The sequence below is a fragment of the Ruegeria sp. ABD4_443 genome, from assembly GCF_056160865.1.
Map to the genome: position 1 here is coordinate 165,964 of NZ_JBSWYA010000006.1, position 54,732 is coordinate 220,695.

The window sequence follows — 54,732 nt, forward strand, 5'->3', positions numbered from 1 at the left end:
CCGTGGCGCTGGCATGGTCCCGCGCGCCGGGCGCTGCGCCGGTTTGCGTCGCCAAGGGTGTTGACGAGATTGCCGCGGCCATTCGCACGGCCGCAGCCCAGGCCGGGGTTCCGCTGCATTCTGACCCGCCAACGGCGCGGGCGCTGCATGCAACCGTGGATATCGGCCAGCAGATTTCAGAAGAGCATTACCGACCGGTCGCAGCCGCCATTCGCTTTGCCGAGGCGATGCGCAAAAGGGCGAAGGGACAAGTTGAATGACCCGCAATACGCTTTCGGACCTGTCAGCAGTCACCGGTGCCATTTTCGACCGGGAATACCAAAGCCTGCGCCCGATCCTGGACGCCGAGCGCCGCATTCAGAGCCAACTTGCCAAGCTGGACAGACAGTTGCAGCAGGTCCGGGCCGAAAGCACCCAGGGCACCGGCTATGCAATCACCGGGACCGACATGCTGTGGCACGGATGGGAATCCGCGACACGACGAAAGCTGAACATGGAACTGGCACGTGTGAGGGCCAGCAAGATCGCCGCGATGAACCAACTGCGCGCCGCGTTCGGGCGCAAACAGGCCGTGGCCGAGCTGAACAGACTCAATTCGGAACACCGCCGTCTTGCAAAACTGAAATCACAGGCAGAACAGTCCTTTTGACGCAGGCGCTGAGCCCGGCCTCAGTGCTTCAGGTGTTTTGCCGACTGACGCTCATGATCAATACGCGCGAAACGTCATCGCCCATCGATTTTTTCGCCACTTCCAAAAGGGATCTCTTCAACACGTCCAGATTGTCTGACTCGGTGAAAACACCGGCAAATCCACCCGTATTGGCGTGGTCGAACAGCACCTGCAGGAACCCATCGCGCAACTTGGGCTCGATCGCATAAAATGCCTCGGAGATACCGGGCTTGGCTTCGAGGCTGACCGACAAGGTGACCAGCGCCGCAATCTCGTCCCGCTCCAGAACCGGAACGACAAATTGCTTGGTAAGCTTCAGATATTCGAACTCCGCAGCTTTGCCGGACTTGTCCTTTTTGTCTTTGGCATCTTTTGCCTTTGTCTTGGCCTTGTCCTCGGTCTTGTTCGGTTTTTGATCCTTGGCATCGCCTTCGGCTTCGGTCTGCGCGGTTTTACCCGGCGCCAGAAAGGCGCCGGCCCCGACGCCCGCACCCAGCCCCACGATCAGGAAAATGACAGGAAGTAGTTTTGCAATCACACTGGCACCTCAGAATGGAAGCAGCATATCAAGGACTTGCTGCCCGTATCGTGGCTGCTGCATGTCGGTGATCTGACCGCGGCCGCCATAGGAAACGCGCGCCGAGGCGATCTTGTCATAGGTAATTTCATTCTGCCGCGAGATGTCCTGGGGGCGGACATATCCGGACACCAGCAGCTCGCGCAGTTCGAAATTGACCCGCAACTCCTGGGTGCCTGATATCGACAGGACACCGTTCGGCAGGACGTCGATAACGGTCGCCGCAACACGCAGTGTCAGCTTTTCCTTGCGCTTGACCGAGCCCTTTCCCTGGCTGCTGGACCCGGAATCAATGGATACCGCCTCGTCCAGGGATGCACCTTCCGGAAGCTTGTCCGCAGCGCGCTGCGGCAGCCCCAACAGGCTTGGCACCTCCAGGCTTTCGGACCCTGACCGCGAACGGTTTGTGTCGTTGGAGATTTCGGCCTTTTCGTCCAGTTCAATCACCACTGTCATGATGTCGCCCTTCTTGATCGCCCGCTGGTCACCCAGCAGCGACTGCTGACCACCGCTCCAGAGCGAGGACCGGTCGACCACACGTTGCGACTGAGAATGCAGAGGGAGGCCGGGCCAGAGCATGGCGACATGTTCCGGCGACTCGGTATTTGGTGTCAGGCTGGGTGGTTTTCCCAGATGATCCAACCGCCCGCAGGCCGGTATGGTCAACACGGCGAGAGTTAGCACAAGCAAGTTCTGTTTTGGCATTATCTGACCTCAATCTGTCCGTCGTTTCGAACAACACCTGTCACGCTGGATCGCGAAGACAGGTTCATCACGCGAACCCTTTCCCCGACGGCCGCGCGGCCAAGCGCTCGGCCCTCGGTTGTGATGGACAATCCGCTGGTGACGAAAACCAGTGTCACAACATCGTTGCGGTCCACCAGCGCTGGCGCGCCCACATCGGCCGCGTGAACCGGTCGGCCCGGGTAAAGCGCCACGCGCGCTTCCTGGCCGATCAACAGGTTTGGGTCCGCAACCGCGCCGGCCACATCCATCGGCTTGATCTCGAGGTCCGCGGCTGAAATGACCTGTTTGGGCCGAATCGTGCGGGTCGGGACTACGATCTCAGCCAGGGCGGCGTTTGATATGGCAAGCAGGGCTGACAGGAACAGAAACCGCATCACCGCACCTGTGTCGTGGCGCCCATCATCTGATCGACGGCAGAGATGACTTTGGCATTCATTTCATACCCGCGTTGGGCCTCGATCAGCTCGGTCACTTCACGCACGGCGTCTACTGAACTGTCTTCAAGGTATCCCTGCCGCAGTGTTCCCATGCCGTCTTCGCCCGGGACACCTACCGTCGGCGCACCCGACGCCTCGGTTTCCTTGAACAGGTTGCTGCCGATCGCCTCCAGCCCCTTGGCATTCGAAAAACTGGCCAGGGTGAATTCGCCCAAAAGCTGACCCTCGGCCGTATCATCGAAATACGCATAGACCTCGCCCTCGGCGTTGATAGAGATCGACCGGGCATCGTCGGGGATGGTGATTTCCGGCGCGACTGCAAAGCCGTCCGATGTCACGATCAGCCCTTCGGCCGACCGTTTCAGGCTGCCGTCCCGGGTGTAGGCAGCGGTTCCGTTGGGCAAGGTAACCTCAAGGTAACCGCGCCCGTCGATGGCCACGTCCAGATCGTTGCCGGTGGCCGACAGCCCCCCCTGCGCCAGTTCGATCGTAACCGCGGCGGGCCGCACACCCAGCCCCAGCTGGATGCCGGTCGGCAGGACCGTTCCGTCCGATGCGTTGACCGTCCCGGCCCGGGCCATCTGCTGATAATGCAGGTCAGCGAACTCGGCGCGGCGGGCGTTGTAACCCGTCGTGTTCATGTTTGCCAGGTTGTTCGAAATGGTCTCGACCCGCATTTGCTGGGCGGTCATTCCGGTGGCTGCAATCTTCAAGGCGCGCATGGCGAATTCTCCTGTTTCAATTCAGCGCATCAGCGCCTTGAGGGCCCCGCGAACCCGTTCATCTTCGGTTTCGAGAAAGCTCTGCCCCAGTTCATAGGCCCGCTGGATCTCGACCAAACGGGTGACCTGCTCGATGGCGTTGACGTTCGACCCCTCAAGATAGCGGTGGAGGACCACCGGGTCCTGAACCGGTTCGACATCGCCCTTGGGCCGGAACTGCGTGTTTCCCTCGCGGACAAGATCCAGCGGTGTTTCGGTGCGGTACACGCCGATCTGACCCAGCGCCTGCCCGTTCACACTCAGCGTTCCATCGCCGCCGACATCAATTGATGGGGCGTCCGGGGGAATGAAGACCGGGGCGCCGTTGGTGTCGAGAACACGGTGCCCGTCCAGGGTCACAAGATCGCCCTCGGCATTGGGAGCGAAACTGCCAGCCCGCGTCAGCCGGTTCCCCGCAGGCGTTTCGATCAGAAAGAACCCGTCGCCCTCGATGGCAAAATCGAACTGGCCGCCGGTTTCCGTCAGGACACCCTGCTGCAAAGACGTGTTGCGCACTTCGGCGCGGCTCATCGACATCGACGGGACATTGGGGACATCGCGGACAAATTCCGAAAAGACCAACCCCTGCTGCCTGTAGCCGGTGGTATTGGCATTGGCGATATTGTTCGCGACAAGCCGCATTTCGTTAACAAGGCCGGACTGGCGTGAAAGTGTGACATATGCAGTGTCCATCAGCGGCCACCTCCGATCAGCGGAATTATTGTTGCGGTGAAAAAGGTTACGAGCGTCTGGGTCATGAAGCCCATCGAGACCCAGAAGACGACCACGATTGCGATCAACTTGGGCACGAAGGTCAGCGTCATTTCCTGGATGGATGTCAGCGCCTGGAACAGGCCCACCGTAAGGCCGGCGACCAAAGCGACCGCCAGGATCGGCACCGAGGTGATGACAGCCACCCAAAGCGACTGGCGCACGATGTCATAGAAAAGACCCTCGCTAAGCATGGTTCAGACCGGCATCCGCAGGATTTCCTGATAGGCTTCGACCACCTTGTTGCGCACGATGACGGCGGTTTCGACGGCCAGTTCCGTCTGGGCCAGGGCCTGAACCAAGGCGTGCGGGTCCGCCTGCCCGACCATCGCGGATTCAGCCACCTGCTCGCTGTGCTTCAGCGTTGCCGCGAAATCCTGAAACGTGGATCGCATTTCTGCGCCTGCCCCGGCATGATCCGGGTCAGGCTGGGTGGCGGGGCGGGCCGAGTTATAACTCTGAGCGGCGGTAAAAGGTCGAATTTCCATTCTGGCATTCCCTTATTTTCGTAGCAAATCCATCAGGCTCGCCGACATCTGGCGGGTCTGGTCAAACATCTTGAGGTTGGCCTCGTAACTGCGCTGGGCCTCGCGCGCGTCCGCGATCTCGATCATCAGGTCGACATTCGATCCACGGTAATGACCGGTTTCATCAGCCAAGGGATGACTTGGGTCATGGATGCGGCTCAGCGCGCGCCGGTCAAGTTTGACCCGGCCAGCGGTCACGAGGTCGACACCCTGTTGCTGTTGCGTTTCAAACGGAACGGTCTTGCGCCGGTATCCCGGCGTATCGGCGTTGGAAATATTCTCGGACACATGCCGCAGGCGGGCGGCCTGCGCGCGCAAGGCGCTAGACGAGGCCGACAGGGAGTGTGAAAAATCGCTCATCACACGCCCCTTTACGCTTTGCCAAGGCTGCTGCGCAGCACGTTGATCGACGACCGATAGATTGCCAGCGCGCGGTCATGTTGCCGCTTTACTTCGACGGCTTTGAGCATTTCTTCCTCAAGCGAGACCGCGTTGCCGTTCGGGTCACCCGCATCGCCGACCACATGTTCGGCCCAGACCTGCCCGCCGGATCCGTGGCCGTGCAGATGGCCCCCGCGGGTGGCAACCATGTCCGCCGTCCGGGCGCTGTCGTCGAATGCTGTCTGAAAGGCCTGGATATCGCGCGCCTGGTAACCAGGGGTATCCGCATTGGCCATGTTGCGCGCAATGACGGCCTGCCGTTGTCCGGCATGAGTTGCCAATGCGTACGCTGTCTTAAAGACGTTCAGGTCATAGAACATCGGGGCTTCTCCCTCGATCAATTTCAATCAAGGCTTAACCCCGATTCCTTTAGAAACCGTTTTCAGACACCAGTTGGAGACTCATGATGTCCGATCTCGATCCGATGCTCTTGAAACACGAATTCGACAGGCTGAACCCGGTCCGGCACGTGGGACTGGTGACCGGGGTGGCCCGAGGGGTCATCGAAGTGTCTGGCCTGACGCATCAGGCGCGCATCGGCGACCGGCTAACATTGCAGCGCAAATCGGGCGCGGCGCTTACGGGTGAAGTCCTGCATGTCGGGGCCGATCACATCCACATGATGCCCGGTGCGGCCCCGGACGGCGTCTGCCTGGGCGACCGCGTGGTTTTGGAAACATCCCGCGCCTTTGCCCCCGGTTTGCATTGGCTGGGGCGGGTCGTGGACCCCTATGGTCAGCCTTTGGACGGGCACCCTTTGCTGCCCGGTAGCGCCGAGCGTGACATCATGCAGGCGCCTCCGCGCGCGGTCGACCGCAAACCGCTTGGTGATCGGATGAATACCGGGCTGGCGGTTCTCAATACGATGCTGCCGATCGTTCAGGGTCAGCGCATCGGCTTGTTCGCCGGGTCTGGCGTGGGCAAGTCCACTCTGCTGGCAACATTGGCACGGTCGATGCAAGCGGATGCCGTCGTGATTGCGCTTGTAGGGGAACGCGGGCGAGAGGTGAATGAATTCGTGGAAACAGCGCTGGGCGCCGATGGGCTGGGGCGGGCCGTCGTCGTGGCGGCCACATCGGACCAATCCGCCCTGACGCGCAGGCGATGCGCCTGGTCTGCCATGTCAGTTGCCGAGTATTTGCGCGACCAGGGTCTGAACGTGCTGTTTCTGGTCGATTCCGTCACACGATTTGCCGAAGCCCATCGCGAAATCGCGGTCGCGATGGGCGAATCGCCCTCGCTGCGCGGGTTTCCCCCATCCGTCACCCCCCTGATCGCCGGGCTGTGCGAAAGGGCCGGGCCGGGAACGGCTGACCAAGGCGACATTACCGCGGTTTTCAGCGTTCTTGTCGCCGGGTCGGACATGGATGAGCCGGTCGCCGACATCCTGAGGGGCGTTCTTGACGGTCATGTCGTCCTGAGCCGCGATATTGCCGAGCGGGGGCGGTTCCCTGCAATCGACCTCAGCCGGTCGGTCTCGCGCAGTTTGCCCCGCGCCGCATCCGAAGACGAGAATCGGCTGATCGCCGAGGCGCGCAAGCTGGTTGGCGCCTATGAACAATCCCAGGTCATGATCAAGGCGGGGCTCTATTCCGAAGGCGCAGACCCCGTGCTGGACCAGGCCGTGCGGGTCCATGATGAGCTCGACAGTTTCTTCGGCAAGGCGGAACCGGAAGGCACCGACAACAGTTTCGCGCACCTGTCCCTGATTCTGCGCCGCGCGGCTGCCGCCGGTCCACGATAAAGGGCGGCGGCTGATTTCCGGACAGTTTTAAGTGTTAAGGCGGCCTTAAGGGTCCGGATGCTACATCTTTCCTCGGGTGATTTTACAGGTGGTGGAGATGGGTGCGCAAACCAACGCGGCGCCAATCATCATCAAGAAGAAACGTGTGTCAGGTGGCGATGGCCACCATGGTGGCGCGTGGAAAGTCGCATATGCCGACTTTGTCACGGCCATGATGGCGTTCTTCATGTTGATGTGGCTATTGAACGCGACGACGGAAAAGCAACGCAAGGGGCTGGCGGATTACTTTTCGCCCACCATACCGGTCAATCCGGTATCGGGCGGCGGTGACGGGGCCTTTGGCGGTGACAATATGTTCTCGGAAAAGACCATGGTCATGGACGGGTCCGGGGCAACGAACCGCAACCCCACGGCGTCCAGGCGGGCCAGGGGGTCTGCCGGTGTTGACCCCAAGGGCGGCGGTCCGGGCACGCTGGAAGAATTCACGTCGCTTGAGGCCCGGCTGCTGGGGCGCACCGGCGAAAGCATGGTATCCGACAAGGTGTTCAAGCATATCGTAACGCGCGTGACTGACAGGGGGCTGGTCGTCGAACTGTTCGACACCGAGGACGACGCGTTGTTCGAACCCGGCACCGACCAACCGACGCCTCTGATGCGCACCCTGGCACATCTGATCGCGCGTTCCTCAGACCTTGTGACCAACAGGATCGCCGTTGACGGGCACGTTCGGTCTGCGCCTGTCGTGGTGGCCAGGAAACAGGTCTGGGACCTGTCGGCCCAGCGGGCGCTGACTGTTCGGCAAATGCTGCAGGACAAGGGCGTCACGGCGCAGCGGCTGGACCGGATCACCGGTCACGCCGATCGCGCACTCAGCGACGAAAACCCCATGGCCGTCCGCAACAACCGGATCGAGGTCGTGTTTCTGCGCACGCCCTAGCGCAAACGATAGAACGCATTTTAGCTGTTAGCGCGCTGTTAAGGGGGCGTGCGTTACCTGTTGTTGCAACGACAGACGCAACAAAGGGGCGCGCGATGACCATTTCCTCTTCGCTCAATGCCGGTGTGGCCGCGTTGAAGGCCAACGCTAACAGACTGGCAACGATTTCCGACAATATCGCCAATTCTTCGACCTATGGGTACAAACGGGTCGAAACAGATTTTCATTCGATGGTCACCGCCGGCGAGGGTGGCGCTTATTCGGCCGGTGGCGTCCGGACCACGACACAACGCCTGATCGATCAGCGCGGGTCGTTGGTCACAACCGACAACTCCACGGATCTGGCCGTGCGCGACCGCGGCATGATCCCGGTTATGCAAAGCTCTCAGATCGGGTCCGGCACGACCGAGATGCTGCTGGCAACAACCGGGTCTTTCCGGGCGGATTCAGATGGGTACCTTGTGACCGAATCGGGGCTGGTATTGCTGGGTTGGCCTGCTGCTGCCGACGGCTCGATCCCCTCGGTTCCGCGGGATACGCCTGCCGCATTGCAACCCGTACAGCTAAGCGTCAATCAGCTTTCGGGTTCACCGACAACCGAAATGAACTTGCGTATGAACCTGCCCGCAACGGCAACCGACGCAGGCGCGGCCGGCGATACCCAGCCGTTGTCCGTCGAATATTTCGACAACCTGGGCAAGTCTGAAAGCGTCGATATCGAACTGGTTCCCACCGTTCCCGCGTCGGGGTCCAGCAACGAATGGACCATGATCCTGCGCGATTCGGCCTCGGGCGGGGCGACGATCGGTGAATACACGTTGACCTTCACCGACAGCAGAACAGCCGGCGGAACCCTGGCCAGTGTCACCGCGGTCACCGGCGGCGCCTACGACCCCGCGACCGGCAGTTTCGTCGTCAACGTGGCGGGCGGCCCGATGGAAATCAACATTGGCGAGATCGGCGACGCCAACGGAATTACTCAGCTGTCGGATACATTTGCGCCCGTTTCGATCACCCGTGACGGGGCCGCGGTCGGAACGATGACCAGCGTGGAAGTCGACGAAAACGGATATGTCTATGCCTTCTATGATACCGGCATCAGCCGCCGCATGTACCAGATACCACTTGCCGATGTTCCAAATCCCAACGGGCTGACGGCATTGGACAGCCAGACCTACGCCCCGTCACGGGACAGCGGTACGTTCTTTCTCTGGAACGCGGGCGACGGCCCGACCGGCGACCTGATCTCGTTCGCGCGCGAGGAATCTACGACCGATGTCGCAACCGAACTGACATCCATGATCCAGACCCAACGCGCCTATTCATCAAGCGCCAAGGTGATCCAGACCGTCGACGAAATGCTGCAGGAGACCACGAACATCAAACGCTGATTGTGGCCTGACCCGTAGAAAGGAACCTGATCCATGAACATGTCGACAGCTCTGAACAATGCGCTGAGCGGGTTGAACGCCGCCAGCCGGGGCGCCGCGGTCGTATCCGGGAACATCGCAAACGCCCTGACCCCGGGATATGCACAGCGATCGCTTGAGCTGGCCTCAAGCACCATATCCGGAAACGGGGTCAGTGTCGTTGGCATAACCCGGAACGAAGACCCGGTTCTTATTGCAAACTTGCGCTCGGCCGATGCCGACCTTGGACACAGCGCGGCTGTCTCCGAATTTCATACCGGGTTCGAAAACCTTGTTGGTTCAGGTGATGATTCGGCGTCGATATCCGCCCGGCTTGCGGATTTTGAAAGCAGCCTGATCACCGCCGCCAGCCTTCCGGATTCGGATGAGCGGCTTGACCTGGTCGCGCAGGCCGGTCGCGACCTGGCCACGGCGCTCAATACCGCCTCGGAAGGGGTGCGGCAAATGCGATCGGACGCGGACCGCACGATCAGTTCTTACGTGGACACGCTGAATACGACATTGAAGGATATCGAGGCCCTCAACGCCAAGATACCGGCCTTGCGAAATTCCGGTGGCGACATCTCAAGCCTTCTGGACCAGAGGCAGGCGCTGGTCGACGACGTCAACGCGCTGATCCCGGTAAACGTGATCGCGCGCGACAATGATCGTATCTCTTTGTATTCCGACGGTGGCCTGATCCTTCTGGACAGTTCGGCCGCCGAGTTTTCCTTTTCCCAAACCGGCGATACGATGCCCCATATGACGGTATCGAACGGGTTGCTGTCAGGGCTCGAGCTGGATGGAAACCCGGTACGCGTCAGCGGAGAGTCCGCGCAAATTCGCGGCGGGGCCCTTATGGCCCAGTTCGAAATCCGGGATGAGCTGTCGATTGAGGCGCAAGAGCAGCTCGATACGGTTGCGCGTGATCTTATCGAACGTTTTGAAACACCGGGCCTGGATCCGACGCTGACCGCAGCAGACCCGGGGCTGTTCACGGATGAAGGCAGCCGTTTCGATGCGGCAGCTCCTGCCGGTCTTGCCCTGCGCATCGAACTGAACACCGTGGTCGACCCCGAGGCGGGCGGCGACAGTTGGAAGCTGCGCAGCGGGCTTGGTGCGGCGGCATCGGGCGATCAGGGTGACGCGACCCAACTTCAGGCTTTCAGCACGGTTTTGACAACCGCGCGCGCCGTTTCCGGCGGAACCTTCGGCACCGGCCTCATGCGGGCCGCAGATGTCAACGAAGCCTTGATAACCAAGGCAGGTTCCAACGCGCATACGGCCGAACAGCGCCTGTCGTTCGCGACCAGCTCACAACTGGAGATGGAGGCCATGGTGGCCGAACAGGGCGTTGACACAGATGCCGAGTTGCAACGGATGATGCAGATCGAACAGGCCTATGCCGCAAATGCGCGGATCATTTCCGTCGTTGACGAACTGATGGACACTTTGCTGGGACTTTGACCATGACACTGACCTCAATTGGCGATCTGGCACGGGGCCTGACCCTGCGCACGCGCAGTACGGAAATCAAGACACAGATCGAAACGCTGTCCTATGAAATGTCGACCGGACAGGTGCAGGATCTGTCAGGCCATCTCGGCGGTGACTACTCGCATTTGCTTGACCTTGATCACAATCTTGCACGCCTCGATGCGTTCTCAATAGCAACAGCCGAAGCACAGCTGTTCACCGACGCGACACAACTGAGCCTGACGACCTTTGCTGAATCCGCGGGCGAGGTCACATCCGCCTTGCTGTCCTTTGGCACGTCCAACCAATCGGTCACCCATGAACAGGCCTCGGTTTTGGCCCGGAATGAGCTGGATACAATGGTTTCTGCCCTGAACACGCGGGCGGGCGGGCGCAGCCTGTTTTCTGGTACCGCGACGGATGTCTCAGCCTTGGCTTCCTCTGATGCGTTGCTGGCCGCGCTTGAGGTTGAATTTACCGGATTGACCACTGCAACCGATATCAGGCAGGCCGCCGAAGACTGGTTCAACGATCCCGCCGGGTTTGAGGCGACGATTTACCAGGGTTCTGCAACGCCACTCGCCCCGATGCAGATTTCGGAAAATGAACGTATCAACCTTACGATCACCGCAAATGACCAGACGCTCAAGGATGCGATGCGCGACGTCGCCATCGCCGCACTGGTCGCAGATGACGCGTTGGCCATGCCGACCGACCAACGCACCGCCCTGTTTGTTCAGCTTGGAACCAACCTGGCCAACACGAATTCAGGGATCGTCAACCTGCGCGCGCAAGTCGGCGCCGCCGAGGCACGCGTCGAACAAGCCACGACCCGGAATTCTGCCGCGCAAACCAGTGCGGAATATGCACGCGGCGCCCTGATCGAGGCCGACCCGTACGAGACCGCGGCCAAGCTGCAAACCGTTCAGTATCAACTGGAAAGCCTTTATTCCGTAACCGTTCGCAACGCGAGCCTGTCCCTGGTGAACTTCCTGTGATCCGCGTTTTTGTCTTTCTGCTGTTGATTTGTCCAAGCCTTGCCTGTGCTGGCGCCATTCGCCTCAAGGACCTGGTGGATTTCGATGGGGTGCGCGGGAACGATCTGGTCGGGTATGGCCTCGTTGTCGGGTTGAATGGTACGGGCGATGGGCTCAGGAACTCTCCGTTCACCGAAGAAATCATGTCCAGTATTCTTGAACGGCTTGGCGTCAACGTGAATGGCGAGGATTTTCGCCCCAAGAATGTGGCTGCTGTTTTGGTGACAGCGACATTGCCGCCTTTTGCCCGGGTTGGGGGCCAGATCGACGTAACCGTTTCTGCGATTGGCGATTCCAAGGGCCTTTTGGGCGGGACGCTGGTCATGACACCGCTGAATGCAGCAGACGGGCAGATTTACGCCGTTGCGCAGGGTACGGTCCTGGCCGGTGGCGCAGCGGCCGAGGGTGACGCGGCCGCCGTGGTCCGGGGCGTTCCGACCTCTGGCGTCATTCCTTCAGGCGCGCGGATCGAGCGGGAAATAGACTTCGAGCTTTCGGCCCTGACCCAGATGCGGCTTGCCTTGCGGGAACCAGATTTCACAACCGCCGGGCGGATCGAAAACGCAATCAACTCGGAATTCAACCGGGCCGTTGCGGTCATGCGCGATTCTGGCACGGTCGAACTGAATATTGCGGCGACACAGGCACCTTCGACCGCGCATGCCATCGGGCGGATTGAAAACATCCTGGTCGAACCGGAACGCAAGGCCCGCGTCGTTGTTGACCAAAGGTCGGGAACAATCGTCATGGGGCGCGACGTGCGAATTTCGCGCGTGGCCGTATCGCAGGGCAACCTGACACTCAGGGTCGAAGAAGCCCCGATTGCCGTTCAACCCAACCCCTTTGCGCGGGGTGAAACAGTCGTCGTTCCCAGGACGGTTGCCGACATAGAAGAAGACGAGGGGACCGGTCTTGCGGAACTCCCGGAATCCACGACCCTGTCCGAGGTCGTGGCGGGGCTGAACGCCCTGGGCGTGTCGCCACGGGACATGATCGACATTTTGAAAACCATCAAGGCGGCCGGGGCGCTTCATGCCGAATTCGTTGTACGTTGACGCAAATAAGGTGCCGCGCCTTTGGACGGCAACGTCAACGCAACGGTTTTGCGCCCTGATCTAGTTCGACTTCCAACTGTCCAGCCACCGGCGGACCCTGTTGCGGCGATCTTCGATTGCATCTCCGGCGGCATAGAACCCGTCTTCGACATTTTCCAACATCGGGTCGATCCGCGCCTGGCGAAACCGGCGCCACCGCACCCAGATCGCCCAAAGCAACGCAAAAAACAGCGTCAGGAAGACAATGTTGAACCACGGAATGATCCGAACATCTGGCCCTTCGACATGTTTGATAAAGATCGCGTTGGGAAAGATCGACATGAATTCGTTTCGCCAGCCGTAATGCGTCACGACAACCCATTCCGGGTTGTCTTTGGTCGACTTTGCGTCATTCGCCTCGGTATAAAGATTGGCGGTATCGAACTTGAAATAGAAGGGCCAACCCCAACCGGTATCCTCGTTGCGATAGACAATCGGCTTGCCGTTGGCACGAACCGCCTGGATGAACTGAACATCACGATTGGACAGGCTGGTCGATTGGTCCTCGGGTTCGGACCAGAAAATGCGGGTCCAGTCGGTCAGGTCCTGACGCTCTTCGTATGTGTTGACGATCCGCACCACATCGTGTTGCGGCAACGAATATTGCAGGATCGCGGCGACCGTGCCCCAAAAGATCAGAATGACTGCCCATTTCAGATAGGCCATGCCGTAAACCTCACATGTAATTCACGATATAAATCAACGCACCGATTGCCACCCAGGGAACGACAAAGACGCCCAGGATCAGTTTGCGCCGGAACGAATTGTCATAGACATGCAAACCCCGTTCGACAAAGGCTTGCTTGTTGCCCTTCTTTCCCTTTTCGTCCCACCAGGTCTCAAGCTTGCGACGGCGCACCCCGCGCGAATAGAACGACAGCGCGACATAGCCAATCGCCTGGATGACCAACAGGACCAGAAACAGGCGCATCGCACCGATCATATCAACCCCTTCCTACCGCGCCCCAGGGCCCGACGCGTGCAATCACCGCCTCACTGACGCGGTCATCACCGCTCATGTCCGGTTCATGCCCGAACAGCGCGGCGCGGGCACCGGCCTTGTCCACCTGATACTCGCGCGCGAGAAAGTCGGCAACATAGGCTTTCTTGGATTCGGGCCAATCCGCGTAGGTATCATAGAACAGTTCCTTGTGGCAGATGAACATCTGGCGCGGATCCAGCGGCGCCAATTCGGCCAACAGCATGTTCACCAGATCGCGGTTCGGCGTATCCGCGGCGCGCAGCGTGTAGAAATAGGCCGGATGATCCGAGGTGATCCGCGGCCAGCGCCCGCCATCGGTCGCCCAGCGCAGCAGTTGCGCCAACCCGTGATAAGCCTCGGGCAATTGGTCCGCGTGGTTTCGCGCAAGGCGCCGCATGTCACTGCGGTCCAGCCCCCTGAGATCGACATCGGCATCCGCGGCGGCGGCAACGGTCAGAAAGTCCATCTTTTGCTGCAGGATCGCGGCGGCATCCACCCCGCGCGCCTTGACGATGGGTTCCACCAGATCGTTATAGTCCAGGAACTTGGCGACCTGGTTTCGCTGCGACGGATCGAACGTGTATTTGATCGGCAAATCGTCCGGTTTGTCGCCCATGCAAATCGCCGCCGGATGATCCAAATCCGGGAACAGGTACAGCCCGCCGAAATGCGCCGTCCAGAAGTTGCGCTGCTCAAACTCCGTATGGCGCAAGTGGACAGGGTTGCGGGTGACGTCGCCAGTTTCCTTGGCCGTTTCGATCATCCTGGCGATCAGCACATCGTCGAACCACGCATCCTCGGCGGTTTTGAACTGTTCGACCATACCCGCCAATTGCTCGGCCTTGCGCAGGGTGCCGCCTGCGGTGTCGGCCTCAATCTCGATCTTGCGCAGGTTCAACAGGTCGCGCGGCGTGCTGAGTTTAAAGACCGAGTTCACCAGCTCTCCGGCCACCGCATCGGTGGCGGTCAGGGCAAACAACTGCGCCTCGTTCATCTCGATAAACTCGCGCAGAATATCGCGCGAGGTCGAGAATTTGACGTTCAGCAAAGGCGCGCGCTTCTGTTCGGTCGTCAGCAGGATGAACTGCCGGTTGACCCCGTTGGGGTTGAGGTAGAGCTCGTCCTCCAGCTCAATCCCCACCTCCGGCGAATAGCCCGAGATATCCACATGGAAATCCTTCAGCGCCGTGGTCTTACCCGCCAGATGCTGCAGCGCGCGGTTATACCGCTCGACTAAGGCTGGGCTGGAGATGTGGACTAGGTTGCCGAACATCAGGCCTTTTTTGATGAGGCGTATCATTGGCCACCTTCCTGTCGAGCGCTCTTTTCCCCAACGTTCCAAAGAAATTCTTCCTGCTGAGCCAACCGGGATGACTGTCGTTCTGAGCCTATTTCACCAGTGCCAGAATTACGGCTGCTGATTGACAGTGCTGCTAGGCAAAACAGGATACTCAATACCAATATTGCCCAAAGGATCGCCGATCCGATAATGATGCCGACAATAATAATGGACATTGCGGCGGTCCACATGTTCAAAAAGTGGCTCAAGCTTTCCGCGCCGCCTGCCAAAATAGTTGCGACCACAACAGTTGCGAGTGGAACCACTGTGAAAAACAACGCCACAGTCATCATCACTGCGCGAAACCCAATGAAGCCAGCTCTATTCGAAGCTGTCTTTCCTGCACGCCAACCGACGAGACCGGAAGTCACCATGCTGAAAGCAAAAAAGACAACGATTACGAAGTAACTGCTCACCCTTTCCCCTCCAGATACCGCCGTTTGGCCTCTTCCATCCGGCCCATCTCGCGGACGGCGTTTTCGATGGCGACCTCGTCGCTCTTGTCGGCATAGCGGAACTCGCTATCGGCATAGCGGTTGATCTCTTGCATCACCATCTCGACCGTGATCGGCTGGCGCAGCTCCTCGATCATCGCCTTCTTGGTGTCGTAGTCGCGGAACAGGAACAGGTCGGGGTTTTCCATCCATTCGTCGGGCAGTTCGAAATCCATCGCGCGGACCTTGACCGCGTCGGTGATGTTCTTGATCGCGCGACCGGTGAACCGTTCATCCGCCTGCTGGATCGCCTTGAGGTAGGTGCCAAGCTTGGCGATCGTGTCCATCTGGCCGATCTCGCCCGAGACACGATCATAGACCTGCAAAAGCGCGTCTTCATGCGGGCGGGCGTGGCTTTCGAAACTGGCGGCGACGGCCTTTTTGATTTCCTGCGCGGCATAGGCTTCGTGTTCACCCAAGGGTATGTCGTGGTTGCGGCCCATCAGCAGGTGCAGAATGTCGATGTAATCCTCGCGCGTTTGCGGCCCGTCCACCAGGAACCGCGCGCCCGCCCGCTGGCGCAGGGCGTCGTCGACATTTTCGGGGTAGTTCGAGAACATGCCAAAGGTGCAGTTGCCACGCACGACGGTGTTGGCGCCTGCAAAGCTCTCCATCAGAACAGCGGTGATTTCCAGCTGCCCGGCTGACGACTGCCGGTCGCCGCGTTTGCCCGCCAGTTGGTCGATATCGTCGATGGTGCCAAAACCGATGACCGAGGGGTCGATGATCGTGTTGATAAACGCCTTGGCGTTCTGACCCGATTTGCCCTGATAGCTGTCGATATTGTCGGTGCTCAGGTTCTGATAACGGAACGGATAGCCAGCGTTCTGGCAATAGTCGTTGATCAGCCCCGCCATCATCTGGATCAGGGTGGTCTTGCCGGTGCCCGGCTTACCGTCGCCCATAAAGGTAAAGATGAACCCGCCAAGCTCCGCAAACGGGTTCAGGCGGCGGTCGAAGTCATAGGCCATTACCATCTTGGCCAGCTTCATCGCCTGATACTTGGCGATGTGGTTGCCCACGACCTCATTCGGTTTCTTGAACGTCATGGTCAGGGTGGTGGATTTCGCTTTTGAGGCCGGCTCAAACCCCCGGATCGTCAGATCGTCGGCCTCGATATGCCAGGCCGCGCTCTGGAACGGGGACAGATGGCCAGCGGACCCTGCGCGCAGGGCGACCTTGTCCATCACCTGCTCGGCATAGGCACTGATGGCCGCGATCAAATGCGCATCATCGGGCGCATGGTTGGCCAGCACCTGATCCAGCTCCCACAACGCACCGTGCAGGGCAAGCTGGCCGTTATCGGTCAGGACCTCTTCGATCTCTCCAATGTCCACGGTGGTCTCGCCCAAATGCGACGACATCAGGTAAGCCAGCGCATTGCCGAAAGTATGAGAGGTGATCAAAGCCTCAGCCGTCAGCAGTTCCGAAAACTCGGTCTTGCGCGCAACAGGCAGATCCCCCGCCAGATTGGCCCTTTTCAAATCGGCCAGCGGCGTCTGCTCGGCATAGGCATCGGCCACGGCCAGAGCGATGGCAATCGCGCGCCGAATGGCCTGCTGCGCGGTGGCCTGTGGCGGCGAGACCAGCGTATCCCCATCATCCGAGGCCTCGATCCGCTCAACCAGATGCACCCCATCCGCCCGCACGGTGCGCCGCGTTACCAGACCCGGCGTGGTAGACCGAAACCGCCGCGCCGTTGACACCCCCGGGGACCGTTCGACCGCCGCTTCAACCGCTTTGGCAATACGCGGCGCGTGTTCAAACCCGTTCAGCAAGGCGGTCGCCGCAGGGTAATGCTTGCGAATATCGTCTTCGCGCAATTCCATCTGATCTGACGTCAAACTCATCCCTAAATCCGCCCTTGCTTCATCTTTTCAAAAATACTCCCGTCCCGCTGCCCGACAGGACCCTGGAAGGGTCCGTAAGGAGGGAAATTAGTATCGCAGCACCTGCCCGGCCTTGCTGACAACAAACTTGGCCACATCGGCAAAGCCCGGCGGGTTGCGCTCGGCCAGCACCTGAAACGGGCGCTGCGGCAGGATGATCGATCGCTGCGTGCGTGTCGCCCCGGTCTCGGCCCCCTGCCCGCCAAACGGGTCCAGCGCAAACACCTCGCGCTCGACGGTCGAAAACCACCCGGCGCGTTCTTCGATCACCTCTTCGCTTTCCAGTTCCTCGGTGGTCCAGGCCAGCGCCCAATCCTGCCCTTGCGGTGACTGCGCGTCCTCAAGCACCTGCCGCAAGGGGCCGGATTGCTCGGTAAAGGTCGAGGAATACATCGGCCCCACATGAATGCGGCGCAGGTGTTTGGGGTGCAGGTCGTCGAAATCCTGGTCAAAGCCCTTGGCGATGGTCACCAGTTTCAAGCCACCAAGTGACTGCGCCATCAGATGGGCCTGCACCTCGGGCCAGCGGCGCTGATCCTTGGGCAAAGCCGTCTTGCCGCTATCCTCCAACTGCATCAGGTAGATGACCGGCAGGTTGATCTGGCTGTCATAAACCGCCCAGTGGACCATGAACTTGCGCCGGTCGCCCTCGTTTTCGATCCAGTGGCATTCGGGATCGTTGCGGGCCCAGAACAGCTGCCCTTTCAGCAATTCCTCGTAATAGAGCCTTTGCGACAGCGCGAATTGCAGCTTGGTCGGGATTTCCCGGTCGCCAATAATAGTGCGGACCATGTCTGTCTTCAGATCGTCTTCCGAGGGCATATTCGCCAGATGCACCTGCGCCTGTTGCGCGTCATTGGCCATGGTCAGCAGCTCGGCCGCCACCGGAAATCCGCTGTCGCGTTTGTCCATCGCGAGGCTGCCAAAGAACCGCCCCGTATCGCGCCCGACCAGCAGGTATTTCATGGAAAGCGCGCGGAAGGTGTAGAGCAGCCCCGAGAGGTAGCGCGACACGATCCGCACCTCTTGCTTGCTGATCGCCCCCTCGGCCTCCATCGTCGCGGCCACGCGTAGGAGGTGGACAGTGATCACCTCGAATTTGCGGAAATAGCGGCGTGAGGCGAAGGTGTCGGTCAGGCCGACATGGTCTTGGGTGGGGTTAGTCATTTCGCGGCTTTCGACAGCGTTCCAGTTTCAGAAATCAATGGCCTTCATCCTTGACGGAAGGCACTCTTCCGAATGCGTCGAGTTCAAGAAAACTAAAGACCATGTTGGCCTCCGATTGGCGCGCATTGAAGAACTGAGGTTCGCGGTTCCGGATGGTGTGAGCAGTAATCGAAAAGAGCGCTCTGGCGAGATTTCCGAAACATCCAGACAAAGAAAAAAGGAGCGCTAAAAACAGTCCCGATAACACTATTCCGTTTAGTTTGTCCTGACTGGTTACTTGAAAAGGCGTGCTAGCACCAATTTCCGCAAAGTTAATACCATTGGCAGAGAGAAAAGAGACTAGTCCCCCTGCAATCGTGATCAAAAAGCCCAAGAGGCCAAATCTGCGAAATACTTTCCAGCTCCACATCAGGGGTTAACCCCCATACAAATTCTTATCATGCTTCTCGACAATCGAGGCAAATCGGCGGGCAAAGCGTTCATCCGCCTTGGCCTTTTTCTCCAGCACGTCGCGGGCAAAGACCATGTGGTCCTCATGCGCCTCAAGCATGTCGGCCATCTTCTGATTGGTCGCGGTGCCGATGGCGGCCATGGCGGTTTGCGCCTCTTGGTCCGTCTGCACGCCGATCTCGTTGATGCGGTGGGCCACGTCCTGCTGCTGCGCGGTTTTCAGCGATTTGGTCAGGGCGTCATACAGCACCACGCGCTGTTGCGTGTCTGTCTGCAGCTTGTTGATCAACACCATCTGCGTCGCCGCCTGGTTTTGCAGTGAATCGACCCAGGTTTTGCCCTTCTCGATATAGCGCTCCAGCGTTTGGCTTTTCGCCAGCTTGACCTGCTCTTCCTGAACCTTGGCATTGTATTGCTTGTTCAACTCGGCCAGCTCGGTTTCCAATTGGGTGCGCGCGGCGGCGTCCTGTTCGACGCTGATCTTGTTCTCCAGCGTGATGATGGCCGGGTCCATACCCTGAATCTCAGCCCGCAAAGCCTCCAATTCGGCCACCGTCGCCTCACGGTCATCCAGCGTGACGGTCAGGTTGTCCTCGACCTTGACGCGCTGTTCTTCCAGCACCGACAGCTGACCCTCCAACAGCTTTACGATCACGTCGGATTTGGCGATCAGGTCCTGCAGCTTGTCGTCGATATTGGCGGTGCGCATCCGCTCCTGCCGCATCGACTCGGATTTGCCTTTGGCGAAAATGCCAACAAACGACTCCCACCCGGTTTTCGATCGCATCTCGTCGAAATCCTTGGAAAAGGCGCTGGTGACATCGTCCAGACCCATGATCAGTTCGGCAATATTGGCGTTCATCACCTCGGTATGGGCATGCACGTCTTCCAGCGTGGCGTTTTCGATGTCGATATCCGCCTCGGCGGTGCCAATCTTGGCGCGCGCGGCCTCAATGCGTGAGGTTAATCCTTCGATTTGCGACTGCGACTCTTGCACCTTGGTCTGAGTCTCTTTGATCAACGCCTCGAATTGCTGGTTCGACATCTGCCTATCCCTGTTTTCCTTATGCACCCAATAAGATAGGGGATGTTACGGCTATTTACATCCCCTCGGGTCTCTAAATACCGGGACTTTGGCAAAATCGTATCGAAAAAGATAGGCGCGAACGTGTCCGGGCCGAAAGTTTCAGGCAATGCCGCGAAAACACTGCCGTCGCGGCGCCCGATTTTGATCAAATCTGGACCGATCCGCCAGTATGGGTGGTCATGGACAATCGCACCGCCACCTGTTTGTGTACGCCCGACTCATACCTGCCGGAGACCGCGCCATGCTGGACACGATTACCGATCTGAAATCCCTTTTGAAAAACCCCGACCTGTTGGAAACCAGAGCCTATATCGGCGGAAAATGGGTGGACGGCGACAATGGAACCTTTGCCGTAACCAACCCGGCACGCGGCGATGTCGTGGCCCAGGTGGCCGACCTGAGCCGCGCGCAGGTGGCGGGCGCAATCGCGCAGGCCGAGGCCGCACAAAAGGAATGGGCCAAGCTGACCGGCAAGGAACGCGCCGCCATCCTGCGCCGCTGGTTCGATTTGATGATGGAAAACGCCGAAGACCTGGGCAGAATCCTGACCGCGGAACAAGGCAAGCCACTGGCCGAAGCGATTGGCGAGATCGGCTATGGCGCGTCCTTCATCGAATTCTTCGGCGAAGAGGCCAAGCGCGTCTATGGCGAGACCATTCCCGGCCACCAGCGCGACAAGCGGATCATGGTTCTGAAACAGCCCATCGGCGTTGCCGCCTCGATCACGCCGTGGAACTTTCCCAATGCGATGATCACGCGCAAGGCCGGGCCGGCCCTGGCCGCCGGCTGTGCATTCGTCGCGCGCCCCGCGGCGGAAACGCCGCTGTCGGCGCTGGTTCTGGCGGTATTGGCGGAACAGGCGGGTATTCCCGCCGGTGTGTTCAACGTCGTGCCATCCTCGCGCTCCAGCGACATTGGCAAGGAGTTCTGTGAAAACCCCGGCGTGCGCAAACTGACCTTTACCGGCTCGACCGAGGTGGGGCGCATCCTGCTGCGGCAGGCGGCCGATCAGGTGATGAAATGTTCGATGGAGCTGGGCGGGAACGCGCCGTTCATCGTGTTTGACGACGCCGATCTGGACGCCGCCGTCGAAGGCGCGATGCTGTGCAAGTTCCGCAATAACGGCCAGACCTGCGTCTGCGCCAACCGCATCTACGTGCAGGCTGGCGTCTATGATGAATTCGCCGCCAAACTGAAAGCCGCGGTCGAGGCGCTTGCCGTCGGTGACGGGCTGGTTGACGGCATCACCACGGGCCCGCTGATCAATGCCGACGCGGTCACCAAGGTGCAGGAACATATCGCGGATGTCACCGCCAAGGGCGGCGCGGTGCTGACGGGCGGCCTGCCCCATGACCTGGGCGGCACCTTCTTTCAGCCCACGATCGTCACCGGCGTGACCCAGGATATGCTGGTTGCGCAGGACGAAACCTTTGGCCCGCTGGCGCCCTTGTTCAAGTTCGAGGACGAAGACGACGTGATCGCGATGGCAAATGACACCATCTTTGGTCTGGCCTCGTATTTCTATGCCAAGGACCTGAGCCGCGTCTACAAGGTGGCCGAGGCGCTGGAATATGGCATCGTCGGCGTGAACACCGGCATCATCTCGACCGAGCTGGGTCCGTTCGGCGGAGTAAAACAGTCTGGCCTGGGACGTGAAGGCAGCCATCACGGGATGGAAGACTATCTTGAAATGAAATACGTCTGCCTGTCGGTCTGACCCCAAATTGCCCCGGCTCACCAGGCCGGGGCATGTCGGTTTGTCACAAAACTGCAAACAAACCGTCACATCCCTGCAATGACCCGCGTTCATCCCCCTGTCATCCAACTGAGAGGGGAGTCCCACCGATGTCATTGCGCCATATCTGCCTGACATCTGCCCTTGCCCTGACCGCCGGTCAGGCCACGGCAGAAATGAATTTCAACCGAATTGCGTCTTTCCCGGTCGTCAAGAACATGGCCGAGGGGGCCGATACCAGCCGTGAAACCTCGCCCGAAATCATCGCGGCGACGGCGGACGGCATGACGCTGGTCTATACCGACAGCCCGCTGGGCGTGATCGGGATGGTCGACATCACCGACCCTGCGCGCCCCGCTCCGTTGGGGTCGATGGACGTTGGGGGCGAGCCGACATCGGTCGGGATCGTCGGCACGACGGCCTTTGTCGGTGTGAACACCTCGGAAAGCTATACCGCGCCGTCGGGCAAGCTGATCTCGGTCGATATCGCGGGCAAGGCTGAAACCGCCGCCTGTGACCTGGGCGGTCAACCCGACAGCGTTGCCATCGCCCCCGATGGCAGCTTTGTTGCCGTAGCCATCGAGAACGAGCGGGACGAAGACCTGAATGATGGCATCATCCCGCAGTTGCCCGCCGGGTCGCTGGCGCTGGTGCCGCTGAAAGACGGCGCGCTGGATTGTTCGGGCCTGAAAATGGCCACGTTGACCGGACTGGCCGAAGTTGCACCAACCGACCCCGAACCCGAATTCGTTGACATCAACGGGCTGGGCGAAACGGTCGTTACCTTGCAGGAAAACAACCACATCGCGGTGGTCGGCAAGGACGGCACCGTGATCAGCCATTTCTCGGCCGGCAGCGTGGATCTGGACGGCATCGACGCCACGGATGAACGCGGCGCGCTGATCTTCACCGAAAGCCAGCCGGGCCGCCTGCGCGAACCGGACGCGGTGAAGTGGATCGACGACAACCACTTTGCCACCGCCAACGAAGGTGATTACGAGGGCGGTTCGCGCGGCTGGACGATCTTTCACAAGGACGGCACCGTTGTTTATGAAAACGGCACCGATTTCGAAAAGGCCATCATCCAGATCGGCCACTATCCCGACAAGCGTTCCGACAGCAAAGGCGTTGAGCCGGAAAGCGTGACCGCGGCCACGTTCGGCGGAACGCCGATGATCTTTGTCGGGGCCGAGCGCGCCTCGGTCGTGGGGGTCTATGACGCCACCGACCCGGCCAACCCGGTTCTGAAACAGCTGCTGCCCTCGGGTGTTGGGCCGGAAGGCTATGTTGCGATCCCCGAACGCAACCTGCTGGTTTCAGCCAATGAAAAAGACCTGATCGAAGATGGCGGCCCGCGCGCACATGTCAGCATCTTCGAATATCAGGACGCCCCCGCAGCCTATCCGCACCTTACCTCGGAAGGCACGGATGAGCTGATCGGATGGGGTGCCCTGTCCGGTCTGGTCGCGGATGAGGACGGTATGCTTTACGCCGTCAACGACAGCTTTTATGGCTTCCAACCGTCGATCTTCAAGATCGATCCCAGCCAGAAACCCGCGCGTATCGTAGACGTGATCCGCATTCACCGGGCAAACGGCACCCCGGCGCAGAAGCTGGACCTTGAGGGCATCACGCTGGACGGCAAGGGCGGCTTTTACGTCGCCTCAGAAGGCCGCACGGACCGCGTCATTCCGCATGCGATCTATCATGTCTCGGCGGATGGTCTGATCAAGGACCGCAAGGGCGAAATCGGCCTGCCGCCAGAGCTGATGGCGGTCGAAAAACGCTTTGGGTTCGAAGGCATCACCAGGGTCGGCGACACCCTGTGGATGGTCGTTCAGCGCGAATGGAAGGACGACCCGAAAAACCATATCAAGCTTGTTGCCTATAACCTTGAGACCAAGGAATGGGGCGCGGTGCATTATCCCAAGGCCGAGCCGGATACAGGCTGGGTCGGCATGTCGGAAATCGCGGCCTTTGGTGACCATGTCTATGTCGTGGAACGCGACAATCAGCACGACCACCGTGCCGTGACCAAGAAAGTCTATCGCGTGCCGCTGTCCGACATGACCCCGGCACCGCTTGGTGGCGAACTGCCGGTTGTCAGCAAGGAACTGGTCCGCGACTTGCTGCCCGACCTGACATCGACCGGCGGATACGTCCTGGATAAGGTCGAAGGCCTGGCCATCCTGCCTTCGGGCGAGGCGTTTGTCGTCACCGACAATGACGGCGTAGACGACGCCTCGGGCGAGACCATGTTCTGGTCCATCGGTCCGGTGACCGGCGGCAACTGAGCCCTGAGACCCCACAGAAGGGCCCCGCGAATCCATTTCGCGGGGCCTTTTTCGTGCCGCTAGCCCAATTGATGTTGCGCCGCCCTTCGCAGGGGGCACCCCGAAACAGGCCACGCGACGCTGGTGCAAACAGGCTGTTTGCTGCCGGTCCGATTTGGTCCGTGGCGGTGTTCGCGTTATGGTTCAGTGGGGACAGTTCAAGGAGTTCAGTCATGAATATTGAAGTTCTTCAGCCCAAACCCTTCGACCTTGTCGGCCAGACCATCATGATCGCCGGAAATGCCGTTGGCTTTGAAAGTCATTTGACCATCAGCGTCAGCGAAGGTCATGTCGAATTCACGGGGGCGGCTGTTGCCGGCTCCATCGCCCTGCGACAGTTTCAGGCCACGATCGACATCCCCGAGAACCCCAACTTTCAGCTCGACCGGCTGTTTGTCACAGTCAAGGACGACAGCGCGGGCGGTGAAGGCGGTATTCCCACCGTTCATGTTCCGGTGTTTTTCGGGCCGCGCATCCTTGCAGGGTATATCGGGTACCGGAACCATACCGTCGCACCCGGCGATACGCTGACGGCGATATCACAGGCGCATTACGGCAATCCCGGCCAGGTCTCGGTCATCCAGCGTGCCAATGCGCATCTGATCAGCGATCCCGACATCATTTTCCCCGGTCAGGAACTGCGCATTCCCATCGCCTGACGATCAGGCAAAGGGGTCCAAAAGCAACGCCCCGCGACTGGAGGATCGCGGGGCGTGTGTTGCGGCGGTCAGGGAGGAGACAACCGCCGCTAAAACATCAGGCCGTTCAGTTGACCGCCTTGGCGTCAACCACGTCTTTTTCTATGGCTTTCGCCGAAGAAATCTCGATCCGGCGCGGCTTTAGCGCCTCGGGCACTTCGCGCTTCAGGTCGATATGCAGCATGCCATTTTCGTGGCTGGCGCCCGTGACACGCACATGGTCGGCCAGGGCAAACCGGCGCTCGAACGCGCGGGTGGCAATACCGCGATGCAAATAGCTGCGGTCCTTGTCCTCGGCTGCTTTCTTGCCGGCCACGATCAAAGCTTTCTCTTTCACTTCGACCGAAAGGTCCGATTCCGAAAATCCGGCGACAGCTATGGAAATCCGATAGGTGTCGGCATCGGTCTTTTCGATGTTATAAGGCGGATAGCTGGGCTGAGCCACGTCATTGGTCAGAACGCGATCCATCATATCGGCGATCTGGTCAAAACCGATGGTGGCGCGGTGCAGCGGTGCAAAATCAAAACTACGCATATTTCGTATCCTCAAGTCAGAGCGATTTACGATTCAGTGCCCTCCGATTGGACGGGCGGTGAGATATCCCGGACCCCAAATCTGGCGGCCCGGTATAATTCACATGGGTAGCGATCTGACCGAGTTCAAGACCCGCCGGGGCTGACGAATTTTGCCCCCGAACTGGATTTTCCCGAGCCCACGCCCAACCTGCGGATCGTTGCCTGCGGCCGCGGCGCGTCGCGGCGCAATATCGCCTTGAGGTCCGACACGATGCCCCCCAGCTCCATGCCGTACCCGACCTTTCGGCGGCCATCCGATCCGACGGCCGAAACAACCGACAGGATCTGCCAGCGGGGGCCGTTCCGGGCCAGGATGGCCGACCCCGAGGACCCAAAGGTGATATCGCAGTTAAAGGTGATCAGACCCTGCCGCCGTTCCAGAATACGGCAGGACCGTTCGCGCGTTATGGCATTGGCGCGCCCGCGCCCGTACGAGGCGACACTGATCTCGTTTCCGGCGACGCGCCCGCTATGCATGGCAAATGGGTTCGCGACCGAATACGGGATCGGCCCGTCAAGCCGCATCAACGCGACATCAGCGCGAACGCTGTCCGCCGATAGGGGGGCATTTGCCACGTAACTTGGCAATGTGGCGATCTGAACAACCTTTCGTTCCGCCAGCGCGTTCCCATCGCTTAGCCCGGCGCGAAAAGTTACCTCGCCGGGCGCATAGGCCCGCCCGGTCGCCTTGTCCAGGGCGCAATGGGCGGCTGTCAGAACGACATCCTGTGCAATCAGCGTCCCGGTACAGAATGACCGCGTTCCGATATCCAGGCGGCCGATGGCTTCCCAGCCGTACAGATCGTCACGATCCGTCAGCCGGCGCTTGTCAGCCGTTTGCGCCACAGCCGCGGTGGCCCCCAGCACAAGACACGCAATCAGGCAGACAAGCACGCGTGTCATGGCCGCACGAACCTTGCGCCAAGGTTCTTGCCCGGATCACCGGGCGAGGCGGAAAGCCCGAACCCCCGCCCCTCGGCCAGTTCGGTTTGAAGAAGGTGCAGCGATTCCTCTAACGCGGTTCCCAGGGCCACCCGCTGACCGTCCAGCTCGGCCTTGGCCGAGACCACGGAAACGATACGCGGACGCTCGCCGGAAAACGAAAAGATCGGCGCGCCGGATGCGCCGAAATCCACGTCACAGGACATGACTAGGATACCGGACTGGCGCGCCATGACGGAACAGACCTCTTGCAGGGCGGGGGCTTCGGCCCGGTCATGGGCATAGCTGACGACGCCCACGTCTTCGCCCCGCGACGGACGTTCGCCGGTTTCAAAAGGTATGACGGTTGTATTGCGGATCGGCTGCCAAAGCTCGATCAGGGCCACGTCATTGCGGACCCGCCCAGCGGAGGCGCCCGCGTCGTACTGATAGTCAGGGTGAACAACCGCCTGCCGCGCCGCGCGATAGGCCGAGGCCCGGCCCCGCCGCCAGCCGGCCAGAAACTCGATCTGTGATGGGTTGATACGCTGCCGCGTGACCTTGTCAAACAGGCAATGTGCCGCCGTCAGGACCAGCGTTGGTGAAATCAGGGCGCCGGTACAAAAACCGGTGCCATCGATGTCCAGCCGCCCGACAGCCATCCAGTCCCGGCCCGAATCCGAGGTTTCCAGGCTTGTCAGCCCTGTATCCTGCGCCATCGCCGACATCGGCAGACAGGCAAATGCAATCACCCTGATCCAGTTCCGCACGCGGTTCTCCGGCCACTTGTTCCGACCAAAAGTCATACGAACGACCTGCGGCGAAAATAGGGCGTGGATCACGGGTTTCTTTTTGGCCCCTTACTGATGCCCTGCTGCATCAGTGACGGCCTAGCGCAGGATCGGCACCGCGCCCTGCGACGGGCCGTCGGCGCGCATCGTGCGGGGCACCGGGCCACCGGTTACCCAATCCAGCAGCTCGACCGTGTGCACGATGGGGATATCCGTTGCCGACCCGATCTGCATCATGCAGCCGATATTTCCGGCGGCGATCACATCCGGTTGCCGGGCTTCCAGCGTGCGTATCTTGCGTTGTTTGAGTTGGGCAGAGATTTCCGGCTGCATCAGGTTGTAGGTTCCGGCGCTGCCGCAACACAGGTGACTGTCGGCCGGTTCCACGACCCGGAACCCGGCCCGTTTCAGCAGGTCTTTCGGATAGGTCTTGATCTGCTGTCCATGCTGCAACGAACAGGCCGCATGATAGGCAATTGTCATGTCGCGCTCTGCCATTTCCGGCAGGTTCAACTGCATCAAAAGCTCGCTGACATCCATTGCAATCCCGGAAACCCGCGCTGCGTCCTCGGCCAGTTCGCCCTGCGGGAACATGTGCCCGTAATCCTTTACGGTTGTTCCGCAGCCCGACGTGTTGATGACGATAGCGTCCAACCCTTCGCCGTCCATTTCCTGCGCCCAGGCGCGAATATTTGCGGCGGCGGCGGCATGGCTTTCATCGGTCTTGCCCATGTGATGCGTCAGCGCACCGCAGCACCCGGCGCCCCGCGCCACGACAACCTCGCAACCCAGCCGCGTCAGCAAACGGATGGTGGCGTCGTTGATATCGGTGTTCAGCGCCTTTTGCGCACAGCCCGTCATCAGCGCGACCCGCCGTTTTCGCGCGCCCGTGGGGGCAAAGCTTTGCGGGTCGTCATTGCGGCTGACTGGCGGGATGTGGCGCGGCGCCATGTCCAGCATCGCCCGCAGCCGTGCGTCGGGCATCAAAAACCGGAACGGCCGCCCCAGGCGGGCCCCGATCAGCGCCCACCGGAACCGCATCGGATAAGGCAATATCCGGGCCAGAACCCAACGCAGCGCCCGGTCCGAGAAGGGACGTTTGTAATGCTCTTCGATATAGGCGCGTGCGTGGTCCACAAGGTGCATGTAATGCACACCCGACGGGCAGGTCGTCATGCAGGCCAGGCAGGACAGGCACCGGTCGATATGCTTGACCGTCTTGTCATCCGGCACCCGGTTGTTTTCCAGCATGTCCTTGATCAGGTAGATGCGCCCGCGCGGGCTGTCCAACTCGTCACCCAGAACCTGATAGGTCGGGCAGGTCGCCGTGCAAAACCCGCAATGCACACAATTGCGCAGAATCTCGTTCGAGCGCTGGATGGCAGGGTCCTGCAATTGCTGTTCGGTAAAGCTTGTCTGCATTTTCCTATCCCATCAAACCCGGGTTAAACACGCCGCGCGGGTCAAACTTGTGGCGCAGGCTGCGTGTCAGGGCGGCAAGGGCTGGCGGTTCGGGCTGGAACCGGCCCAGCGCCCGTTCTGTCTGGGCGTCAGCGCGTATGATCGTCGCATGCCCTTCAAAGGCACCAAGGCGGTCGCGCAGGTCGGTTCCCGGCGCAACCAGCGCCCAGATCAGCCCGCCGCCCCAGTCGAAAATCAACTTTTCGGCCTGAATGCGCCCGGCTATCCGGGGCGCATCGCCGGGCTTTACGGATATCTTCCAGACATCGCCCTGCGCCTGGTCAAAACCGCGCAGGTCGCGCAGCGCCTGCCAAAGTTCCGCCGGGCTTTCGGCGTCGGATACAAGGCCGAACGGGTCCAGGGCCTGCTGCAACTGCGCGCGGCGGTAGGTTACGGATTGCGCAAAGCCTTCGATCCGCAGATACGCCTGACCGGCCTGCGGGTCATAGGCCGCACCGGACACTTCGAACGGCGATTTCAACGCGGCCGACAACGCCTGTACGGCGGTCTCGGCATTGGGAACCTGAACCGACAGAGTCGCCGTTGCCTCGGGCTTGGGCAGAACCTTCAGCGACACTTCGGACAGGACACCCAACGTGCCCCAGGACCCGGCCATCAGTTTGACCAGGTCATATCCGGTGACGTTTTTCATCACCCGGCCACCGTTCCTGATGACCTGGCCTTGCCCGTCGACATAGCGCACACCCAGCAGGAAATCACGGCACGCGCCCGCCTGCACGCGGCGTGGCCCAGAAATGTTTGCCGCGACAACGCCGCCAATCGTCGGCGTGCCGTCAGTGCCCAATACGTGACGGTGATCCATCGGCTCAAAGGCCAGCTGCTGGCCTTCGGCCTCAAGCGCCGCTTCGATGTCGGCCACCGGTGTTCCGGCCTTGGCAACCAGCGTAAGCGCGCCCGGCTCATAAAGTGTGATCCCCCGCAAATGCGACAGGGTCAGCGTCGCGTCGGGGCCGGGCACGCCACGCGTGCCGCCTCCGGCGACGCGCACCGGGCCTTCCAGTCCGCGAACGATTTCGGCCAGTTCAGCCTCGGATTCAGGTTTCATTCTGCGTCACTTCCAACAAAGGGGGTCTCAGGTATACGGGCAACCGGCCTGGGCGCTATTGCGCGGCAACAGGCAGCGCGCGCCGGGATTCGGTCAGTTCAAGCGGAAAGACCTTGGCCGGGTTCAGCAACCATTTCGGGTCGAACACATCCTTGATGGCCATTTGCGCCTGCAAATCGCCCTGACTGTATTGGTGCAACATCAAATCCCGCTTTTCTATGCCCACGCCGTGTTCGCCCGTCAGGCATCCGCCAGCATCGACGCACAGCTTCAGGATCTCGGCGCCAAAAGCCTCGCATTTTTCAAGATCGCCCGGTTTGTTGGCATCGAACAGGATCAACGGATGCATGTTTCCGTCGCCCGCGTGAAAGACATTTCCCACGGACAGACCGCATTCGCGGCTCAATTCACCGATACGGCGCAAAACCTGCGGCAGCGCCGAAACGGGGATCGTGCCGTCAAGGCACATATAGTCGTTGATCTGCCCCATCGCCCCAAAGGCAGATTTGCGCCCCAGCCAGATCCGCGCGCTTTCATCGGCCGATTGGCTTTCGCGCAGTTCAACCGGGTTGTGACGTCTGGCAATCTCGACGATTTTTGCCAATTGGCTGTCGATCTCGGCGTCCGAGCCTTCTACCTCGACGATCAGCAGCGCCTCGCAATCGGGATAGCCGGCCTTTGCAAAGTTTTCACAGGCCTCGATACACAACCGGTCCATGAATTCGATCGCCACGGGCAGGATGCCCGACTTGATGATGTCCGACACGCATTGGCCTGCGACATCGTTGTCGTCGAACCCCATCAGAACCGGGCGCGCGCCTTCGGGTTTGCGCAGAATGCGCAAGGTGGCTTCGGTCACGACGCCCAACTGCCCTTCCGAGCCGCAGATCACGCCCAGCAGGTCCAACCCGCCCGCATCCATGTAAGCGCCGCCAATGTCGACGACAGTGCCATCCATCATCACCATGGTGACACCCAAAAGGTTGTTGGTGGTCACCCCGTATTTCAGGCAATGCGCCCCGCCGGAATTCATCGCGATATTGCCTGCAATCGCACAGGCCAACTGCGACGAGGGGTCGGGGGCGTAAAAGAAATCCTCTTCCTCGACCGCACCGGTCACGCTGAGGTTGGTGCGTCCTGTCTGCACTTTGATAAAGCGGTTGTCGTAATCAACCTCAAGCACATCGTTCATCCGGGCAACGCCCAGGATGACGCAATCCGCCGTCGGCAAGGCCCCACCGGCCAGGGATGTCCCGGCGCCGCGTGGCACCACCGGCACGCCTTCCTCGTGGCAGATGCGCAGGACATCCGCGACCTGTTGGGTCGTCGACGGAAGCACGGCAAGCATCGGCGGACACTTATAGGCCGTCAGCGCGTCGCATTCATAGGCACGCGTTTCCGACGGCTCGTGTATCACCGCATCTTGCGGCAGGACATGCTGCAGGCGTGCAAGCACCGCGCGCTTGCGCGACAGGATATCGGGATTTGGCTGAGGCATTTGCATGGCTGACCCTCCGTTTGGTAAAATAATATTACCAATTTTAGGTTCTGGCAAGTTGCTCGTGCCGGACGTACTGTCGCGCCATGTCCCTGATCGACCGAATATTGCTGTTTTCCCCGCTCGACCTTGTCGCCACTGCGTTCCTGATCGGCGCCTGGCTGTGGATTGGATGGCGGATCGACAACCCGCCCGCGTCGAAGCCGTCTGTTGCCATGATCATGGATGATTACCGCCGCGGGTGGATGCAAGAGATGGTGACCCGCCAGCCACGGATGTTTGACGCCCAGGTCGTGGGAACGATGCGGCAGGGCAGTACGTTCTTCGCCTCGACCACAATGATCGCAATCGGGGGCGGGCTGGCCTTGCTTGGCAATACCGAGCGCCTGGCCGGGGTCGCCAAGGACCTGGCCATCGGCAGTGCCCCCGCCCTGGTCTGGGAAATCAAGATCCTGATCATACTGCTGTTTTTGTCCAACGCCTTTCTGAAATATGTCTGGGCACACCGCCTGTTCGGATATTGCGCCGTCATGATGGCGGCGGTGCCGAATGAACCGGAAGATCCACATGCCTATCCCCGGGCCGCGCAGGCGGCCGAGATCTGCGTCACCGCCGCACGCAGTTTCAACCGGGGCCTGCGGGCGACCTATATCGCGTTGGCCTCGGTCGCCTGGATTCTGGGGCCCATCGCGCTGCTGATAAGCACCGCCGTCACGGTCGGCGTCCTGTACCGGCGCGAATTTGCCTCGCAATCCCGCTCGATCCTTTTGGACAAACCACAGGACACGCAGACGTGATCGCATGGGGTTTGGCCAGACCGTATTTTCGGACCATGCGATACCTGATTCTCAGCGCCCTATTGGCCACGCCCGCCCTTGCCGACCCGCCTTTGATCGAGAATGTCTCGGCCTCGCGCAATGGTGACACGTGGCGATTCGACGTCACTATTCGTCACCCCGACACCGGCTGGGACCACTATGCCGACGTGTGGCGGGTTCTGGATATGGATGGCAATGAACTGGGGATGCGCGTGCTGCACCACCCGCATGAAACCGAGCAGCCCTTTACCAGGTCACTTGGCGGCGTCGTCCTTCCGGACGGAGCGACCCAGGTTCAGGTGCAGGCAAGATGCAGCGTCGACGGGTGGAACACCGAAACCACCCTGGTTCCGCTCGATTAGGGTCAGAACACGCCCAGGTTCAAACCCGCAGACATCGCCGCCCCAATGTCGCGGCAAAGCTGCAACTGGTCTTGCGGGATGGTTTTCTCTGCCAGGATCGCCTTGGGGGTTTGTGCATGCGTGCAGATGATCAGCGGCGGCTGAACATCTTTCAACCGCCAGCCGGTTGCAATCCGCGCCACCTGCCGCGCGGCGTTTTGCCCGTCCGATCCGGCGCATACCATCTGGGCATAGGGCCGTCCTTCGATCCGGCCCAGAACCGGGTAATAGCTGCGGTCGAAAAAATCCTTCATCACGCCTGAAATGGCGGCCAGGTTTTCGGGCGCACAAAAGATATACCCATCCGCCGCCAGCAGATCCTGCGGCCCGGCCTGATCCGCGGGCTTCAAAACGATGCGCGCCTCGCCCTGCCCGGCCTCGGCCGCGGCTTCGGCCATTTGGCGCGAGCCACCGGTGCGCGAATGGTACACGATCAAAAGCTGCGCCATGTCAGACCCGTTTCAGACCCGGTGATAGGGGCCACCCGACAGGATGGTTGCGGCCCGGTAAAGTTGCTCGGCCAGCATCACACGGACCAGCATATGAGGCCAGACCATAGCGCCGAACGAGATGAAAAAATCGGCCTCGGCCCGCAGATCAGGGTCTATGCCGTCCGCCCCGCCGATGATCAGCGCCAGATCCTGACGGCCTGCATCACGCCATCCGCCCAGCTTGTTGGCAAAATCGGGCGAGGACATGACCCGCCCCCGTTCATCCAGCGCACAGATCACCGCACCCTTGGGCAGCGCCTTGCGCAGCAGCGCGGCCTCGGCGCCCATGCCGGCATTTTTCTTGTCTTCGACCTCGATCACCTTTGCCGGACCCAAGCCCAGCGCGCGGCCGGTCCGGTCGAAACGGGTCAGGTAATCGTCAAGCAGGGTCTTCTCCGGTCCGGCGCGCAATCGCCCGACCGCAACGATGCTGATACGCATGTCTCTCTCGCCTCCGGCCCCTTAATGCGGGCCGGGATGGCGCCTCAGTTCGCCGAGGCGCTGCCGCCCTGGGGCAGCCACATCTTTTCCAGCTGGTAGAATTCGCGCACTTCGGGGCGGAAGATATGGACGATCACGTCGCCCGTATCGATCAGCACCCAATCGCCGGCATCCTTGCCTTCGACCTTTGAGGTGAAACCGAATTCCTGCTTGATGCGATCCGTCAGCTTTTCCGCCATGGCCGCCACCTGACGGGTCGACCGGCCCGAGGCAATCACCATGTGATCCGCAACCGACGACTTGCCTTGCAGGTTGATCTGCACGACGTCTTCGGCCTTGTCATCGGAAAGTGAGGAAAGGATACGCTCAAGCAGCTTGTCGCTGATTGACTGAGAGTGGGCCATTACACTGGCCCCATCTTCGGCAGGCAAACCCGCCTGGGTATGTAGAGACAGGACATAGTCCTCCTTTGCTGCGCGCCGCAAAACCCCGGCGCGGGGGTATTATTAAGGTAGCAAGAGGAATGCAACATTTCAATGAATGGCGGTTTGGCGGCCAGTAGGGCGGTTCATTCTTTGATGATCTGTTGCGTGCCTGCGTCGCCGGACAGCACCCGAACCTCGCGCTGCGGGAAGGGAATGGAAATGCCCGCGTCCTTGAAGGCATCCCACAGCGCAAGATAGACATTGCCCCGGATATTGGTCAGCCCCTTGGTCGGATCGCTGATCCAGAAGCGCAGAACATAGTCCACGCTGCTGTCGCCAAAGCCGGTGATATGGCAGACCGGCTCGTGCGAGCCGCCGCTCAGCACCCGCGTCACGGCCTTTACCGCCCCGATTGCCGTCGCGCGCACCTTGTGCGGGTCGTCGTCATAGCTGGTGCCGAAATCCAGATCCAGCCGCACAAACCGGTCCGAATGCGACCAGTTGACGACCTGATTTGTAATCAGATCCTCGTTCGGGATCAGGTATTCCCGCCCGTCCCGTGTCACCACCGAGACATAGCGCGCGCCCAGCGCGTTGATCCACCCGAACGTATCCCCCAACGAGATCACGTCGCCCGGTTTGATCGACCGGTCCATCAGGATGATGATCCCCGAGATCAGGTTCGACACCACTTTTTGCAGCCCGAACCCGATCCCCACGCCGATGGCACCCGACAACAGCGCAATACCGGTCAGGTCAAAGCCCAGCGTGCGGATTGCGGCCAGAAAGACCGCACCATACAGCAGCACCTGTATACCCTTGGCCAGCAGGACCTGCATCGACGGGGATATGTCATTGTTGCTTGTCAAACCGCGCTCGGCCGCGCGGGTGCCGATACGGGCCAGCGTCAGCAGGATGCCGATTAGCAGCACCGCCTTGAGGATACCCAGCGCCGAGATGTGCAGATCACCAAACGAAAGCGCGACGCCATCCAGAAACCCGGCGACATCATCGGTCAGATTCAGCGCAACCAGCGTTGCATAGACCCACATCGCCCATTTGAAGATCCGCCGCAGCGTCCGGTTGCGCACCAGCCGCGCCACCAGCGCAATGGCCAGCCACGCGGCGGACAGCGTGGCAATCACTCCGATGACATAGCTGCGCGATGGCCAGGTGATATGCTGCATCAGCAGGTAAACGACCCAGGACATCAGCACGAAATAGACCAGCGTCAGGCGCTGCATCAGTTGCACAAGCGTGCGCAGCCGCCATTTCGGCCACCCCGTGCGCGCCCGCGCCCAGGCATCCCACCGGCTCTGCGTCAGCAGCTTCAGCACATAGGCCAGCGCCCACAGGGCCAGGATGATGATTATCTGATATTGCCGCCAGCCCGGCGTCGCGATCAGATCGACAAGGTTTTCAAGCTGGGCGGAAAACGCCGCGACCATGTTATCGTAAAGATCGGACACAGAGCTGGGGATCAGGTCTTGGTTCATACATGTCTCCTGCTGGCCAGCTTGGACAGCGTTGTCCAAGGATGCAAGCCCGTCACCGGATTGAACCTTGATTGACATGCGGGGCCGATATATCTGAGGCGCATGAGACTCAATGTGGCCCAAGAACAGAATCTGGAAGATCGCGCGCGTCTGCGCGAGCGGTTCTATGGGGCTGCCCGCACGGTTCTGGCCTGCCTATCGGCGGCCTAAGCCATTTCGCCAGCCATTTCTCATCTAAATACCGGGAGAGGACCGATGTCCCCCAAGACACTCTATGACAAGATCTGGGATGCCCATGTCGCGCACGAAGCCGATGATGGCACTTGTTTGCTGTATATTGACCGCCACCTGGTTCACGAAGTGACCAGCCCGCAAGCCTTCGAAGGCCTGCGCATGGCAGGTCGCCAGGTACGCGCGCCGGAAAAGACCATCGCCGTGCCGGACCATAACGTACCCACAACACCCGACCGCGTGAACGGGATCGAAAACCCCGAATCGCGCATTCAGGTCGAGGCGCTGGACAAAAACGCCAAGGATTTCGGCATTCACTACTACCCGGTGCATGACGTGCGTCAAGGTATCGTCCACATTGTCGGCCCCGAACAGGGCTGGACCCTGCCCGGCATGACCGTTGTCTGCGGCGACAGCCACACCGCAACCCACGGCGCGTTTGGCGCGCTGGCCCACGGTATCGGTACGTCCGAGGTCGAGCACGTTCTGGCCACCCAGACGCTGATCCAGAAGAAATCCAAGAACATGAAGGTCGAGATCACCGGCAAATTGCAGCCGGGCGTGACCGCCAAGGACATCACCCTGGCCGTGATCGGTGAAACCGGCACCGCTGGCGGCACCGGATATGTCATCGAATATTGCGGCGAAGCGATCCGTGACCTGTCGATGGAAGGTCGCATGACCGTCTGCAACATGGCCATCGAAGGCGGCGCGCGTGCAGGCCTGATCGCGCCGGACGAGACCACCTTTGAATATGTCAAAGGTCGCCCGCATGCGCCCAAAGGGGCCCAGTGGGAGGCCGCGATGGACTGGTGGAAAACCTTGTTCACCGATGAAGGCGCGCATTTCGACAAAGTCATCACCCTGCGCGGCGAAGACATCGCACCGGTCGTCACCTGGGGCACCAGCCCCGAGGACGTGCTGCCGATCACCGCGACCGTTCCCCAGCCCGAAGATTTCGAAGGCGGCAAGGTCGAAGCGGCCCGTCGTTCGATCGAATACATGGGTCTGGAAGCCGGTCAGAAACTCAGCGATGTGGAAATCGACACCGTTTTCATCGGCTCGTGCACCAATGGCCGCATCGAAGACCTGCGCGCCGCGGCCGAAATCCTGAAAGGCAAAAAGATCAAGGACGGTCTGCGCGCCATGGTCGTGCCGGGCTCGGGCCTTGTACGTGCGCAAGCCGAAGAGGAAGGTCTGGCTGAAATCTTCAAAGAGGCCGGTTTTGAATGGCGCCTGGCGGGATGTTCAATGTGTCTGGCTATGAACCCGGACCAATTGCAACCCGGCGAACGCTGTGCAGCGACCTCAAACCGCAACTTCGAAGGCCGTCAGGGTCGGGGCGGACGCACCCACCTGCTGAGCCCCGCAATGGCTGCCGCAGCGGCAATCACGGGACGGCTGACAGATGTACGCGAATTGATGTAAGCTGCCCTCATAAATCAACTTTTGAGGGAATGAACAGATGAGTGATTGGGTCAAATGGCTCTTGCTGGGGCTTTTGTCTATCGTGTTCGGCATATTTGTGCTGGGCGCACCTGTTGTGGCTTCGATTGCCGTAACGGTGGTGACCGGCGTGTTGCTGCTGATCTCGGGCGCGCTGCAGGTGGTTGGCGGGTTCACCGTCGAAGGCACCGGCAACAAAATTCTGTCACTCATCATGGGTGCGGTCATGCTGTTTCTGGGCTGGTCCTTCCTGGATCACCCGCTGCAGGGCACGCTGACGCTGGCCACCGTGATGCTGATCCTGTTCATGGCGGGCGGGATCGCGCGGGTGATCCTGTCGTTCCAGATGAAAGGCACGCAGTTCTTCTGGCCAACGCTGATCTCGGGCATCTTGTCCATCGTTCTGGCGGGCGTCATCTGGACCTATGCTGCCGAAGAACCCGCAGTTCTGCTGCAGCTTCTGGGCATCCTGCTGGGCATCGAGATGCTGTTCAACGGGTTCGGCCTGGTCTTCATGGCCCTCTTTCTCAAGAACGTACCCAAAGACGACACAACGGAAACGAACGAAGCTTAAACGCGGGGCATGGGCGCGGCCCTCTCCCGCAGGAGTGTGAACATGGAAAAGTTTGAAAAAGTCCACGGGGTGGCCGCCCCGATGCCGCTGATCAATATCGACACCGATATGATCATTCCCAAAGTGCATCTGAAAACCATCAAACGGTCCGGCCTTGGCGTCGTGCTGTTTGACGAGATGCGCTATCATGACCACGGCGGCGAGAACGAAGAGTTCGTGCTGAACAAACCCGCCTATCGCAACACCGAGATTCTGGTCGCAGGTGACAATTTTGGCTGCGGCTCGTCGCGGGAACACGCGCCCTGGGCGATCAAGGATTTCGGCATCAAGGTTGTGATCTCGACCAGCTTTGCCGACATCTTCTTCAACAACTGCTTCAAGAACGGCATCCTGCCGATCGTGGTCGAGGAAGAGCATCACGCGATTCTGATGGATGACGCGCATAAGGGCGAAAACGCCCGCATGACCGTGCATCTGGAGGATCAGACAATCACCACGTCCGACGGTGTCGAGATCACCTTCGACATCGATCCCCACCGCAAGCATTGCCTGCTGAACGGATTGGACGATATCGGCCTGACGATGGAAAAAGACCACCACATCGACAAATTCGAGGATCACGCCAGCCAGGCCCGCCCCTGGGTTTGATTCTGGGGATGATTCTGGGGATACTCAACCTGACGGGGTCGCTTTGGCGGCCCCGTTCGCATTCTTGGGGTCAAATTCCCGGCAACCACAACATGTAGAAGGTACTTCTTCACACACGTCGAATTTGCGACAGCAATGATGCAAAGCCGCACCAGTTTCGCCATCATTTCGCCTGAAATCCCGTGTTTTCTGCGCCGTGGCTTGAGCTGTTTGCCGATGATCGCCAGTCTGGCGCTAATGAGGCAACCGTCGAATTGAAACAACAGGCGGGCACAAGTTGGAAATAGGTCGGCAAAGAATCGGCTAGTCCAGTTTGGAAAGGGTTCGGAAAGTGATTGCACGCACTTCAGGGGCGGCGATACGCGGTTTATTGGTGGCACTTCTGGTGCTTACACCTGCGCTATATCTGCCTGCTTCAACATCGAATGGCACCGAGATTGTCGTGTTTCTCGCGATCCTCGCGTTTATCCTGACCTTTGCCGAATACAACTCGGCCTTTCCCAGTTTTATCGAATTCCGTGACGCCCCGCCGGTCAACCGGCTGCGGTTCGTCGGGCTGATGTCCATGGTCAGCTTCCTGACGCTGATCTGCAAGAACGCCTATACCCCCTCAGAATTGACCGGTGCGGTCTATTCGATTGGCCTGGCGGTCGCCAATGTGGCCGATTTCCCCTATTCGCCGGTGCGGCTTGTCGTCCTGATGCTGCCAGCCGATGCAAGCCAGCCCCTTGTGGAACTGGTGCGGATCACCGCCAGCATCGCCTATGTCGCCGCGCTGGTCACCATTGCCAGCTTTGCCTATGCGGTAAAGATGCGCGGCTGGCCAACCGGCAACGGCGCGTTCAACGTTTGGACCAACCTGCCGCTGTTTGACCCCACCAAAGGCGGCGACGTGGTTGCGCGCCTGCAACGTGACGGGCGCCTGAACATCTCGGTGGGTATTTTGCTGCCCTTCCTGATCCCGGCGCTGATCAAGGTGCTGAGTGATTTCATCAGCCCCATTTCGCTGAGCAATCCGCAGACCCTGATCTGGACGCTCAGCGCATGGGCGTTTCTGCCCGCCAGCATGATCATGCGTGGCATGGCCACGCTGCGGATTGCCGGGCTGATCGTTGAAAAACGCCGGGCGTATTCCACTTCCGAGGCCACCCAAACCGCATGATCCGCCTGCTGGTTCTGTTGCTGTTGCCTTGTGTGGCACAGGCAGACCCGCTGCGCATCGCCAGTTTCAACACCGAACTCAGCCGCAAGGGCCCCGGCCAGTTGCTGCGCGACATCAGGCGCGGTGACGATCAGGTGGACGCCGTTGTTGACGTTTTGCTGGCCACCGATCCCGATGTCGTATCTTTGCAAGGGCTGGATTGGGACCATGACGGTCTGGCCCTGACAGCCCTGCAGCAACGGTTGCGCGAAAAAGGCGCGGACTTTCCCCACAGCTTTGCCGCACGGCCAAATTCCGGGATGGAAACCGACCTGGATCTGGACGGCGACGGCAGAACCCACGGCCCCGCAGACGCGCAGGGCTGGGGCCGTTTCACCGGGCAGGGCGGCGTGGCCGTATTGTCCCGCTACCCGATCGACACCGAAGGCGTTGCCGATTTCTCGGCCCTGTTGTGGCGCGACTTGCCCGGGGCCACTTTGCCGACCGTCGATGGCGCGGCTTTTCCGTCGGAACAGGCCCGTTCGGTTCAAAGACTGTCCAACACGGTCCATTGGGTGATCCCGGTCGACGCGCCGGGCGGGCGGGTCACTGTCATGACCTTCCATGCCAGCCCACCCGTTTTTGACGGGCCCGAAGACCGGAACGGGTTGCGGAACCGCGACGAAATCCGGTTTTGGCCGCTGTTTCTTGACGGCGCGTTTGGCCCCGCGCCAACGGCGCGTTTTGTGATTGCCGGGGATGCCAATCTGGACCCGATCAACGGTGAGGGGCACAAGCAGGCCATCCACGGCCTGTTGACGGACCCACGCCTGCAAGATGCCGAACCCCGCGATTCAACGGGGTCAACGGCAACGGTTCGCTGGAAAGGCGTCGGAGATATGCGGGTCGACTACCTGTTGCCCTCGGCGGATTGGCAGATCGAAGCCTCCGGTGTCTATTGGACTGATGCGGCTGGCATCCCCCATGACGCCGCGATGCTTGCCAGCCGGCACCGGTTGATCTGGGTTGATCTGACCGCCCGCTAAGGGGCAGCAAAGATCACGCCGCCCGAGCCGACGACTGAACGCCCCGATTGGCCCGCGACCCACCCGGCAGTTCAGCCGTGGCTGCCATTAGCGCCTGATGCAGCGGGGTCAGGTCGAACCCCGGCAGACATTCGTTGAAAAACGCGCCATCAAGGCTGTGCGGCGTGTCCCACAGGTATCGCATTTCCACCAGGTGCGGTGCCAAACGCCAGACCGGTCGGCTCAGCGCAACCGGCCACCATTGCATTTGCCTGACCCGCAGCGACCTGCCGATGACACTGCCGGTACAATGCGCCAGTTCAGTGCCGGTGACGGTATAGCCGGGAAACGGGATATCTGCATACCGGGGCAGGTCGAACCTCATCTCGGCCAGCGCAACCGCGGCCCGTGCCACATCGGGCAGAAAAGCCCAGGAATGCGCAATACTAGGATTGCCCGGATAGACGAACCGGTCGCGGCCGATCTGTTTGGCCAGCACCATGTCGAACCAGTTGCCCGAGGCACAGGTGTCGATGAAATCCCCCGACCGCAGGACGATCGTGCGAACGGCTGACCTGCGATAGGCCTCTTCCATGTCTATCCGTATCCGGCCAAGTGGATTTTGGGCTATATGGGGTGTCGCCCCCGACCACGGGCCGGGCGTGTCCTGGCCGAAAACATAAAGATTGCCCGGCACGATCACGGTGGCCCCACAATCGGCGGCGGCGTCGATGACCTGCTGATGCAGCCCCTGAACCGTCGTGGCCCAGTCGTAATATTGCGGGTTCCAACCGTTCACGATCACATCCACGCCCTGACAGGCCGTGCCAAGGTCGTCGTGCCGCCGGTCGAACCTGCGCACCGCCCAGCCAGCAGACCCAAAGGCGGCGGCGGCATGTCGGCCAAACCGCCCGGATGCGCCAAGTACAAGAACCGTCTGTTGCATGATGCTCTCCTGTTTGGTCCGAAGTTATCCATTCAAAAACAAAATGGAATTGCCGGAAAACGCAGATCATGTATTCATTTGCGTATGGATAAATCACTTGCCCTTTCCGACTGGTCACTGATCCAAAGCTTTTTGGCCGTGGCCGAAACAGGCTCGTTGTCTGCCGCTGCCCGCGAATTGGGACGCAGCCAGCCGACGCTTGGCCGTCAGATTCAGTCTCTTGAACAGGTTCTGGATGTTTCGTTGTTCGAACGACATGCGCGCGGGCTCAGGCTGAGCCCGATCGGCGAACGGCTGATACCGATGGCCCGGCAGATGCACGCCGCCATGAACGACCTGAACCTGACAGCCGCCGGGCAGGCGCAGCAGCTTGAAGGGTCGGTGCGGATCACCGCGTCCGTTTTCATGGCGCATCACATCCTGCCACCCATCATTGCCCAGATTCGTCAGGCCGAACCAGCCATCCAGTTGGATATCGTCGCGACCGACGCCGCCGAGAACCTGTTGTTCCGCGAGGCCGATATTGCCATCCGCATGTTCCGGTCGCAGCAGGCCGATATCGTGACCCGGTTCATCGGTGACGTGCCGCTGTGTTTCTGCGCGGCCCGGTCCTATCTGGACAGGGCCGGACGTCCGACGTCGCCCGAAGACCTGTTCTCGCACGATCTGGTGGGGTTCGACGCCAACCCGCAGATCATCGCCGCCATGCGAGAAAAAGGGTGGCCCGCAAGCCGCAAGGATTTCGCCACCCGCTGCGATCTGCAAAGCGTCTATTGGGAACTGGTCCGCGCCGGCTGCGGGATCGGTTTCAGCCAGGTTCAGGTGGCCCTGGCCGATCCGTTGGTCGAGCTGTTATCGTTTGATGTCGACATCCCGGTTCTGCCTGTCTGGCTGGCCGCGCCCCAGGCGATGCGGCAAACGCCCCGCATCCGCCGGGTCTGGGACCTGTTGGCCGAGGGGCTTAAACCAAGCCTAAAACCCGTCTGACCGGCACCTCGGGTTCAATTCGCCGGTTCACATCGGTGGATTTCCCGGCTGGAATGCCCATTCCGATGGATTTGGCGGGAAGGTCTCATTGACCCTTTGCGGTACAGGCGCTAGGGCCTGTGCTGTCAAATCGCAAGGAGATCCTTCATGTCCAACCCCTCGCTCCTCATCCTGCCCGGAGACGGAATTGGCCCGGAAGTCATGGCCGAAGTGCGCCGCGTAATCGACTGGTTCGGTGCAAACCGTGGCCTGGAATTCGACGTGAGCGAGGATCTGGTCGGCGGTGCCGCCTATGACGCCCATGGCAAGCCCCTGTCGGACGAAACCATGGCCAAAGCGCAAGAGGTCGACGCGGTTCTGCTGGGCGCCGTTGGCGGCCCGAAATACGACGATCTGGATTTCAGCGTAAAGCCCGAGCGCGGCCTGCTGCGCCTGCGCAAGGAAATGGACCTGTATTCGAACCTGCGCCCGGCCCAGTGCTTTGACGCCCTGGCCGATTTCTCGTCGCTGAAAAAGGACATCGTGGCCGGTCTGGATATCATGATCGTGCGCGAGCTGACCTCGGGCGTCTATTTCGGCGAGCCGCGCGGCATTTTTGAGGAAGGCAATGAACGCGTGGGCATCAACACCCAGCGTTATACCGAATCCGAGATTGAACGCGCCGCGCGCTCGGCCTTTGAGCTGGCGATGCGCCGGAACAAAAAGCTGTGTTCGATGGAAAAAGCCAACGTCATGGAATCGGGCATCCTGTGGCGTGACGTCGTCAACGAGGTCGCCAAGGATTACCCCGAGGTCGAAGTGACCCACATGTATGCCGACAATGGCGCGATGCAGCTGGTGCGTGCGCCCAAGCAATTCGACGTGATCGTCACCGACAACCTGTTTGGCGATATCCTGTCGGATTGTGCGGCGATGCTGACCGGCAGCCTTGGCATGCTGCCCTCGGCGTCCTTGGGTGCGCCGATGGCCAATGGCCGCCCCAAGGCGATGTATGAACCGGTCCACGGCTCGGCCCCCGACATTGCGGGACAGGGCAAGGCCAACCCCATTGCCTGTATCCTCAGCTTTGCCATGGCGCTGCGCTACAGCTTTGACCAGGGTGACGAGGCATCGCGCCTGGAAACCGCCATCGAAAAAGTGCTGGCCGATGGTGTGCGCACCGCGGACCTGCTGGCCGAAGAGGGCGTCGCGCCCGTTTCGACCACGGAAATGGGCGATGCGATCATCGCCGCGCTGGACACCAGCCTCTGACCCCGATACGGGCGGCGCAGCACGCGCCGCCCAACCGCACCAGGGCGTCAGTTTCCGCCAAAGATATCCTTTAGCAAATTATCCACCGCCTGCGCGAAACCGCCGCCGCCTTGCCGACGACGACGCGTGTTATTGGGCTGTGCGGTACGCACCGGCGGTTCGGGGGCCAGCATAGGCAGCGGCGAGGGCGTCATGCCATCGGTCACGCGCAGCATGGTCTCTTTCCAGATTTCCGCCGGAAGACCGCCGCCAGTCACGCCTGACAAGGGCGTGTTGTCGTCATACCCCATCCAGACACCCGCCACATAGTCGGCGGTGAACCCGATGAACCAGGCATCCCGCGCCGCCTGGGTCGTTCCGGTTTTGCCCGCGACCTGCCAACCGGGCAGCTTGGCCCGTTGGCCGGTCCCTTCGGAAACCACGCGCTCCATCATCCAGGTCAATTGCCGCGCGGCGTCTTCCCGGATCACGCGCTCGCCAATCCCGGTTGTCGTCACCATGACCGGAGTGTCGTCGCCCAGCAGCTTCAGCTCGGTCAGACCGTAAGGTTCAACCGACGACCCCCCGTTCAGAATGCCCGCATAGGCGCCGGTCATTTCAATCAGCGTGCTTTCGGACGCGCCCAGCGCCAGGGCCGGACCCTGCGCCAGGTCACTTTCGATACCGAATTCGCTGGTGACCGTGCGGACATTGTCCAGACCCGAAATCTCGGCGACTTTGACGGCGGGGATGTTCAACGAGTTTTTCAGGGCATCCGCCAGCGTGACGCGCCCATAGAACTTGTTGGTATAGTTCTTGGGGCACCACTGGCCCGATCCGGGAATATCGACGCAATAGGGTTCATCCATGACGGTATCCAGCGGCGAATACCCCAACTCAAGCGCGGTGGCATAGACAAAGGGCTTGAACGACGATCCGGTCTGGCGCAACGCCTGCGTCGCGCGGTTGAACGCACCCGAGACCCGTGTCTTGCGCCCGCCGACCATGGCCCGCACCGCCCCATCCGCCGACATCACGACAATCGCCGCCTGCGCCTTTGATCCTTCGCGAACCTTCTCCTGGAAGATATATTTCAGCGCCTCTTCCGCGGATTTCTGCAGCCGCTGATCCAGCGTCGTGCGGATGACAACGTCCTCGGTCGTGTTGCGCGTAAAGAACTCGGGCCCGCTGGCCATGACCCAGTCAGCAAAATATCCGCCCGCCCGCGCCGCCGCAGCTTCGGACAATTGCGCCGGGTTGTTGCGTGCCGTGGCGGCCTGTTCCGTGGTCAAATAGCCCTGATCCTCCATCAACCCGACCACCAGCCTGGCCCGATCCTGCGAACGCTGCAGGTTGTTGGTCGGGGCATAGCGGGTCGGCGCCACCAGAAGCCCGGCCAGCATCGCTGCTTCGGCCGGGTTCACCTCGGCGGCGGATTTACCGAAATAGCGCTGGCTTGCGGCTTCGAACCCGCGCGCACCGGCCCCCAGGAATGCACGGTTCAAATAGACGGTCAGAACCTCGTCCTTTGAATACTTGACCTCCATCGCGATGGCATAGATCGCTTCCTTGGCCTTGCGCCACAGCGAACCCTGCCGGCAGTCGGCCTCATAGGCTGCCTCCGATTCCCATTCACCGGGGACATAGGGCACGCCAAGGCACAGCAGCTTTGCCGTCTGTTGCGTGATCGTGGACCCGCCATGGCCCGAAAGCGGCCCGCGGCCCTCGCTCAGGTTGATCCGAACCGCACTTGCAACACCGCGCGGGCTGACCCCGAAATGCCGATAGAAACGCTTGTCCTCGGTTGCGACCACCGCGTTCTTGAGGTGCGGCGACACGGTATCGGCGGTAATCACCCCGCCAAACTGGTCGCCGCGCCAGGCAAAGACCTTGCCATCGCGGTCCAACAGGGTAACCGATCCGCGCGCGCGACCGTCCAGCAGCGCGTCAAGATCGGGGAGCGACGTGTAAACGACACCCACCGCCAACGCGATCAAAAGCCCGGCAATGGCACCGACGCGCCAGGTCAGCCCCCAGACAAGGCGCGTGATCCAGCGCAAAAGGCGGCGAAAGATCCCGCCCTTGCCCCGGCCACCGCCGCCACCCGATCTTTTACGGGTGGTCTTGCGCCCGGTCTTGCGGGTGCTGGTCTTGCGCGCCACGGATTTCTTGCCCGCAGGCTTTGTCGAACGCTTGGGCGACGCCTTTTTACGGGCGCCCGAAGGATACCGTTTATCCGCGACAAGTGGCGGCTTGCGACGCTTGGACTCAGTCATGCTCAAATTCTGCCCGCTTGTTCTTTTGCCGCACAATACCTCGGTCGCACGACTATGTAGAGGTGTGAAATTCGCCGATTTCCCCTTCGCAATTTGCCCAATTAATAATCAAAACACATCGTTTGTGCAAAAAATGTGCAACTTTGCGATGTTTTCCGCGCCGCTTTGCCGCCGAATCCGTTCCTTAAAGGGCTTGGTCACGTTCTTTTTCTGCAGATGCAAATGGACCGGTATGGCCGGAGTAGTAGAGGGGACAAACGTGAAACTGATCATTGCGACAATCAAGCCGTTCAAGCTGGAGGAGGTGCGCGAAGCACTGACCGAAGCTGGCGTGCGCGGCATGATGGTGACCGAAATCAAGGGCTTCGGCTCGCAATCGGGTCACACAGAAATCTATCGTGGGGCCGAATACGCCGTGAACTTCGTACCCAAGATCAAACTGGAAATCGTGGTACCTGCCGCGATGGCCGACCAGATCGTCGAAACCATCACCAACACCGCCAAGACCGGCAAGATCGGTGACGGCAAGATTTTCGTCCTCGATGTCGAGCAGGCCATGCGCGTGCGGACCGGGGAAACGAACGAGGAAGCGCTGTAAGCGCCCTCAACCCACAATCATTCGAGGACTGACAATGAACCTGATGAAATCTCTCATCCCTGCCGCCGCGATTGTCGCGCTGCCGCAGATGGGTCTTGCGCAAGAGGCCGCCGCAACCGGCGAGACCGCGCAACACACGCAATATATCCTGACATCGCTGCTGTTCCTGGTTGGCGGTTTCCTGGTGTTCTGGATGGCCGCGGGCTTTGCCATGCTCGAAGCCGGCCTGGTGCGTTCCAAGAACGTCGCCATGCAGCTGGTCAAGAACATGGGCCTGTTTTCGTTCGCCGCCATCATGTACTGGCTGGTCGGCTTCAACCTGATGTATCCCGGCGATGCCTGGATCATCCCCGGCATCTTCGGTGCAATCGCGCCCACCTCGCTTGAGCCGGTAGGCCTGGCAGACACCGAAACCGCGCTGGATTATGCGTCGGTCGGTTCGGACTTTTTCTTTCAGCTGATGTTCTGCGCTACCACCGCGTCGATCGTTTCGGGCACCGTGGCCGAGCGCATCAAGCTGTGGCCGTTCTTCATCTTCGTGATCGTCCTGACCGGCATCATCTACCCGATCGAGGCGTCCTGGCAGTGGGGCGGCGGCTGGTTGTCCGAAATGGGCTTCAGCGACTTCGCAGGCTCGACCCTGGTGCACGCCGCAGGTGGTTTCGCAGCGCTGGCCGGTGCCATCGTGCTGGGCCCGCGTATCGGCAAATACAACAAGGACGGCAAGGTTGTTCCGATCCCGGGTTCGAACCTGGCGCTGGCAACCCTGGGTACATTCATCCTGTGGCTGGGTTGGTTCGGCTTCAACGGCGGTTCGCAACTGGCAATGGGCACCATCGGTGACATGGCCGACATCAGCCGTATCTTCGCCAATACCAACATGGCCGCTGCTGCCGGTGCTGTTGCCGCGCTGATCCTGACACAGGTTCTGTACGGCAAGGTTGACCTGACCATGGTTCTGAACGGCGCTCTGGCCGGCCTGGTTTCGATCACCGCCGAACCGCTGGCCCCGTCGCTGTTCCAGGCGCTGATCATCGGTGCAATCGGTGGCGTGATCGTGGTCTTCACCGTTCCGATGCTGGACAAGATGAAGATCGACGACGTTGTCGGTGCCATCCCGGTTCACCTGATCGCGGGTTTCTGGGGGACATTCATCGTCGCATGGACCAACGGTGATGCGAACTTTGTGACCCAGATCATCGGCTTTGCTGCCATCGGCATCTTTGTCTTCGTGGTCAGCTTCATCCTCTTCTCGATCCTCAAGGCAACTGTTGGCCTGCGGGTTGGCGAAGAAGAAGAGATCAACGGCCTGGACATGGGCGAGCTGGGTATGGAAGCCTACCCTGAATTCTCGAAGGGCTAAGACCAGAGAAAAACACTTTACGGCCGGGCGTTCGCGCCCGGCCTTTTCTTTGGGTGATGCAAAGAAAAAGGCCGCGCAAATCTGCGCGGCCCTTCTTTTGTCCGGTGGTCTGGGTCAGACGCCGACGTCGATGATCGCCTTTGCCAGGATCGGCACCGAGCTGGCATTCAGCCCGGCAATGTTCAGGCGGCTGTCGCCAACCATGTAGATCCCGTGATCAACGCGCAGCTTTTCGACCAGTTCCGGTGCCGCGCCCAAACGCGAGAACATGCCACGGTGCTGCGCGATAAAGCCGAACCGGTCAGAGCCGCTGAGGCGCTGCAATTCGTCCGCCAACTGTTGGCGCAGGCCTAGCATCGACAGGCGGACCTCTTCCAATTCGGCCTGCCATTCGGCGCGCAGGGCGTCATCAGTCAGGATCGTGGTCACAACGCGCGCGCCATGATCCGGCGGGAACGAATAGTTCTGCCGGTTCAGGAATGCCAGCGTATCCTGGTTCAGCCCCGTCTGCCCGGCATCGGCGCTGATGGCCATCAACAGGCCGGTGCGTTCACGGTAGACGCCGAAATTCTTGGAACAGGACGCCGCGATCAGGCAATGCTTGACCGAGGACGCAACAAGCCGAGTGGCCTGCGCGTCTTCTTCCAGGCCGTCGCCAAACCCCTGGTAGGCAATGTCGATCATCGCAACCAGGCCGCGCGCGTTGATCACGTTCACAACCTCTTGCCACTGCACCATGTTCAGGTTGGCCCCTGTCGGGTTGTGGCAACAGCCATGCAGCAACACGACATCGCCCGCATTGGCGGAATTCAGATCCTCGATCATACCGTCGAAATCGACGCCGCGTGTCTCGCCATCGAAGTAACGATAGGGGACGGTCTCGATCCCAAGATAGTTCAGGATCGACAGGTGGTTGGGCCAGGTCGGGTTCGAAACAAAGACCCGGGCCGTCGGATTGGCCATGCGGATCAGCTCGAACGCCTGGCGGCAGGCCCCGGTGCCACCCGGTGTGGCCACGGCCGCGATATTGGCGCGCGGTACTGCGTCGCCGAGGATCAGGCCGATCATCGCATCAGCATAGGCCGGGTCACCTGCCAGACCGGTATAGGCTTTGGTTTCCTGCTCTTCCCAGATCCGCTGTTCAGCGGCCTTGACCGCGCGCATCACGGGCGTCACGCCCTCGGCATTCTTGTAGACGCCGACACCCAGGTCGATCTTTTGATCACGCGGGTCTTCGCGGTACATCTGCATCAGCGCCAGGATCTTGTCGGCGGGCTGCGGTTTGAGGTTGTGGAACATCAGGTCTCTCCGGTTGCGACGGGCAGGGTCGGGAAGGCACCCCATTCCGCCCAGGAGCCGTCATAAAGCGAATGGTCTTTCTTGCCGATGCGTTCAAGCGCAAGGCTCAGGATCGCGGCCGTTACACCGGACCCGCAGGTCGTGATCGCGGGTTTGGACAGGTTTACGCCCGCGGCCTCGAACACGGCGCGGCAATCCTTGGGCGACTTCATCGTGCCGTCCTTGTTCAGCAGATCCCCAAAGGGCACGTTGCGCGCCCCCGGAATGTGACCCGACCGCAATCCTTCGCGCGGTTCCGGCTCGGCCCCGGCAAAGCGGCTGGCCGAACGGGCGTCGATAATCTCGTGATCGGCCAGTTTGGCCGCCGCAGACACTTGCGTGACGTCGCGCACCAGGTGGTTCTGCACCCGGACCATCATGTGCCGGTCCCGAATGACCGGCGGCAGGTCCTCGACCTCGTGCCCTTCGGCCTGCCATTTGGGCATACCGCCATCCAGAACCGCGATATTTTCCTGACCCATCAGCCGGAACAGCCACCAGACACGCGCCGCAGACATCAGCCCGGCGCCGTCATAGACGACGATCTGATGCCCGTCCCCGACGCCCAGCGCACGCATGCGCGACATGAACTTTTCGACCGGAGGGGCCATGTGCGGAAGATCCGAGCGTTGGTCGGAAATATCGTCGATATCGAAGAAACGCGCCCCCGGTATATGGCCCGCGTCATATTCAGCCCGCGCATCGCGCCCCTGCTGCGGCAGATACCACGAACCGTCCAGAATCCGCAGGTCCGGATTCTTGAGATGTGCGGCCAGCCATTCGGTGGAAACGAGTGTTTTCGGATCGTCCTGCATCAAAGCCTCTCCTGAGCACGCTTGCCGTTTCCCTATACGCGGCAGGTACGGGGTTCAAGACTGGATAAGGTCTACAGACCTTCAAAACAGGGCCTATTCCGCCTTTCGGGACCTCAGGAATTGCGCAATTCCGATCATGCTGATGACGATCCAGAAACACTCGATCAACATCGACGCCAGGTTGAAATTCTGCAAAAGCGAGAAAACGATCAGCACCGACCCCACAAGGTTAAGCACCGGAAAGGCCAAATCCGCCGAGTTCATCATTCGCATCTGGGTCGCAAAATACGCCGCGACAACGATCAGGGCCCCGAATGATCCAACCGCGTCCGCGATTGTCAGGCCGTCCAAGACTGCGTCCATCATTGACGTGGCCCCATGGCTGGCGCACCTGCGGCCAGATCGCGGCCATTGGTCGGAACATAATGGTGCATGTTCAAAAAGGTAGCCCCGACATCACCCGCGCGATAGCCATGAGGCAGGTCGGCGGCAAACCGCAACCCTTGCCCGGATTGCAAGGGCACCCAATCGCCGCCGCGCAGCACCTCAAGCGTGCCATTCAACACGAACACTTCCTCGGTCACCCCTGCCGCGTGGGCTGCGGAATCGTAACGCTGGTTTGGCGACAGGTCGACGTGAAAGGTCTCCGCGCCCAGCGCCGGATCATAGGGAAAGACGATCTTGACCGCGATACTCCCGGGAAAGGTTACGGTCCGGAACAGGTCGCCGTCGTTGGTATCGCGCAGGGCATCCGTGCCGATCAGGGCGCTCAGCGGCAGCTGGAACCCCTTGGCGATTTTCCACAGCGTCGAAATGGTCGGGCTCGACTCGCCACGCTCGATCTGGCCCAGCATGGCCTTGCTCACGCCGGTCAGCTCGGCCGCTTTTGACAGGCTCAACCCCGATGCGGCGCGGACGTCCCTCAGTTTCAGCGTTATGTCATCGGTGTCCATGCAAGCCTCGGCAACGTGTTTTCCCTTGTGCGTTATAACGCACATGTGTTACGTGCGCTATAACGCACGCACCCCGGTCATTGCAACCCGGGGCAAAAGGGAAACAGCATCATGCCAATGTACCGATCCAGAACTTCCACCCATGGCCGCAACATGGCCGGAGCCCGCGGCCTGTGGCGCGCCACCGGTATGGGCGACGACGATTTCGGCAAGCCGATCATTGCCATCGTCAACTCGTTCACGCAATTCGTGCCGGGCCATGTGCACCTGAAGGATCTGGGCCAGATGGTCGCACGCGAGGTCGAGAAGGCGGGCGGTGTCGCCAAGGAATTCAACACCATCGCCGTGGATGACGGCATCGCCATGGGCCATGACGGAATGCTGTATTCGCTGCCCTCGCGCGAGGTGATCGCGGATTCGGTCGAATATATGGTCAACGCCCATTGCGCCGATGCGATGGTCTGCATCTCGAACTGTGACAAGATCACGCCGGGCATGCTGATGGCCGCCATGCGCCTGAACATTCCCGTGATCTTTGTCTCGGGTGGCCCGATGGAGGCCGGAAAGATCGACATCGCCGATCTGGATGCCAAGAAGATCGACCTTGTTGATGCGATGGTTGCAGCCGCCGATGACAAGCTGACCGATGAACAGGTTCAGCATATCGAGGAAAACGCCTGTCCCACATGCGGGTCATGTTCGGGCATGTTCACGGCAAACTCGATGAACTGCCTGGCCGAAGCGTTGGGCCTGGCCCTGCCCGGCAACGGATCGACGCTCGCCACCCACGCGGACCGCAAAGAGCTGTTCCTGGAGGCCGGCCGCCGCATTGTCGAGATTACCAAGCGGCACTATGACCTGGACGAGAAAGGCTTTCTCCCGCGCGAGATCGCGACCTTTGACGCGTTCGAGAACGCCATGAGCCTGGATATCGCCATGGGCGGGTCGACCAATACGGTTCTGCACCTGCTGGCCATCGCCAACGAAGGCGGCGTCGATTTCACCATGACCGACATGGACCGCCTCAGCCGCCGCGTGCCCTGCCTGTGCAAGGTCGCCCCCAATACCGAGAACGTCCATATGGAGGACGTCCACCGCGCCGGTGGGATTTTCTCGATCCTTGGCGAGTTGAGCCGCGCGGGCCTTCTGCACGAGGATTGCAGCACCGTCCATTCGGCAACGATGGGTGAGGCAATTGCAAACTGGGACATCAAGATCGCCAACAATCCCAAGGCGCAGGAACTGTTCAAGGCAGCCCCCGGCGGTGTGCGCACGACGCAGGCCTTCAGCCAGTCGAACCGGTACAAAGAGCTGGATGCCGACCGCAAGGGCGGCGTGATCCGGTCCAAGGAACACGCGTTTTCTCAGGACGGTGGTCTGGCTGTTCTGTTCGGCAACATCGCGCGTGACGGCTGTATCGTGAAAACCGCCGGTGTGGATGCAAACATCCTTCAATTCACCGGCTCGGCCTATGTCTGCGAAAGCCAGGACCAGGCGGTCAGTGACATCCTGACCGGCAAGGTCAAAGAGGGCGATGTGGTCGTCATCCGCTATGAAGGTCCGCGCGGCGGGCCGGGCATGCAGGAAATGCTGTATCCGACCTCGTATCTGAAATCCAAAGGTCTGGGCAAAGCCTGTGCGTTGCTGACCGATGGTCGATTCTCGGGCGGCACGTCGGGCCTGTCGATCGGCCATGTCTCACCCGAGGCGGCCGAAGGCGGTGAGATTGGTCTGGTGCGTCCGGGCGACCGGATAGAGATCGACATCCCCAACCGCTCGATCCACCTGGCGGTGTCGGATGAGGAACTGGCCCAGCGTCGCGCAGAGCAAGACGAAAAAGGCTGGGTTCCCGCAGCACCGCGCAAACGCAAGGTCTCAACCGCGCTCAAGGCCTATGCCAAGCTGACCACCAGCGCAGCCAAAGGCGCGGTGCGCCAGGTTTGAGTTAGAAATCGCTCGACAAAACAGCCTACCTTTCCGGTGGGCTGTTTTTGACTGTGGTGCGGACAGAGTGTGAATTCGCTGCGTCTGCGCATGTGGCTGCTATGGCCCGCTTTGCGGACCTCAAATTTGCTTTGCACACAAAGTGCACAGCTTCAGCGGTTACGCAGTTGATCCCGTGGAGCAATATGTCCCTTCCTCCATGGATCACAAGTTCCTGCAAACCGACTTGGGACGTTGGCCCCAACCTCTAAGATACTGTCTGATCGGAATGATCCGAGATTGGATCATCAGGTATATTTCTCCGAAGTATGCTTCGTCAGTCGTTTTCCTGGCCCGAGCCCGAGAGTCGGTCTCTGGCCGCGGCTGACGCACTCCGCATTGTGCGGGCAAAAAGGCTGACGTCGATCTCGGTGGCCATGAAACGAGCGCCCAAGTCCACACACTGGCGCTGGAAATCGGTGTCCAAGGTCAGCACTCCGGCGGCCTTGCCGGAGGCAACGATCCTTGTGATTGCGTCACGGACGGCTGTCTTCACTTCGGGCGCGCCTGCCTGGCCTAGGAACCCCATATCAGCCGCGAGATCGGAGGGGCCGACAAAGACGCCATCTATGCCATCGACGACAAGGATATCGTCGAGCGCCTGAAGCCCCTTTTGGTTTTCCACCTGCACCAGCAGGCAGATTTCGTCTCGCGCTGTGGTCAGGTAATCCGGGATCGCAGCAAAATCAGACGCCCGCGCCAGCGCGGAGCCGACGCCCCGTACGCCACGAGGCGGGTAAGTCACGGCCGCGACGAGGTCGCGCGCCTGATCGGCGGTCTCGACCATCGGGATCAGCAGGGTCTGCGCGCCGGCATCAAGGAACTGCTTGATCATCCACGTATCGCCGATGGGCGGGCGAACAATCGGATGGCTGCCCCGCCCCGAGATAACCTGCAACTGAGCCACGACCGAGCGTAGGTCGTTCGGCGCGTGCTCCGCATCGATCAGCAGCCAGTCAAAGCCGGCACCGGCGCTGATCTCGGCAATGTAAGGATCGGCAAGGCCGAGCCAGCAGCCGATCTGCAGCTCTCCCTTGGCGATGGCGTGCTTGAACGGGTTGCGGGGTGCGGGCATGGCGCGTCCTTCAGGCGAAAGACAGGGCGACAGAGCCGAACCCGCCGAAATCAGCGGCAATCTCGCTGCCGGGCGGGCATTCGACCGGGCGGATGAAGCTGCCCGACAGGATGATCTGGCCCGGCTCAATCGCCTGCCCGTAATCGGCCATGCGGCGGGCCAGCCAGACCACGCTTTCCACCGGGTCGTTCAGCACCCCTGCCCCAAGGCCGGTTTCCTCGACCTCGCCGTCCCGGCTGACGATGGCGCCGATCCAGCGCAGGTCGATATCAGCGGGATGGCGGGCCGCGCCCAGAACCACGCCCGCATTGGCCGCGTTGTCGCTGATCGTGTCATAGACCTTGCGCGTCGCCCCGGTATCAGGGTCTTGCCGGACGATGCGGGTGTCGAGGATCTCGATCGCGGGCGCCACAAAATCGGTCGCGGCCAGCACGTCCTCGCGGGTCAGATCCGCGCCGCTGATGGCGTCCTTCATGACAAAGGCAATCTCTGCCTCGATGCGGGGCTGGATGAAGCGCCCCTTGGGCACGGTTGCGCCGGTGTCAAAGGCCATGTCGTCAAAGAGGATACCGCTATCGGGGATGTCGATATTCAGCGCGTATTGCATCGCCTTCGAGGTCAGGCCGATCTTCCAGCCGATCACCTGGCGCCCCTGCGCCAGCTTGGCACGGTAGATCGCCTTTTGAACCTGATAGGCATCGTCCAACCCCATCTCGGGGTGGCGTTTGGTCAAGAGGCCGATCTGCTGTCCGGTCTCTTCCGCTTTCAAAAGGTCATCGGCGGCGCGGGCGTGATCTTCGGGTGTCATACCACCTCATCCTCGACGGTGTTGCGCAGAGTGCCGATGGTGTTCACCTCGACCTCGACCACATCGCCCGGAGCCAGATAGCGCGGTGGATCGAACCGGGCACCCGCG

General features: G+C 60.7%; 60 protein-coding genes (2 of these 60 cut by a window edge). 24 read left to right on the top strand and 36 right to left on the bottom strand.

The features are described from left to right. Both ACXAG8_RS13370 and ACXAG8_RS13375 read left to right on the top strand, forming a co-directional pair. Positions 1-260 carry the 3' portion of an EscU/YscU/HrcU family type III secretion system export apparatus switch protein gene (locus tag ACXAG8_RS13370; RefSeq protein WP_475226178.1) on the top strand. It extends 829 nt beyond the left edge of the window, so only the last 260 of its 1,089 coding nucleotides appear in the window; its start codon lies off the left edge, out of view; its stop codon occupies positions 258-260. Beyond that, the gene (locus ACXAG8_RS13375) at positions 257-649 is read left to right on the top strand and encodes a hypothetical protein (RefSeq protein WP_475226182.1); all 393 of its coding nucleotides are present in this window, start codon (positions 257-259) and stop codon (positions 647-649) included. Before ACXAG8_RS13370 ends, ACXAG8_RS13375 begins: the two co-directional genes overlap by 4 nt. Positions 650-677: 28 nt before the next feature. Here ACXAG8_RS13375 and ACXAG8_RS13380 read toward each other — a convergent pair whose 3' ends face one another. Genes ACXAG8_RS13380 through ACXAG8_RS13420 form a run of 9 tightly spaced genes read right to left on the bottom strand, consistent with a single transcriptional unit; the run spans position 678 to position 5,251 of the window. After that, on the bottom strand, positions 678-1,208 hold the full coding sequence (locus tag ACXAG8_RS13380) for a flagellar basal body-associated protein FliL (RefSeq protein WP_475226188.1): 531 nt from the start codon (positions 1,206-1,208) through the stop codon (positions 678-680). 9 nt (positions 1,209-1,217) lie between these two features. Then, positions 1,218-1,952: a flagellar basal body L-ring protein FlgH gene (flgH, locus tag ACXAG8_RS13385; protein WP_475226192.1), complete on the bottom strand. Its 735-nt coding sequence runs from the start codon at positions 1,950-1,952 to the stop codon at positions 1,218-1,220. Then, complete coding sequence (flgA, locus tag ACXAG8_RS13390) at positions 1,952-2,368, bottom strand: flagellar basal body P-ring formation chaperone FlgA (protein ID WP_475226197.1); 417 nt, start codon at positions 2,366-2,368, stop codon at positions 1,952-1,954. The genes flgH and flgA overlap by 1 nt, the downstream gene beginning before the upstream one ends. Continuing rightward, a complete protein-coding gene (flgG, locus tag ACXAG8_RS13395; protein WP_475226203.1) occupies positions 2,368-3,153 on the bottom strand; it encodes a flagellar basal-body rod protein FlgG in 786 nt (261 codons plus the stop codon). The genes flgA and flgG overlap by 1 nt, the downstream gene beginning before the upstream one ends. Positions 3,154-3,174: 21 nt before the next feature. After that, positions 3,175-3,885, bottom strand: coding sequence for a flagellar hook-basal body complex protein (locus ACXAG8_RS13400; RefSeq protein WP_475226206.1), 711 nt, complete (start codon positions 3,883-3,885; stop codon positions 3,175-3,177). After that, positions 3,885-4,157 (bottom strand): flagellar biosynthetic protein FliQ, encoded by a 273-nt coding sequence (locus tag ACXAG8_RS13405; protein WP_475226211.1) that lies wholly within the window; start codon positions 4,155-4,157, stop codon positions 3,885-3,887. The genes ACXAG8_RS13400 and ACXAG8_RS13405 overlap by 1 nt, the downstream gene beginning before the upstream one ends. Positions 4,158-4,160: 3 nt before the next feature. Continuing rightward, on the bottom strand, positions 4,161-4,451 hold the full coding sequence (gene fliE / locus ACXAG8_RS13410) for a flagellar hook-basal body complex protein FliE (protein WP_475226216.1): 291 nt from the start codon (positions 4,449-4,451) through the stop codon (positions 4,161-4,163). A 12-nt stretch (positions 4,452-4,463) separates the two neighbouring features. After that, entirely contained in the window at positions 4,464-4,850 is a 387-nt protein-coding gene (gene flgC, locus ACXAG8_RS13415) for a flagellar basal body rod protein FlgC (protein ID WP_475226220.1), read from the bottom strand. Positions 4,851-4,861: 11 nt separating this feature from the next. Then, positions 4,862-5,251, bottom strand: coding sequence for a FlgB family protein (locus tag ACXAG8_RS13420; protein WP_475226708.1), 390 nt, complete (start codon positions 5,249-5,251; stop codon positions 4,862-4,864). A gap of 104 nt (positions 5,252-5,355) precedes the next feature. Between ACXAG8_RS13420 and ACXAG8_RS13425 the strand changes: the two genes are divergently transcribed. The 6 genes from ACXAG8_RS13425 to ACXAG8_RS13450 all read left to right on the top strand — a co-directional run bounded on the left by ACXAG8_RS13425 (position 5,356) and on the right by ACXAG8_RS13450 (position 12,589). Then, entirely contained in the window at positions 5,356-6,675 is a 1,320-nt protein-coding gene (locus ACXAG8_RS13425; RefSeq protein WP_475226717.1) for a FliI/YscN family ATPase, read from the top strand. 97 nt (positions 6,676-6,772) lie between these two features. Then, positions 6,773-7,612: a flagellar motor protein MotB gene (locus tag ACXAG8_RS13430; protein ID WP_475226223.1), complete on the top strand. Its 840-nt coding sequence runs from the start codon at positions 6,773-6,775 to the stop codon at positions 7,610-7,612. Between the two features lie 95 nt (positions 7,613-7,707). After that, positions 7,708-9,003 carry a flagellar hook protein FlgE gene (locus ACXAG8_RS13435; protein WP_475226227.1) on the top strand — a complete coding sequence of 432 codons (1,296 nt, stop codon included), beginning with the start codon at positions 7,708-7,710 and terminating at the stop codon, positions 9,001-9,003. A 33-nt stretch (positions 9,004-9,036) separates the two neighbouring features. Beyond that, positions 9,037-10,488, top strand: coding sequence for a flagellar hook-associated protein FlgK (gene flgK, locus ACXAG8_RS13440; RefSeq protein WP_475226232.1), 1,452 nt, complete (start codon positions 9,037-9,039; stop codon positions 10,486-10,488). A gap of 2 nt (positions 10,489-10,490) precedes the next feature. Next, positions 10,491-11,495: a flagellin gene (locus tag ACXAG8_RS13445; protein WP_475226237.1), complete on the top strand. Its 1,005-nt coding sequence runs from the start codon at positions 10,491-10,493 to the stop codon at positions 11,493-11,495. Then, on the top strand, positions 11,492-12,589 hold the full coding sequence (locus tag ACXAG8_RS13450) for a flagellar basal body P-ring protein FlgI (protein WP_475226242.1): 1,098 nt from the start codon (positions 11,492-11,494) through the stop codon (positions 12,587-12,589). Before ACXAG8_RS13445 ends, ACXAG8_RS13450 begins: the two co-directional genes overlap by 4 nt. Positions 12,590-12,649: 60 nt before the next feature. Here the strand turns inward: ACXAG8_RS13450 and ACXAG8_RS13455 are convergent, their stop codons facing one another. The 8 genes from ACXAG8_RS13455 to ACXAG8_RS13490 form a co-directional block, all read right to left on the bottom strand. Further along, entirely contained in the window at positions 12,650-13,294 is a 645-nt protein-coding gene (locus ACXAG8_RS13455; protein WP_475226248.1) for a DUF1523 family protein, read from the bottom strand. Positions 13,295-13,304: 10 nt separating this feature from the next. Beyond that, positions 13,305-13,571 carry a hypothetical protein gene (locus ACXAG8_RS13460; protein ID WP_475226252.1) on the bottom strand — a complete coding sequence of 89 codons (267 nt, stop codon included), beginning with the start codon at positions 13,569-13,571 and terminating at the stop codon, positions 13,305-13,307. Between the two features lies 1 nt (position 13,572). Beyond that, positions 13,573-14,910, bottom strand: a complete 1,338-nt coding sequence (locus ACXAG8_RS13465; RefSeq protein ID WP_475226256.1) for a DUF6638 family protein — start codon at positions 14,908-14,910, stop codon at positions 13,573-13,575. Continuing rightward, entirely contained in the window at positions 14,907-15,365 is a 459-nt protein-coding gene (locus ACXAG8_RS13470) for a hypothetical protein (protein ID WP_475226260.1), read from the bottom strand. Before ACXAG8_RS13470 ends, ACXAG8_RS13465 begins: the two co-directional genes overlap by 4 nt. Further along, positions 15,362-17,293, bottom strand: coding sequence for an AAA family ATPase (locus ACXAG8_RS13475; protein ID WP_475226264.1), 1,932 nt, complete (start codon positions 17,291-17,293; stop codon positions 15,362-15,364). Before ACXAG8_RS13475 ends, ACXAG8_RS13470 begins: the two co-directional genes overlap by 4 nt. An 87-nt stretch (positions 17,294-17,380) precedes the next feature. Next, positions 17,381-18,499, bottom strand: coding sequence for a hypothetical protein (locus tag ACXAG8_RS13480; RefSeq protein WP_475226269.1), 1,119 nt, complete (start codon positions 18,497-18,499; stop codon positions 17,381-17,383). A 34-nt stretch (positions 18,500-18,533) separates the two neighbouring features. After that, on the bottom strand, positions 18,534-18,908 hold the full coding sequence (locus ACXAG8_RS13485; protein ID WP_475226272.1) for a hypothetical protein: 375 nt from the start codon (positions 18,906-18,908) through the stop codon (positions 18,534-18,536). A gap of 6 nt (positions 18,909-18,914) precedes the next feature. After that, entirely contained in the window at positions 18,915-19,994 is a 1,080-nt protein-coding gene (locus ACXAG8_RS13490) for a hypothetical protein (protein WP_475226276.1), read from the bottom strand. Between the two features lie 283 nt (positions 19,995-20,277). Here ACXAG8_RS13490 and ACXAG8_RS13495 point away from each other — a divergent pair, with 283 nt between their 5' ends. The 3 genes from ACXAG8_RS13495 (at position 20,278) to ACXAG8_RS13505 (ending at position 24,763) form a co-directional block, all read left to right on the top strand. After that, the gene (locus ACXAG8_RS13495; RefSeq protein WP_475226279.1) at positions 20,278-21,753 is read left to right on the top strand and encodes an NAD-dependent succinate-semialdehyde dehydrogenase; all 1,476 of its coding nucleotides are present in this window, start codon (positions 20,278-20,280) and stop codon (positions 21,751-21,753) included. A 128-nt stretch (positions 21,754-21,881) separates the two neighbouring features. After that, on the top strand, positions 21,882-24,065 hold the full coding sequence (locus tag ACXAG8_RS13500; protein ID WP_475226283.1) for an esterase-like activity of phytase family protein: 2,184 nt from the start codon (positions 21,882-21,884) through the stop codon (positions 24,063-24,065). A 212-nt stretch (positions 24,066-24,277) separates the two neighbouring features. Next, positions 24,278-24,763, top strand: coding sequence for a LysM peptidoglycan-binding domain-containing protein (locus ACXAG8_RS13505; RefSeq protein WP_475226286.1), 486 nt, complete (start codon positions 24,278-24,280; stop codon positions 24,761-24,763). Positions 24,764-24,869: 106 nt separating this feature from the next. On the opposite strand, the gene ACXAG8_RS13510 is transcribed toward ACXAG8_RS13505, so the two are convergent. The 6 genes from ACXAG8_RS13510 to ACXAG8_RS13535 all read right to left on the bottom strand — a co-directional run bounded on the left by ACXAG8_RS13510 (position 24,870) and on the right by ACXAG8_RS13535 (position 31,121). Continuing rightward, entirely contained in the window at positions 24,870-25,337 is a 468-nt protein-coding gene (locus tag ACXAG8_RS13510; RefSeq protein WP_475226291.1) for an Hsp20 family protein, read from the bottom strand. A gap of 125 nt (positions 25,338-25,462) precedes the next feature. Next, positions 25,463-26,281, bottom strand: a complete 819-nt coding sequence (locus ACXAG8_RS13515) for a trypsin-like serine peptidase (protein ID WP_475226298.1) — start codon at positions 26,279-26,281, stop codon at positions 25,463-25,465. Further along, positions 26,278-27,069, bottom strand: coding sequence for a trypsin-like serine peptidase (locus ACXAG8_RS13520; protein WP_475226305.1), 792 nt, complete (start codon positions 27,067-27,069; stop codon positions 26,278-26,280). The genes ACXAG8_RS13515 and ACXAG8_RS13520 overlap by 4 nt, the downstream gene beginning before the upstream one ends. Positions 27,070-27,189: 120 nt before the next feature. Beyond that, positions 27,190-28,512, bottom strand: coding sequence for a glycolate oxidase subunit GlcF (gene glcF, locus ACXAG8_RS13525; RefSeq protein WP_475226313.1), 1,323 nt, complete (start codon positions 28,510-28,512; stop codon positions 27,190-27,192). A gap of 4 nt (positions 28,513-28,516) precedes the next feature. Then, positions 28,517-29,617, bottom strand: a complete 1,101-nt coding sequence (gene glcE / locus ACXAG8_RS13530; protein ID WP_475226316.1) for a glycolate oxidase subunit GlcE — start codon at positions 29,615-29,617, stop codon at positions 28,517-28,519. A gap of 55 nt (positions 29,618-29,672) precedes the next feature. Further along, entirely contained in the window at positions 29,673-31,121 is a 1,449-nt protein-coding gene (locus ACXAG8_RS13535; RefSeq protein ID WP_475226320.1) for an FAD-linked oxidase C-terminal domain-containing protein, read from the bottom strand. A gap of 80 nt (positions 31,122-31,201) precedes the next feature. On the opposite strand from ACXAG8_RS13535, the gene ACXAG8_RS13540 reads away from it, so the two are divergent. Together ACXAG8_RS13540 and ACXAG8_RS13545 are read left to right on the top strand one after the other, a co-directional pair. Next, on the top strand, positions 31,202-31,912 hold the full coding sequence (locus ACXAG8_RS13540; protein WP_475226324.1) for a DUF599 domain-containing protein: 711 nt from the start codon (positions 31,202-31,204) through the stop codon (positions 31,910-31,912). Positions 31,913-31,947: 35 nt separating this feature from the next. Next, positions 31,948-32,295, top strand: coding sequence for a hypothetical protein (locus tag ACXAG8_RS13545; protein ID WP_475226327.1), 348 nt, complete (start codon positions 31,948-31,950; stop codon positions 32,293-32,295). Positions 32,296-32,297: 2 nt separating this feature from the next. Here the strand turns inward: ACXAG8_RS13545 and ACXAG8_RS13550 are convergent, their stop codons facing one another. The 4 genes from ACXAG8_RS13550 to ACXAG8_RS13565 form a co-directional block, all read right to left on the bottom strand. Further along, positions 32,298-32,783: a flavodoxin family protein gene (locus tag ACXAG8_RS13550; protein ID WP_475226332.1), complete on the bottom strand. Its 486-nt coding sequence runs from the start codon at positions 32,781-32,783 to the stop codon at positions 32,298-32,300. A gap of 12 nt (positions 32,784-32,795) precedes the next feature. Continuing rightward, positions 32,796-33,266: a 23S rRNA (pseudouridine(1915)-N(3))-methyltransferase RlmH gene (gene rlmH / locus ACXAG8_RS13555; RefSeq protein WP_475226336.1), complete on the bottom strand. Its 471-nt coding sequence runs from the start codon at positions 33,264-33,266 to the stop codon at positions 32,796-32,798. A 44-nt stretch (positions 33,267-33,310) separates the two neighbouring features. Further along, positions 33,311-33,670 (bottom strand): ribosome silencing factor, encoded by a 360-nt coding sequence (rsfS, locus tag ACXAG8_RS13560; RefSeq protein ID WP_170327847.1) that lies wholly within the window; start codon positions 33,668-33,670, stop codon positions 33,311-33,313. 164 nt (positions 33,671-33,834) lie between these two features. Next, entirely contained in the window at positions 33,835-35,187 is a 1,353-nt protein-coding gene (locus tag ACXAG8_RS13565) for a mechanosensitive ion channel family protein (RefSeq protein ID WP_475226341.1), read from the bottom strand. 102 nt (positions 35,188-35,289) lie between these two features. Here ACXAG8_RS13565 and ACXAG8_RS13570 point away from each other — a divergent pair, with 102 nt between their 5' ends. The 6 genes from ACXAG8_RS13570 to ACXAG8_RS13595 all read left to right on the top strand — a co-directional run bounded on the left by ACXAG8_RS13570 (position 35,290) and on the right by ACXAG8_RS13595 (position 40,273). Then, on the top strand, positions 35,290-35,397 hold the full coding sequence (locus ACXAG8_RS13570; protein ID WP_475226345.1) for an isopropylmalate isomerase: 108 nt from the start codon (positions 35,290-35,292) through the stop codon (positions 35,395-35,397). Between the two features lie 45 nt (positions 35,398-35,442). Beyond that, positions 35,443-36,846, top strand: a complete 1,404-nt coding sequence (gene leuC, locus ACXAG8_RS13575) for a 3-isopropylmalate dehydratase large subunit (protein ID WP_475226349.1) — start codon at positions 35,443-35,445, stop codon at positions 36,844-36,846. 37 nt (positions 36,847-36,883) lie between these two features. Beyond that, positions 36,884-37,438: an HdeD family acid-resistance protein gene (locus ACXAG8_RS13580; RefSeq protein WP_475226353.1), complete on the top strand. Its 555-nt coding sequence runs from the start codon at positions 36,884-36,886 to the stop codon at positions 37,436-37,438. 42 nt (positions 37,439-37,480) lie between these two features. Then, positions 37,481-38,086 (top strand): 3-isopropylmalate dehydratase small subunit, encoded by a 606-nt coding sequence (leuD, locus tag ACXAG8_RS13585; protein ID WP_475226358.1) that lies wholly within the window; start codon positions 37,481-37,483, stop codon positions 38,084-38,086. Positions 38,087-38,417: 331 nt separating this feature from the next. Beyond that, on the top strand, positions 38,418-39,248 hold the full coding sequence (locus ACXAG8_RS13590) for a hypothetical protein (RefSeq protein WP_475226362.1): 831 nt from the start codon (positions 38,418-38,420) through the stop codon (positions 39,246-39,248). Further along, a complete protein-coding gene (locus tag ACXAG8_RS13595) occupies positions 39,245-40,273 on the top strand; it encodes an endonuclease/exonuclease/phosphatase family protein (protein WP_475226365.1) in 1,029 nt (342 codons plus the stop codon). The genes ACXAG8_RS13590 and ACXAG8_RS13595 overlap by 4 nt, the downstream gene beginning before the upstream one ends. A 13-nt stretch (positions 40,274-40,286) precedes the next feature. On the opposite strand, the gene ACXAG8_RS13600 is transcribed toward ACXAG8_RS13595, so the two are convergent. Next, positions 40,287-41,198: a Rossmann-fold NAD(P)-binding domain-containing protein gene (locus ACXAG8_RS13600; protein WP_475226368.1), complete on the bottom strand. Its 912-nt coding sequence runs from the start codon at positions 41,196-41,198 to the stop codon at positions 40,287-40,289. Positions 41,199-41,282: 84 nt separating this feature from the next. Here ACXAG8_RS13600 and ACXAG8_RS13605 point away from each other — a divergent pair, with 84 nt between their 5' ends. Both ACXAG8_RS13605 and leuB read left to right on the top strand, forming a co-directional pair. After that, a complete protein-coding gene (locus ACXAG8_RS13605) occupies positions 41,283-42,185 on the top strand; it encodes a LysR family transcriptional regulator (RefSeq protein WP_475226371.1) in 903 nt (300 codons plus the stop codon). A 147-nt stretch (positions 42,186-42,332) separates the two neighbouring features. After that, a complete protein-coding gene (leuB, locus tag ACXAG8_RS13610) occupies positions 42,333-43,436 on the top strand; it encodes a 3-isopropylmalate dehydrogenase (RefSeq protein ID WP_475226376.1) in 1,104 nt (367 codons plus the stop codon). A gap of 47 nt (positions 43,437-43,483) precedes the next feature. Here the strand turns inward: leuB and ACXAG8_RS13615 are convergent, their stop codons facing one another. Beyond that, positions 43,484-45,691: a transglycosylase domain-containing protein gene (locus ACXAG8_RS13615; RefSeq protein ID WP_475226381.1), complete on the bottom strand. Its 2,208-nt coding sequence runs from the start codon at positions 45,689-45,691 to the stop codon at positions 43,484-43,486. 259 nt (positions 45,692-45,950) lie between these two features. On the opposite strand from ACXAG8_RS13615, the gene ACXAG8_RS13620 reads away from it, so the two are divergent. Both ACXAG8_RS13620 and ACXAG8_RS13625 read left to right on the top strand, forming a co-directional pair. Next, positions 45,951-46,289, top strand: a complete 339-nt coding sequence (locus ACXAG8_RS13620) for a P-II family nitrogen regulator (protein ID WP_475226385.1) — start codon at positions 45,951-45,953, stop codon at positions 46,287-46,289. 34 nt (positions 46,290-46,323) lie between these two features. Then, positions 46,324-47,652, top strand: coding sequence for an ammonium transporter (locus ACXAG8_RS13625; RefSeq protein ID WP_475226388.1), 1,329 nt, complete (start codon positions 46,324-46,326; stop codon positions 47,650-47,652). A gap of 114 nt (positions 47,653-47,766) precedes the next feature. On the opposite strand, the gene ACXAG8_RS13630 is transcribed toward ACXAG8_RS13625, so the two are convergent. From ACXAG8_RS13630 to ACXAG8_RS13645, 4 genes are all read right to left on the bottom strand, one after another. After that, a complete protein-coding gene (locus tag ACXAG8_RS13630) occupies positions 47,767-48,951 on the bottom strand; it encodes an amino acid aminotransferase (RefSeq protein WP_475226394.1) in 1,185 nt (394 codons plus the stop codon). Then, a complete protein-coding gene (sseA, locus tag ACXAG8_RS13635; protein ID WP_475226400.1) occupies positions 48,951-49,805 on the bottom strand; it encodes a 3-mercaptopyruvate sulfurtransferase in 855 nt (284 codons plus the stop codon). The genes ACXAG8_RS13630 and sseA overlap by 1 nt, the downstream gene beginning before the upstream one ends. 93 nt (positions 49,806-49,898) lie before the next feature. Further along, a complete protein-coding gene (locus ACXAG8_RS13640; RefSeq protein WP_475226406.1) occupies positions 49,899-50,171 on the bottom strand; it encodes a CBU_0592 family membrane protein in 273 nt (90 codons plus the stop codon). Continuing rightward, entirely contained in the window at positions 50,168-50,758 is a 591-nt protein-coding gene (locus ACXAG8_RS13645; RefSeq protein ID WP_475226409.1) for a helix-turn-helix domain-containing protein, read from the bottom strand. Before ACXAG8_RS13645 ends, ACXAG8_RS13640 begins: the two co-directional genes overlap by 4 nt. Positions 50,759-50,869: 111 nt before the next feature. Between ACXAG8_RS13645 and ilvD the strand changes: the two genes are divergently transcribed. Then, positions 50,870-52,702: a dihydroxy-acid dehydratase gene (gene ilvD, locus ACXAG8_RS13650; protein ID WP_475226412.1), complete on the top strand. Its 1,833-nt coding sequence runs from the start codon at positions 50,870-50,872 to the stop codon at positions 52,700-52,702. Between the two features lie 316 nt (positions 52,703-53,018). Here ilvD and ACXAG8_RS13655 read toward each other — a convergent pair whose 3' ends face one another. The 3 genes in view from ACXAG8_RS13655 to ACXAG8_RS13665 are tightly spaced (at most 10 nt apart) and all read right to left on the bottom strand, a layout consistent with a single transcriptional unit that may run on beyond the window. Further along, entirely contained in the window at positions 53,019-53,816 is a 798-nt protein-coding gene (locus tag ACXAG8_RS13655; RefSeq protein WP_475226420.1) for an aldolase/citrate lyase family protein, read from the bottom strand. A 10-nt stretch (positions 53,817-53,826) separates the two neighbouring features. Then, positions 53,827-54,624 carry a 2-oxo-hept-4-ene-1,7-dioate hydratase gene (gene hpaH, locus ACXAG8_RS13660; RefSeq protein WP_475226424.1) on the bottom strand — a complete coding sequence of 266 codons (798 nt, stop codon included), beginning with the start codon at positions 54,622-54,624 and terminating at the stop codon, positions 53,827-53,829. Beyond that, positions 54,621-54,732, bottom strand: partial view of a fumarylacetoacetate hydrolase family protein gene (locus ACXAG8_RS13665; RefSeq protein WP_475226429.1) — the 3' end only. 743 nt of this gene lie beyond the right edge of the window; the window shows 112 of its 855 coding nt (coding positions 744-855); its start codon lies off the right edge, out of view; its stop codon occupies positions 54,621-54,623. The genes hpaH and ACXAG8_RS13665 overlap by 4 nt, the downstream gene beginning before the upstream one ends.

What these genes read in the sequence shown, in the direction of transcription:
- ACXAG8_RS13490 (WP_475226276.1), bottom strand. Translation starts at nt 19,994, where the DNA reads ATGTCGAACCAGCAATTCGAGGCGTTGATCAAAGAGACTCAGACCAAG.
- ACXAG8_RS13615 (WP_475226381.1), bottom strand. Translation starts at nt 45,691, where the DNA reads ATGACTGAGTCCAAGCGTCGCAAGCCGCCACTTGTCGCGGATAAACGG.
- ACXAG8_RS13400 (WP_475226206.1), bottom strand. Translation starts at nt 3,885, where the DNA reads ATGGACACTGCATATGTCACACTTTCACGCCAGTCCGGCCTTGTTAAC.
- ACXAG8_RS13515 (WP_475226298.1), bottom strand. Translation starts at nt 26,281, where the DNA reads ATGACACGCGTGCTTGTCTGCCTGATTGCGTGTCTTGTGCTGGGGGCC.
- hpaH (WP_475226424.1), bottom strand. Translation starts at nt 54,624, where the DNA reads ATGACACCCGAAGATCACGCCCGCGCCGCCGATGACCTTTTGAAAGCG.
- rlmH (WP_475226336.1), bottom strand. Translation starts at nt 33,266, where the DNA reads ATGCGTATCAGCATCGTTGCGGTCGGGCGATTGCGCGCCGGACCGGAG.
- flgH (WP_475226192.1), bottom strand. Translation starts at nt 1,952, where the DNA reads ATGCCAAAACAGAACTTGCTTGTGCTAACTCTCGCCGTGTTGACCATA.
- ACXAG8_RS13455 (WP_475226248.1), bottom strand. Translation starts at nt 13,294, where the DNA reads ATGGCCTATCTGAAATGGGCAGTCATTCTGATCTTTTGGGGCACGGTC.
- ilvD (WP_475226412.1), top strand. Translation starts at nt 50,870, where the DNA reads ATGCCAATGTACCGATCCAGAACTTCCACCCATGGCCGCAACATGGCC.
- ACXAG8_RS13595 (WP_475226365.1), top strand. Translation starts at nt 39,245, where the DNA reads ATGATCCGCCTGCTGGTTCTGTTGCTGTTGCCTTGTGTGGCACAGGCA.
- ACXAG8_RS13510 (WP_475226291.1), bottom strand. Translation starts at nt 25,337, where the DNA reads ATGCGTAGTTTTGATTTTGCACCGCTGCACCGCGCCACCATCGGTTTT.
- flgG (WP_475226203.1), bottom strand. Translation starts at nt 3,153, where the DNA reads ATGCGCGCCTTGAAGATTGCAGCCACCGGAATGACCGCCCAGCAAATG.
- ACXAG8_RS13605 (WP_475226371.1), top strand. Translation starts at nt 41,283, where the DNA reads ATGGATAAATCACTTGCCCTTTCCGACTGGTCACTGATCCAAAGCTTT.
- leuC (WP_475226349.1), top strand. Translation starts at nt 35,443, where the DNA reads ATGTCCCCCAAGACACTCTATGACAAGATCTGGGATGCCCATGTCGCG.
- ACXAG8_RS13480 (WP_475226269.1), bottom strand. Translation starts at nt 18,499, where the DNA reads ATGACTAACCCCACCCAAGACCATGTCGGCCTGACCGACACCTTCGCC.
- ACXAG8_RS13645 (WP_475226409.1), bottom strand. Translation starts at nt 50,758, where the DNA reads ATGGACACCGATGACATAACGCTGAAACTGAGGGACGTCCGCGCCGCA.
- ACXAG8_RS13570 (WP_475226345.1), top strand. Translation starts at nt 35,290, where the DNA reads ATGAGACTCAATGTGGCCCAAGAACAGAATCTGGAAGATCGCGCGCGT.
- ACXAG8_RS13420 (WP_475226708.1), bottom strand. Translation starts at nt 5,251, where the DNA reads ATGTTCTATGACCTGAACGTCTTTAAGACAGCGTACGCATTGGCAACT.
- ACXAG8_RS13580 (WP_475226353.1), top strand. Translation starts at nt 36,884, where the DNA reads ATGAGTGATTGGGTCAAATGGCTCTTGCTGGGGCTTTTGTCTATCGTG.
- ACXAG8_RS13500 (WP_475226283.1), top strand. Translation starts at nt 21,882, where the DNA reads ATGTCATTGCGCCATATCTGCCTGACATCTGCCCTTGCCCTGACCGCC.
- leuD (WP_475226358.1), top strand. Translation starts at nt 37,481, where the DNA reads ATGGAAAAGTTTGAAAAAGTCCACGGGGTGGCCGCCCCGATGCCGCTG.
- ACXAG8_RS13640 (WP_475226406.1), bottom strand. Translation starts at nt 50,171, where the DNA reads ATGATGGACGCAGTCTTGGACGGCCTGACAATCGCGGACGCGGTTGGA.
- ACXAG8_RS13655 (WP_475226420.1), bottom strand. Translation starts at nt 53,816, where the DNA reads ATGCCCGCACCCCGCAACCCGTTCAAGCACGCCATCGCCAAGGGAGAG.
- rsfS (WP_170327847.1), bottom strand. Translation starts at nt 33,670, where the DNA reads ATGGCCCACTCTCAGTCAATCAGCGACAAGCTGCTTGAGCGTATCCTT.
- ACXAG8_RS13465 (WP_475226256.1), bottom strand. Translation starts at nt 14,910, where the DNA reads ATGATACGCCTCATCAAAAAAGGCCTGATGTTCGGCAACCTAGTCCAC.
- flgA (WP_475226197.1), bottom strand. Translation starts at nt 2,368, where the DNA reads ATGCGGTTTCTGTTCCTGTCAGCCCTGCTTGCCATATCAAACGCCGCC.
- ACXAG8_RS13630 (WP_475226394.1), bottom strand. Translation starts at nt 48,951, where the DNA reads ATGTTCCACAACCTCAAACCGCAGCCCGCCGACAAGATCCTGGCGCTG.
- ACXAG8_RS13475 (WP_475226264.1), bottom strand. Translation starts at nt 17,293, where the DNA reads ATGAGTTTGACGTCAGATCAGATGGAATTGCGCGAAGACGATATTCGC.
- leuB (WP_475226376.1), top strand. Translation starts at nt 42,333, where the DNA reads ATGTCCAACCCCTCGCTCCTCATCCTGCCCGGAGACGGAATTGGCCCG.
- ACXAG8_RS13445 (WP_475226237.1), top strand. Translation starts at nt 10,491, where the DNA reads ATGACACTGACCTCAATTGGCGATCTGGCACGGGGCCTGACCCTGCGC.
- ACXAG8_RS13485 (WP_475226272.1), bottom strand. Translation starts at nt 18,908, where the DNA reads ATGTGGAGCTGGAAAGTATTTCGCAGATTTGGCCTCTTGGGCTTTTTG.
- ACXAG8_RS13425 (WP_475226717.1), top strand. Translation starts at nt 5,356, where the DNA reads ATGCTCTTGAAACACGAATTCGACAGGCTGAACCCGGTCCGGCACGTG.
- ACXAG8_RS13540 (WP_475226324.1), top strand. Translation starts at nt 31,202, where the DNA reads ATGTCCCTGATCGACCGAATATTGCTGTTTTCCCCGCTCGACCTTGTC.
- ACXAG8_RS13495 (WP_475226279.1), top strand. Translation starts at nt 20,278, where the DNA reads ATGCTGGACACGATTACCGATCTGAAATCCCTTTTGAAAAACCCCGAC.
- ACXAG8_RS13600 (WP_475226368.1), bottom strand. Translation starts at nt 41,198, where the DNA reads ATGCAACAGACGGTTCTTGTACTTGGCGCATCCGGGCGGTTTGGCCGA.
- ACXAG8_RS13545 (WP_475226327.1), top strand. Translation starts at nt 31,948, where the DNA reads ATGCGATACCTGATTCTCAGCGCCCTATTGGCCACGCCCGCCCTTGCC.
- ACXAG8_RS13405 (WP_475226211.1), bottom strand. Translation starts at nt 4,157, where the DNA reads ATGCTTAGCGAGGGTCTTTTCTATGACATCGTGCGCCAGTCGCTTTGG.
- ACXAG8_RS13375 (WP_475226182.1), top strand. Translation starts at nt 257, where the DNA reads ATGACCCGCAATACGCTTTCGGACCTGTCAGCAGTCACCGGTGCCATT.
- fliE (WP_475226216.1), bottom strand. Translation starts at nt 4,451, where the DNA reads ATGGAAATTCGACCTTTTACCGCCGCTCAGAGTTATAACTCGGCCCGC.
- ACXAG8_RS13460 (WP_475226252.1), bottom strand. Translation starts at nt 13,571, where the DNA reads ATGATCGGTGCGATGCGCCTGTTTCTGGTCCTGTTGGTCATCCAGGCG.
- ACXAG8_RS13565 (WP_475226341.1), bottom strand. Translation starts at nt 35,187, where the DNA reads ATGAACCAAGACCTGATCCCCAGCTCTGTGTCCGATCTTTACGATAAC.
- ACXAG8_RS13430 (WP_475226223.1), top strand. Translation starts at nt 6,773, where the DNA reads ATGGGTGCGCAAACCAACGCGGCGCCAATCATCATCAAGAAGAAACGT.
- ACXAG8_RS13550 (WP_475226332.1), bottom strand. Translation starts at nt 32,783, where the DNA reads ATGGCGCAGCTTTTGATCGTGTACCATTCGCGCACCGGTGGCTCGCGC.
- flgK (WP_475226232.1), top strand. Translation starts at nt 9,037, where the DNA reads ATGAACATGTCGACAGCTCTGAACAATGCGCTGAGCGGGTTGAACGCC.
- flgC (WP_475226220.1), bottom strand. Translation starts at nt 4,850, where the DNA reads ATGAGCGATTTTTCACACTCCCTGTCGGCCTCGTCTAGCGCCTTGCGC.
- ACXAG8_RS13435 (WP_475226227.1), top strand. Translation starts at nt 7,708, where the DNA reads ATGACCATTTCCTCTTCGCTCAATGCCGGTGTGGCCGCGTTGAAGGCC.
- ACXAG8_RS13535 (WP_475226320.1), bottom strand. Translation starts at nt 31,121, where the DNA reads ATGCAAATGCCTCAGCCAAATCCCGATATCCTGTCGCGCAAGCGCGCG.
- sseA (WP_475226400.1), bottom strand. Translation starts at nt 49,805, where the DNA reads ATGCAGGACGATCCGAAAACACTCGTTTCCACCGAATGGCTGGCCGCA.
- ACXAG8_RS13625 (WP_475226388.1), top strand. Translation starts at nt 46,324, where the DNA reads ATGAACCTGATGAAATCTCTCATCCCTGCCGCCGCGATTGTCGCGCTG.
- glcE (WP_475226316.1), bottom strand. Translation starts at nt 29,617, where the DNA reads ATGAAACCTGAATCCGAGGCTGAACTGGCCGAAATCGTTCGCGGACTG.
- glcF (WP_475226313.1), bottom strand. Translation starts at nt 28,512, where the DNA reads ATGCAGACAAGCTTTACCGAACAGCAATTGCAGGACCCTGCCATCCAG.
- ACXAG8_RS13505 (WP_475226286.1), top strand. Translation starts at nt 24,278, where the DNA reads ATGAATATTGAAGTTCTTCAGCCCAAACCCTTCGACCTTGTCGGCCAG.